This is a genomic window from Caldanaerobius fijiensis DSM 17918 (genome assembly GCF_900129075.1).
Taxonomy (GTDB): domain Bacteria; phylum Bacillota; class Thermoanaerobacteria; order Thermoanaerobacterales; family Caldanaerobiaceae; genus Caldanaerobius; species Caldanaerobius fijiensis.
Genome location: NZ_FQVH01000010.1, coordinates 1 through 57,671 on the forward strand (window position 1 = coordinate 1; position 57,671 = coordinate 57,671).

At 35.0% G+C, this 57,671-nt stretch carries 53 protein-coding genes (1 of these 53 running past the window's edge); 49 read left to right on the top strand and 4 right to left on the bottom strand.

The window, feature by feature from the left end; translation table 11 throughout:
- Positions 1–439: IS110 family transposase (locus tag BUB87_RS05655; protein ID WP_234945968.1), on the bottom strand; the 439-nt coding region annotated here is incomplete at its 3' end.
- Between the two features lie 513 nt (positions 440–952).
- Here BUB87_RS05655 and BUB87_RS14960 point away from each other — a divergent pair.
- The 5 genes from BUB87_RS14960 to BUB87_RS05675 all read left to right on the top strand — a co-directional run bounded on the left by BUB87_RS14960 (position 953) and on the right by BUB87_RS05675 (position 5,759).
- Entirely contained in the window at positions 953–1,057 is a 105-nt protein-coding gene (locus tag BUB87_RS14960) for a GNAT family protein (RefSeq protein WP_327021787.1), read from the top strand.
- A 453-nt stretch (positions 1,058–1,510) separates the two neighbouring features.
- Positions 1,511–1,822 (top strand): metallophosphoesterase, encoded by a 312-nt coding sequence (locus BUB87_RS15045; RefSeq protein ID WP_073342639.1) that lies wholly within the window; start codon positions 1,511–1,513, stop codon positions 1,820–1,822.
- Between the two features lie 15 nt (positions 1,823–1,837).
- Positions 1,838–2,278 (top strand): hypothetical protein, encoded by a 441-nt coding sequence (locus tag BUB87_RS05665; RefSeq protein ID WP_073342642.1) that lies wholly within the window; start codon positions 1,838–1,840, stop codon positions 2,276–2,278.
- Between the two features lie 195 nt (positions 2,279–2,473).
- Positions 2,474–4,393 carry an ABC transporter substrate-binding protein gene (locus BUB87_RS05670; RefSeq protein WP_073342644.1) on the top strand — a complete coding sequence of 640 codons (1,920 nt, stop codon included), beginning with the start codon at positions 2,474–2,476 and terminating at the stop codon, positions 4,391–4,393.
- A 91-nt stretch (positions 4,394–4,484) separates the two neighbouring features.
- Positions 4,485–5,759: an alpha-glucosidase/alpha-galactosidase gene (locus BUB87_RS05675; RefSeq protein ID WP_073342647.1), complete on the top strand. Its 1,275-nt coding sequence runs from the start codon at positions 4,485–4,487 to the stop codon at positions 5,757–5,759.
- Positions 5,760–5,840: 81 nt separating this feature from the next.
- Here the strand turns inward: BUB87_RS05675 and pepT are convergent, their stop codons facing one another.
- Positions 5,841–7,067: a peptidase T gene (gene pepT / locus BUB87_RS05680; RefSeq protein WP_073342650.1), complete on the bottom strand. Its 1,227-nt coding sequence runs from the start codon at positions 7,065–7,067 to the stop codon at positions 5,841–5,843.
- Positions 7,068–7,224: 157 nt separating this feature from the next.
- On the opposite strand from pepT, the gene BUB87_RS05685 reads away from it, so the two are divergent.
- The 39 genes from BUB87_RS05685 to BUB87_RS05875 all read left to right on the top strand — a co-directional run bounded on the left by BUB87_RS05685 (position 7,225) and on the right by BUB87_RS05875 (position 50,463).
- A complete protein-coding gene (locus BUB87_RS05685; protein ID WP_073342652.1) occupies positions 7,225–8,772 on the top strand; it encodes a TIGR02677 family protein in 1,548 nt (515 codons plus the stop codon).
- A complete protein-coding gene (locus BUB87_RS05690; RefSeq protein WP_073342787.1) occupies positions 8,723–9,850 on the top strand; it encodes a TIGR02678 family protein in 1,128 nt (375 codons plus the stop codon). The genes BUB87_RS05685 and BUB87_RS05690 overlap by 50 nt, the downstream gene beginning before the upstream one ends.
- Entirely contained in the window at positions 9,825–14,075 is a 4,251-nt protein-coding gene (locus BUB87_RS05695) for a TIGR02680 family protein (protein ID WP_073342789.1), read from the top strand. The genes BUB87_RS05690 and BUB87_RS05695 overlap by 26 nt, the downstream gene beginning before the upstream one ends.
- Positions 14,068–15,357, top strand: coding sequence for a TIGR02679 family protein (locus BUB87_RS05700; RefSeq protein ID WP_073342655.1), 1,290 nt, complete (start codon positions 14,068–14,070; stop codon positions 15,355–15,357). The genes BUB87_RS05695 and BUB87_RS05700 overlap by 8 nt, the downstream gene beginning before the upstream one ends.
- A 50-nt stretch (positions 15,358–15,407) precedes the next feature.
- The gene (locus tag BUB87_RS05705; RefSeq protein WP_073342658.1) at positions 15,408–16,460 is read left to right on the top strand and encodes a YkvI family membrane protein; all 1,053 of its coding nucleotides are present in this window, start codon (positions 15,408–15,410) and stop codon (positions 16,458–16,460) included.
- Positions 16,461–16,544: 84 nt separating this feature from the next.
- On the top strand, positions 16,545–17,897 hold the full coding sequence (locus tag BUB87_RS05710; RefSeq protein ID WP_073342661.1) for a glucose-6-phosphate isomerase: 1,353 nt from the start codon (positions 16,545–16,547) through the stop codon (positions 17,895–17,897).
- A 12-nt stretch (positions 17,898–17,909) separates the two neighbouring features.
- Positions 17,910–18,962, top strand: coding sequence for a type I phosphomannose isomerase catalytic subunit (locus tag BUB87_RS05715; RefSeq protein ID WP_073342663.1), 1,053 nt, complete (start codon positions 17,910–17,912; stop codon positions 18,960–18,962).
- Positions 18,963–19,054: 92 nt separating this feature from the next.
- Positions 19,055–20,623, top strand: a complete 1,569-nt coding sequence (locus BUB87_RS05720; RefSeq protein ID WP_073342666.1) for an FMN-binding glutamate synthase family protein — start codon at positions 19,055–19,057, stop codon at positions 20,621–20,623.
- Positions 20,624–20,757: 134 nt separating this feature from the next.
- The gene (gene lepB / locus BUB87_RS05725; protein ID WP_073342669.1) at positions 20,758–21,297 is read left to right on the top strand and encodes a signal peptidase I; all 540 of its coding nucleotides are present in this window, start codon (positions 20,758–20,760) and stop codon (positions 21,295–21,297) included.
- 174 nt (positions 21,298–21,471) lie between these two features.
- Complete coding sequence (locus BUB87_RS05730) at positions 21,472–22,338, top strand: cation diffusion facilitator family transporter (RefSeq protein WP_073342672.1); 867 nt, start codon at positions 21,472–21,474, stop codon at positions 22,336–22,338.
- Between the two features lie 75 nt (positions 22,339–22,413).
- The gene (locus BUB87_RS05735; RefSeq protein WP_073342675.1) at positions 22,414–22,665 is read left to right on the top strand and encodes a DUF4321 domain-containing protein; all 252 of its coding nucleotides are present in this window, start codon (positions 22,414–22,416) and stop codon (positions 22,663–22,665) included.
- Between the two features lie 9 nt (positions 22,666–22,674).
- On the top strand, positions 22,675–23,256 hold the full coding sequence (locus BUB87_RS05740; protein ID WP_073342676.1) for a Maf family protein: 582 nt from the start codon (positions 22,675–22,677) through the stop codon (positions 23,254–23,256).
- A 57-nt stretch (positions 23,257–23,313) separates the two neighbouring features.
- On the top strand, positions 23,314–23,976 hold the full coding sequence (gene radC / locus BUB87_RS05745) for a RadC family protein (protein WP_073342792.1): 663 nt from the start codon (positions 23,314–23,316) through the stop codon (positions 23,974–23,976).
- A gap of 23 nt (positions 23,977–23,999) precedes the next feature.
- On the top strand, positions 24,000–25,028 hold the full coding sequence (locus BUB87_RS05750) for a rod shape-determining protein (RefSeq protein WP_073342679.1): 1,029 nt from the start codon (positions 24,000–24,002) through the stop codon (positions 25,026–25,028).
- Between the two features lie 14 nt (positions 25,029–25,042).
- Complete coding sequence (mreC, locus tag BUB87_RS05755; RefSeq protein ID WP_073342682.1) at positions 25,043–25,885, top strand: rod shape-determining protein MreC; 843 nt, start codon at positions 25,043–25,045, stop codon at positions 25,883–25,885.
- A gap of 14 nt (positions 25,886–25,899) precedes the next feature.
- Positions 25,900–26,403 (top strand): rod shape-determining protein MreD, encoded by a 504-nt coding sequence (gene mreD / locus BUB87_RS05760; protein ID WP_073342685.1) that lies wholly within the window; start codon positions 25,900–25,902, stop codon positions 26,401–26,403.
- Between the two features lie 6 nt (positions 26,404–26,409).
- Positions 26,410–28,629, top strand: coding sequence for a penicillin-binding protein 2 (mrdA, locus tag BUB87_RS05765; protein ID WP_073342688.1), 2,220 nt, complete (start codon positions 26,410–26,412; stop codon positions 28,627–28,629).
- A gap of 99 nt (positions 28,630–28,728) precedes the next feature.
- Positions 28,729–29,316, top strand: a complete 588-nt coding sequence (minC, locus tag BUB87_RS14680; protein WP_073342690.1) for a septum site-determining protein MinC — start codon at positions 28,729–28,731, stop codon at positions 29,314–29,316.
- A gap of 10 nt (positions 29,317–29,326) precedes the next feature.
- Entirely contained in the window at positions 29,327–30,127 is an 801-nt protein-coding gene (gene minD / locus BUB87_RS05775) for a septum site-determining protein MinD (protein ID WP_073342693.1), read from the top strand.
- 11 nt (positions 30,128–30,138) lie between these two features.
- The gene (minE, locus tag BUB87_RS05780) at positions 30,139–30,396 is read left to right on the top strand and encodes a cell division topological specificity factor MinE (RefSeq protein ID WP_073342696.1); all 258 of its coding nucleotides are present in this window, start codon (positions 30,139–30,141) and stop codon (positions 30,394–30,396) included.
- Positions 30,397–30,466: 70 nt separating this feature from the next.
- Positions 30,467–31,567, top strand: coding sequence for a rod shape-determining protein RodA (gene rodA / locus BUB87_RS05785; RefSeq protein ID WP_234945970.1), 1,101 nt, complete (start codon positions 30,467–30,469; stop codon positions 31,565–31,567).
- 11 nt (positions 31,568–31,578) lie between these two features.
- Positions 31,579–31,989 carry a methylglyoxal synthase gene (gene mgsA, locus BUB87_RS05790; RefSeq protein WP_073342701.1) on the top strand — a complete coding sequence of 137 codons (411 nt, stop codon included), beginning with the start codon at positions 31,579–31,581 and terminating at the stop codon, positions 31,987–31,989.
- A gap of 77 nt (positions 31,990–32,066) precedes the next feature.
- Positions 32,067–32,444 (top strand): hypothetical protein, encoded by a 378-nt coding sequence (locus BUB87_RS05795; protein WP_073342703.1) that lies wholly within the window; start codon positions 32,067–32,069, stop codon positions 32,442–32,444.
- Positions 32,441–33,307 (top strand): site-2 protease family protein, encoded by an 867-nt coding sequence (locus BUB87_RS05800; protein WP_073342706.1) that lies wholly within the window; start codon positions 32,441–32,443, stop codon positions 33,305–33,307. Before BUB87_RS05795 ends, BUB87_RS05800 begins: the two co-directional genes overlap by 4 nt.
- Positions 33,288–35,123, top strand: coding sequence for a TIGR03960 family B12-binding radical SAM protein (locus BUB87_RS05805; protein WP_200792767.1), 1,836 nt, complete (start codon positions 33,288–33,290; stop codon positions 35,121–35,123). Before BUB87_RS05800 ends, BUB87_RS05805 begins: the two co-directional genes overlap by 20 nt.
- Entirely contained in the window at positions 35,120–35,779 is a 660-nt protein-coding gene (locus tag BUB87_RS05810; protein ID WP_073342711.1) for a TIGR03936 family radical SAM-associated protein, read from the top strand. Before BUB87_RS05805 ends, BUB87_RS05810 begins: the two co-directional genes overlap by 4 nt.
- 60 nt (positions 35,780–35,839) lie before the next feature.
- Entirely contained in the window at positions 35,840–37,996 is a 2,157-nt protein-coding gene (locus tag BUB87_RS05815; RefSeq protein ID WP_073342714.1) for an FtsK/SpoIIIE family DNA translocase, read from the top strand.
- 63 nt (positions 37,997–38,059) lie between these two features.
- Entirely contained in the window at positions 38,060–39,376 is a 1,317-nt protein-coding gene (gene rimO / locus BUB87_RS05820; RefSeq protein WP_073342716.1) for a 30S ribosomal protein S12 methylthiotransferase RimO, read from the top strand.
- The gene (gene pgsA / locus BUB87_RS05825; protein WP_073342719.1) at positions 39,373–39,909 is read left to right on the top strand and encodes a CDP-diacylglycerol--glycerol-3-phosphate 3-phosphatidyltransferase; all 537 of its coding nucleotides are present in this window, start codon (positions 39,373–39,375) and stop codon (positions 39,907–39,909) included. Before rimO ends, pgsA begins: the two co-directional genes overlap by 4 nt.
- Positions 39,899–41,125, top strand: a complete 1,227-nt coding sequence (locus BUB87_RS05830; protein ID WP_073342721.1) for a competence/damage-inducible protein A — start codon at positions 39,899–39,901, stop codon at positions 41,123–41,125. The genes pgsA and BUB87_RS05830 overlap by 11 nt, the downstream gene beginning before the upstream one ends.
- Positions 41,126–41,149: 24 nt before the next feature.
- Complete coding sequence (recA, locus tag BUB87_RS05835; protein ID WP_073342794.1) at positions 41,150–42,193, top strand: recombinase RecA; 1,044 nt, start codon at positions 41,150–41,152, stop codon at positions 42,191–42,193.
- 14 nt (positions 42,194–42,207) lie between these two features.
- Positions 42,208–42,642, top strand: a complete 435-nt coding sequence (locus BUB87_RS05840) for a regulatory protein RecX (protein ID WP_073342724.1) — start codon at positions 42,208–42,210, stop codon at positions 42,640–42,642.
- A 43-nt stretch (positions 42,643–42,685) separates the two neighbouring features.
- Positions 42,686–44,245 (top strand): ribonuclease Y, encoded by a 1,560-nt coding sequence (gene rny, locus BUB87_RS05845; protein WP_073342797.1) that lies wholly within the window; start codon positions 42,686–42,688, stop codon positions 44,243–44,245.
- 203 nt (positions 44,246–44,448) lie between these two features.
- On the top strand, positions 44,449–44,709 hold the full coding sequence (locus BUB87_RS05850) for a stage V sporulation protein S (RefSeq protein WP_073342726.1): 261 nt from the start codon (positions 44,449–44,451) through the stop codon (positions 44,707–44,709).
- Positions 44,710–44,784: 75 nt separating this feature from the next.
- Positions 44,785–45,606 (top strand): PHP domain-containing protein, encoded by an 822-nt coding sequence (locus BUB87_RS05855; RefSeq protein ID WP_073342729.1) that lies wholly within the window; start codon positions 44,785–44,787, stop codon positions 45,604–45,606.
- A 10-nt stretch (positions 45,607–45,616) separates the two neighbouring features.
- Entirely contained in the window at positions 45,617–46,810 is a 1,194-nt protein-coding gene (locus BUB87_RS05860) for a pyridoxal phosphate-dependent aminotransferase (protein ID WP_073342731.1), read from the top strand.
- Between the two features lie 3 nt (positions 46,811–46,813).
- Entirely contained in the window at positions 46,814–48,235 is a 1,422-nt protein-coding gene (gene purB, locus BUB87_RS05865; RefSeq protein WP_073342734.1) for an adenylosuccinate lyase, read from the top strand.
- A 74-nt stretch (positions 48,236–48,309) separates the two neighbouring features.
- On the top strand, positions 48,310–49,170 hold the full coding sequence (locus tag BUB87_RS05870; protein ID WP_073342737.1) for an AAA family ATPase: 861 nt from the start codon (positions 48,310–48,312) through the stop codon (positions 49,168–49,170).
- A 12-nt stretch (positions 49,171–49,182) separates the two neighbouring features.
- The gene (locus tag BUB87_RS05875) at positions 49,183–50,463 is read left to right on the top strand and encodes a methionine gamma-lyase family protein (RefSeq protein ID WP_073342739.1); all 1,281 of its coding nucleotides are present in this window, start codon (positions 49,183–49,185) and stop codon (positions 50,461–50,463) included.
- On the opposite strand, the gene lexA is transcribed toward BUB87_RS05875, so the two are convergent.
- The gene (lexA, locus tag BUB87_RS05880; RefSeq protein ID WP_073342742.1) at positions 50,443–51,060 is read right to left on the bottom strand and encodes a transcriptional repressor LexA; all 618 of its coding nucleotides are present in this window, start codon (positions 51,058–51,060) and stop codon (positions 50,443–50,445) included. The two genes, BUB87_RS05875 and lexA, sit on opposite strands and share 21 nt — an antisense overlap.
- Before the next feature lie 47 nt (positions 51,061–51,107).
- A complete protein-coding gene (locus tag BUB87_RS05885) occupies positions 51,108–52,055 on the bottom strand; it encodes a tyrosine recombinase XerC (RefSeq protein ID WP_073342745.1) in 948 nt (315 codons plus the stop codon).
- A 134-nt stretch (positions 52,056–52,189) separates the two neighbouring features.
- Between BUB87_RS05885 and BUB87_RS05890 the strand changes: the two genes are divergently transcribed.
- The 5 genes from BUB87_RS05890 to BUB87_RS05910 form a co-directional block, all read left to right on the top strand.
- On the top strand, positions 52,190–52,996 hold the full coding sequence (locus BUB87_RS05890; RefSeq protein WP_073342747.1) for an undecaprenyl-diphosphate phosphatase: 807 nt from the start codon (positions 52,190–52,192) through the stop codon (positions 52,994–52,996).
- A 38-nt stretch (positions 52,997–53,034) separates the two neighbouring features.
- Positions 53,035–53,844 (top strand): flagellar motor protein, encoded by an 810-nt coding sequence (locus tag BUB87_RS05895; RefSeq protein WP_073342751.1) that lies wholly within the window; start codon positions 53,035–53,037, stop codon positions 53,842–53,844.
- 6 nt (positions 53,845–53,850) lie between these two features.
- Complete coding sequence (locus BUB87_RS05900; protein ID WP_073342753.1) at positions 53,851–54,615, top strand: OmpA/MotB family protein; 765 nt, start codon at positions 53,851–53,853, stop codon at positions 54,613–54,615.
- Positions 54,616–54,974: 359 nt separating this feature from the next.
- Entirely contained in the window at positions 54,975–56,771 is a 1,797-nt protein-coding gene (locus BUB87_RS05905) for an ABC transporter ATP-binding protein (RefSeq protein ID WP_073342755.1), read from the top strand.
- Positions 56,768–57,671, top strand: partial view of an ABC transporter ATP-binding protein gene (locus BUB87_RS05910; RefSeq protein ID WP_073342758.1) — the 5' end (the start) only. Its footprint extends 929 nt past the window's final position; 904 of the gene's 1,833 nt are visible here — the first part of the coding sequence; its start codon is at positions 56,768–56,770; its stop codon lies off the right edge, out of view. Before BUB87_RS05905 ends, BUB87_RS05910 begins: the two co-directional genes overlap by 4 nt.

Below are 57,671 nucleotides of genomic sequence, written 5' to 3' on the forward strand. Positions count from 1 at the left end.
TCATGGTCAAAGTCATACTAACAGTATCGCACATATCAGGATTAAGACGATATGCCCTGTTAGCAGCGGATTTAAGTGTTTTAGCAATTTCTTCAGGATTGCTCAATCTATTATTGCCATGACTCAAGACAAAATCAACAAGTTCCTCCATAGGCATAACAGCGATCTCATCAGGAGTAAAAGAATCAAAAACAGAAGTAGATGCTGAGCCAAAGACGTCGCTAAAAGGACAGTCTTCCTTGTATGAAGAGAACTTGAGATAAAGCAGGTTCAAAGCTCTGCTCTTTTCACTGGATATAGTCTGTACCAGGTGGTATCTAAAGCGAGTAAGGCGCTGTAGGGCAGCATATTTAAAGTTAGGCATGGGAGTAGGGTTTACCCTACCAAATCTGACACAATCAGCAATGACTCTGGCATCAAAATCGTCAGTTTTAGGCAAATGGGTATAAGCCTTTTTAAAACTACTGACGACAGCTGGATTCATGACAAAGAATTTAGGGTTAAAAAGTGCTAAGTCCGGATCAGGAGAAGAAGCTAGGTGGAGATGGAAGTACCATGCATGATGATAGGATACACCGTATGGTTGCTGAGACATACGGAAGAGTAAGACATGGGCAGCAAGCGAGTAAGAACTAAACGAGTAATCCCAGGGGTGCAGTCTTAGGCGAGAAGTACCCTAAAAGAAGGGTCTTCAGGGGGATTCAGAGCGACCCTGAAACCAAATCCTAGAGATAGTTTAACAGAGACAACCTAAAGAAGAAGGAGGGGATACGTGTACTACAATACAAAATGCAGCAATCGAGCATACATTGCAGTGAGGATTATATGTTTGGTCGATGTGTAGTCAAGCCTAAAATGAACTCACTGCGTTCGGGCTTGACAACCCACTTTCCCAAACATAGGTAGTAGCTATGCGATGTATGCATAAGTATCAAGTGGCACAGTTATCGAAATAGCAACTAAAGAAAAATGTACAAAAATAAAAGTGATTACAACAAATGATAATATTAATGCAATGCGTTTTTATCAAAAACGTGGATTGATATGGTACGTTTAATATCATAACGCTTTGGATATTTCGAGAAAATTAAAGCCATCCATTCCGATACTAGGTAATTTTAACATCCCTTTAAAGCATGAAATTGAATTTGAAATGAATCTTTTTAAATAAGCTATATGACAAGACGAAAAAAGTGACTCATAGGGAGGGAATTATCCCATGTAGATTTTACGCGTGTTGGAAGGCAAGGGAAGAGGTTTTTTTAAAATTAACAATGGAATGGTGAGTAGTAAAGGTATTTTTGTAAATAGAACTTAATGGTATAATGATAAAAGGATCCGAGGTTATTTTTGCGTTATAATACAAACTTTATTTATATTATTGGAGGATACGAAAGTGAAAAATAAGAAAAAAAGAGGTTCTTTTCTTATTGTTATATTTGTGCTAATCCTAATTATTGCAACAATTATATATTTCGATAATAATGTTTTGTAAGTGTCACACTATAAAGTGACATTACATAAAATTCCAACATCATTTAATGGTTTTAAAATACTGCAAATATCTGATTTGCATAGCAAAAGTTTCGGGAAAGATAATTATAGGCTTATAAATAAGATTAGTAGTGAAAATCCGGATATTATTGTAATTACGAGAGATACGATTAATACGAAAGATACCGATTTTAAAGTGTTTATCAATTTAGCTAAACAAGTAAGTAAAAGTTATGACACATATTATATTGTTGGTAATCATGAACAAAATTTGAGTGGCAATAAATTGAAGGCATTAATAGATAATCGTAAAGTAAGTCAATGGTAGAAGGGAGAAATAATTTTGCTTTTTAGCAGTGAACAGATTAGCAGAGGCAAGAAAATTGTAAATACTGGTATAATTATTTTAATTCTCCTTTTGCTCGGAGATTTTACTGTTAATTTAGTATCTAATGGTACTAAAGGATTAACAGAAAAAATCATCATTAATGGACTGGTTTTATTTAATATATTCTTGTATTATAAAGGGAATAGAATAGCGTTTAAAGTAACTATGTTTCTGCTATCAATAGTTTATATTTTTATCTTTGGTTTACTGCCCGTTTATTTGGTTTTAGGAGTACTACACATGTTAAATGTTTTAGATGTTTTTGGTGGTGCTTTATACATAATTATCCCAGTTTTAATTATAATAGTAATAAATATTTTAATATTTAAAACAGAATTTTATGATGATGTTTTGGCCTTTAAAAACTACTATCAGGTAAAAATAAAAAATAAATAAAGCTTATTTGAACCCATAAAATTTGAATTAAGAGATAGTGAGAAAATAAAAACAATATTTAGAAATAGAGAGAAAATGCCATAAAATTTAATAAATTTAAGGAAAATTAAATTTTGAAAACGTTTCTTAAGGAGATTAGAATTATCTTGATGTAATAATAATATAATAAAAATGAGTTGAAAGGGGGAGAATTTTATGAAGGCAAAGAAATTAGTTGGTGTAGTATTGGCGGTTTTTATGATCTTGTCAGTGTTGGTTACAGGATGCAGAAGTAAAAGCACGAGTAATTCATCGTCTGGAGGTAAAACCACAGTAAAAGAAGCTGTCTTTCCGAGGGTAGGGGGTTGGCCTAAACCACCTCTATTTCAAGGTAATGTATTTTCGTCAGCGGGTATTGGTACAGCATATGCGTTTATGGCCGAAGGTTTGTATCAATACGTTAGGTCAACTGATAAGATATATCCGAGATTGGCTGAAGGTATGCCGGAAAACAAAGGAAATGAAACCATTGTGCATATAAGAAAGGATGCCAAGTGGAATGATGGTCAACCTTTTACCAGCAAGGACGTATGGGCTTTTTATACATTAAATAACGGAGCGTTTATAACCAAGTATTTAACAAGTATAGAAACGCCTGACGATTATACAGTGGTGTTTAAGTGGGCAGATCCCCAGCTGAATGAAACCATAAAGACGTTATTAGTCGGACAGGATTTACAAGCTACGATACCATATCATATTTACAAACAGTTTGTGGATAAGGCAGACGAAATCCTTAAAAGTCTTCCAACAACTGATGATTTAACAAAAAGAGGACCTTTTACAAAACTTATTGACGATAAAACAAATGCAGAATTAAACAAAAACTGGCAAAATTTCATAACATATAAAATAGATAAGCCTATACTTACAGGCCCTTATATAGTAGATAAAGTAACTGCTTCTGATATGATTCTAAAGAAGAATCCTTACTATTACAACAAATATAAAATCCATTATGATATAGTGCATTTATATCAGACCGATAGTACTGGAGCTCTAGCTATGTTGCAAAATGGAAGAGTAGCGCAAAGTGAGGACAATTTCACAAGGGATGAAATAGAGAGCATGTTATCAAAAAACAAAGATTTAGTATTTTATCCCATGAAGGATCCAGCTGCATTTGGATTTGCTTTTAATCTTCAGAAAACGCCGTTTAACGACGTCAATGTAAGAAGGGCTATAGTTTATGCGTTAGATAGAAAAAAGATTCGAGATGTTGTAAACTGGACCGGTATATTGACCGATTATTCAGCATTAGGCATGCCTCAAAATATGGATAATTGGATTAATCCCGATATAAAAGATAAATTAACAAAATACAACTTTGATCCTGAAAAAGCTGCACAGCTTTTGGAAAAATCAGGATGGAAGAAAGGTAGTGATGGCATATGGAGAGATAAAAACGGCAAACAATATGAGTTTACTATAGCAGCACCATCAGGATGGTCTCAGCTTATTCTAGCAGATCAAATAGCGTCAGATCAGCTGAAGAAATTTGGATTACCGACAAAATTACTGACAATAGATGGTACTATATATTGGCAGAACGCTGGATGGCCTAAGTGCATGTACGACATGTCTTCAGATTGGATGGATGTAACATGGGGATTTATGATACCTTATTGGGCATTTCACAATTTCTACGAAGGGGGGCCATCATCATTTGGCAATTTCCCTAGAATCACAAATCAACAAAGTAAAGATTATGGAAAGATTAATATGATACTGCCAGGACCTGATGGCCAACTTATAGATATACGTAAGACAATAGATTCGATGTTGTATATGAACGAGGAACAGATGAAAGATACGGCCAGCAAGCTGGCATGGATAACCAATGAGAATGCGTTTGCGGTAGACTACTTTTTAAACACAGCATTCACCACTGTAAATATGAAGTATATAGACAAGAATACATTACCAATGGCAGACAGAATAGATAAGTATAATAGGAATATGCCAGTCCCAACTGATCCTAAGGATGCAGAGGCTGTTGCAAATATCAACTTTGGTTTTGATAGTGGTATATATGATATAGCAACAGGCAATTGGAGGCCACCGGTTGGTAAGTAAAGGAATGTATAGTAATCTGTAATTATACCAACATGCTGGTAACGACTGTTACCAGCATAACTATTAAATTATCAAGGGAGTGAATGCTTTTATGAATAAGACAAAAATAGTGTTTATAGGTGCTGGAAGTATGTCGTTTGGATTAAGTATGTTTAAAGATATATTTACATCTTACGAATTGGCTGAAAGTACGTTGAGCTTGGTAGATATAGACGAAGAAAATCTGGAAAGAATGTATAAATTAGCTTTAAAGATGAACGAGGAATCGGGGTTGGGAATGAAAATAGAAGCTACAACGGAAAGAAAAGAAGTATTACCAGGTGCTCAGTTTGTGGTTAACTCACTAGCCATTGAAAGATGTGCTTTATGGAAGCAGGATTTTGAGATACCTAAAAAATATGGTATTCGCCATACATTAGGGGAAAACGGCGGGCCAGGGGGATTATTCTTTACGATGCGAACTATTCCTGTAATAATGGATATTTTGAGGGATATGGAAAAATTGTGCCCAGATGCCTACTTCTTAAATTTTTCAAATCCTGAGAGCCGCATAATTTTAGCATTGGGACGCTATACCAAAATAAGGGGCGTAGGATTGTGCCACGGCGTATTCATGGGACGCAATGATGTAGCTCGGATTATGGGTTTGAATCCTGACGATATTGATGTATTTGCAGCAGGATTAAATCACTTTCAGTGGCTTCTTGAAATCAGGGATAAAAAAACTGGTGAGGATTTATACCCTCTCTTAAGAGAAAAAGAAAAAACTTATGATCCTTCGTTTATGCCTCTATCCAGAAAATTATTCAGAGTTTTTGGAAAATATCCATCCTGTAGTGACGATCACATAGGCGAATATCTTCCATATGGGTGGGAAGCGGGCGAAGAAGGATATCCTTTCGATGAGGACGAAAAAAATAGAATACTTATGAAAAAGGAAATAGAAGAAAGGATAAATGGCACAAAACCACTACGCGATTGGTTTGTACCTTCGGGAGAAAGAGCTGTCCATGTAATAACCGGTATCCTTAACAACAAAAAACAGCTTATAGAATCAGGAATTGTATATAATAATGGAGTTATAACCAATCTTCCTGCAGATGCGGCTATAGAAGTACCTATAATGGTAGATAAATTTGGGATACATCCTATAGCAGTAGGAGATTTACCACCAGGTATTGCTAAGCTACTAACAACCCAGGTATGTGTACAACAATTAGCTGTAGATGCCGCGATAAATGGATCAAAGGAATTAGCTATGCAGGCTTTACTTATTGATCCTGTCATAAACAGCACTCAAGCAGCTGAAAAGATACTGGAGGAGCTATGGGAGATCAATAAACCTTATATAAGGAAATGCGTTTAGTAAGACTTTGAAAATTTTCTGCAGGAATATGCTTATTTAATCTTTCATGAAAGATGAAGCAAAAAAAGGGGGTCACCCCCTTTATATTTTTGCCCATAATTCAGCTATCTTTATGATAGTCTCTACTGCTTTTTTCATCTCGTATACGGTGACATACTCATACTTTCCGTGACTATTATGACCTCCTGTAAATATATTGGGTGTAGGCAACCCCATATAAGAAAGTCTGGCTCCATCTGTACCACCCCTTATTGGAGTTATCTTAGGCGTTAGTCCAATACTTCTTATGGCCTCGCATGCGATATCCACTATACGCATGTTTTTTTCTATGATTTTTTTCATATTATAATATTGATCTTTTATCTCTACCAGAATGGTATTTTGTCCATATAAAGCATTTAATTGTTCAGCTATCTCCAGCATAGTTGATTTTCTGTCCTCAAGACAATTTTCGTCGAAATCCCTTAGAATGTAATGTAAGACAGTTTTTTCAACACTGCCTTCTATGTTGTTTAAATGATAATATCCCTGGTAGCCTTCTGTTTTTTCGGGTACTTCATCTTTTGGCAGTTTTCCGGCGTATTCCATTGCTATAGTTATAGAATTTCTCATTTTACCTTTAGCAGACCCCGGATGAACGTTTAAGCCATTCACGGTGACAACTGCAGCTGCTGCGTTAAAGTTTTCATATTCAATGCCACCTGCTGCACCGCCATCTACAGTATAGGCCACATCAGCATTAAATTTTTTTACGTCAAATTTATCGACACCACGGCCTATTTCTTCATCGGGTGTAAAGCATATTCGAATGGTTCCATGTTCGATCTCAGGGTGGTTTATCAAATACTCGCAGGCTGTGATGATCTCTGCGATTCCCGCCTTATCGTCAGCACCCAACAATGTGGTACCGTCGGTGGCTATAATGGTATGCCCTATGTAACTTTTTAACTCAGGAAAATCAGAAGGTGATAATATAATATTCTTTTCACTATTTAAGATTATGTCATTACCGTCATAGTTTTCTATGATTTTAGGATTTACGTTTTTACCAGACATGTCAGGACTTGTATCCATATGGGCTATAAAACCCACCGTGGGTACCTTTTTGCTTGTATTTGAAGGCAATGTGGCCATTACATATCCATTCTCGTCTACCTCTACATCTTTTAGACCAATTTTTATAAGTTCTTTTGCCAGATCATGAGCAAATACCAACTGGCCTTTAGTGCTTGGGTACGTAGTAGCGTTTTCGTTGGATTGGGTATCATATTTTACATATCTTAGAAATAGCTCGACAACTTTTTCCATGCAAATCCTCCTTACTTTATTTTATATTCAAAATTATATACTAAGTTTGATCTTACTGCAAAAATCTCATCTTTCATTGTGAATAAGTTGTTGGCGGTTTATATGTGTGTTATAATAAAAAAAGTAAAGCAATAAAATGAAGTGGGGAGTATTTATCATGCCCGATAAATTAGATATAAGCGTCTTAAAACCGCTTAATGAAACCAGATACCTTACGGCAGAAAATGCCTCCAGGTATCGTCTTATTATGAGGTATTTCTATGATCAATATCAGAAATTTAAGTATTGGATGTATAAAGAGGATGTCTACGAGTATGTTATACAATTCGATATTTTTAATGATTATACTTTGGAACGGTGCGAACAGGATTTAAAAATGCTTACTGATTGGAAAAACCTCATTGCAACTCAGGATACAAGTAAGGCCTCTACTCTTGAAGAATTTAAAAACAAAAAATTCCGATATCAGTTGAGTCCTTATTCTATTGAGATTGAAAGAATGACTATAAGACTTGAAAGCATTAGAGGGTACGGTGGTTCTCTAGAACCTTCGCTTTTTGAACGGATATATAAAAATATTTTAAAGGTAAAGGAAATGTCAGAGGAAAAAGATCTGCAAGCTGTAAACAGATGGTGGGAAGACCTCAACAGTGATTTTGAAAATATATACCATAATGCTACCGATTATATAGCGAGTTTGCAAAGTTCCGGCGCCGATGAGCTTATGAGGACTGAAGCTTTTATTTTATACAAAGACAAGCTTATTGAATATTTAAGGGATTTTATAAAAGATCTTCAGAGATTTTCGCTGGCTATCGAAGGATTTTTGAAAAATGTAGATAAAGATATGGTAAATGTGGTATTGAATAAGGTAATTCAGTATCAAATGAGCATACCAAGGTTAGAACATGAGCTCAGGGAAGAAGATATTAAGCAAAATATTATAGATAGATGGAATAATATATCTCTGTGGTTTACAGGCCGAGGTGGTGAGGAGAGTGAGGCGTATAGGCTTTTGAATATTTCCAGCGAAATAATCAGGAGAATAACTATGTATGCTTCCAGGATCGCAGAAAACCGAATGCGCATGGTTAGTCGCAAAAATGATTATTTAAAGCTATCGAGGATATTTGCAAATACAGAAGATATAAAGAAAGCACACCTCTTATCTGCGGCTGTTTTTGGCGTTTTTAATACAAGGCACCTTTGGGGCGATATGGAACGAAAGACAGACAGTATAACCTCTAGCGTGTGGCGAGAATCTCCTTTTGTAATTACAATAAAGCCCAAGACCAGGAATTATAACAGGTCGTTAAGAACTAGCGGTATTGTCGATAGGAGCAAAAGTAAAATACAGACACAGCTGGAATATTTACAAGGTAAACAATATGAAAAAGAAGTCATTTTGAGTTATATAAAAGATGATAGGATATGCTTTAAAGATTTACCTATAGTACCACCTTTTGTCAGGACCACGTTGCTTAAGTGGGTAAGTAGAGCTATGGGAAATAGTCAATATAAGGGTAAAACTGAAGATGGAAGAACATATAGGGTTATTATACCCGAAAACGGCGAAAGAATCATCTTGAAGTGCACTGATGGAAACTTGGATATGCCTGCTATGGTGATAGAATTTGAAAATAAGGGTGATAATATTGGAAGAGGTGAAAATCTTACTGGAAAACTTCTGGATTACCAGGGATGATAAGGATACCTTTAACAGGATAAGGGACAATGAGCCAGCCATTAGGGCCTTTGTTGAAGAAAAGTTGGGCTACAGGCTTATTGTCAACCCATATCTGATTAAACTAGAAAAAATACCAGCTGAACCTGAAGAATGGATGGGTATACAGACTTTTCAGTCACCTATGGATTATGCTTTTTTCTGCCTTTTGTTAGCTTTTTTAGAAGACAAGGGACCAGAGGATCAGTTTGTTCTATCTAATGTCACTGAGTATATAGAAACCCAATATCAGGGACCGGAAAAAGTTGATTGGACATTGTTTCAGCAGAGAAAATCTCTGGTAAGGGTTTTAAACTTTGCTGTAGAGATGGGCATGATCGTAGTAGATGATGGCAGCCATGAGAGGTTTTCTGATAATAGGGAAACAGAGGTTTTGTACGAAAACACCGGATTGTCCAGGTATTTTATGCGGTCCTTGAACAAGGATATAAATGAAGACATATCTATTCAAGAACTTTTGGATGAAGAAAGAGAAAATGCAAGAAGGCATAAGGCTTATCGTAAGCTCATCCTATCACCGGCGGTATACAGCAACGGTCCTGATGACGATGTCTTTAATTATATCAAAAACTACAGAAATACAATAGAAAAAGACGTTGAAGAAAACCTGGATGCTCGCCTTCACATTCACAAGACTTCTGCATTTCTCATATTTAATGACAATAAATACATGAAGGCTTATTTACCCGATAAAAATAGCAATATTTCCGACATTGTATTGCAGATATGTTCTATCATAAGAGAAAAAGTCGAGGCAGGACAGCTCAATGTAAATAGCGATGACAGTATAACTTTGACAGAAACCGAATTTTATGGCATCATCGAAGCTGTAAAAGAAAAATTCAGCCAAGGGTGGTATAAATCTTATAGGGAAAAAAGCATTAATCAACTTTCAAATGAAATAATAGAAGAAATGCAATTGTGGAAGATGATTATGTGGGACGAAAAACTGCATTCTTTTACTATTTTACCTATAGCAGCTAAACTTATAGGTGAGTATCCCGAGGATTTTGATAAAGGAGAAGATTATGATGAGTGATAGATGGGTTATAAATAGAATAGGCCTTATTAATTTCTGGTACTACGACGATGAAGTTTTTGAGTTCGCAGGAGGACGGCTGCTGCTGCGAGGTGCCAATGGTTCGGGAAAATCTGTCACCATGCAGAGCTTTATTCCTCTCGTTCTGGACGGCAATAAAAGCCCTGAAAGGCTTGATCCATTTGGTTCCAGAGCTAGGAGATTAGAAGATTACCTGCTGGGTGAAGAAGAAGTAAACGGGATTGATGAGAGGACAGGCTATCTGTACATGGAGTTTAAAAAGGAATCTACAGATAATTATATAACAATAGGAATTGGGCTTAAGGCTCATAGGCACCAGAACATGGATTTTTGGGGTTTTATAGTTCTCGACGGTAGAAGGGTTAGCAAAGATCTTTTTTTGTACAAGTTAGAAATCGGAGAAGGAGGAAACAGGGTAAAGGTTCCATTGACTAAAAAGGAACTAAAAAGCGTTATAGGCGATGGCGGCAAAGTGGTGGAAAGCCAAAAGGAATATATGGAGATAGTTAATAAGTATATCTTTGGCTTTGAAAGCTTAGATGATTATGACGAACTTATAAAGCTTTTGATACAGATAAGAAGTCCAAAACTTTCTAAAGATTTTAAACCCACTGTGATATATGAAATATTAAAAGCATCACTGCCCTCTTTATCTGACGATGACCTCAGGCCTTTATCCGAAACCATTGAGAATATGGATCAGATACAGATGCGCCTTGAAGAACTTCGAAAAGATATGGCAGCGATTAAAAAATTAAAGAATGAATATGACAATTACAATAAGTTTATACTCTACGATAAGGCAAAAGGATTACTGGAATCTTATAGCGAGCTGTCATCCATCCAGAAGAATTATGATAAGTTAGCAAAGGATATGGATGAATATAAGGTACGAATAGATCATATAGGAACAGAGATATCATCTTTGGAAGGAGAAAGAGAAGCTCTTCAAAGTAAGGAAGAGCAGTTGAGAAATAATGATGTGTTTAAGACCCAGAAGGAATTGGTAGAAGAACAGAATAGATATAGTCAATACCAAAAAGAAAAGTCTTCGAAAGAAGAAAGCCTTAGACAAAAACAGGAAAAGTATATGGATATAAGAAAAAAGATAGAAAAGACCAGGTATGACATGTATACAATAGAAAAAGAAATCAACGATATTTTAGAAGAGATGTCCTACATCTCAATGGATATAGATTTTATAGAGCACCAATTTTCTCAGGATGAACTCAAAAAAAATTATGGAAAGGAATACGACTTCGGTTTCTGGAGATCCCAATCTAAAAAGCATAAGGAGAAAATAAAGAGGGCTCTGGAGGCTTTAAAAGAAGAACTAGACGCCAATAAGAGATACGACGAAGCTCTGAGGGAGGAGGAGCGTCTAAGACGACAAAAAGAAGATAGAGAAAAAGATTTAGACAAGTATGAGAGGCTTTTTGACGAAGAAAAAACTAAATACGTAGAAAAAGTATATAAATGGTCAGAGAATAATACAGAGCTTAAACTTTCTCATGAACAGCTGGAACACATAGGACGCCAGGTTCTGGTATACGGGGAAAGGACAGGATTTAACGACATCATAGCATGTGTTCGAAAGCCTTATGATGAATATAGGAGCGATCTGCAACGAGAAGTGTTGGTGCTGGAAAATTCGCGCAATTTAAAACAAGAAGAATTAAATGCATTAAAGCAAGAATTAGATGAGTGGAATAATAAAAAAGATCCCGAACCTGAGAGGGATCCTTATATTGAGAATAACAGAAAAAGGTTAGAGGAAGCAAAAATCCCATTTGTGCCATTATACAGGTGTATCGAGTTTAAAGAGGATATCGATGAGGAAACCAGGGGTAATATTGAATCGGCTATGGAAGATATGGGCCTTTTAGATGCCCTCGTAGTGCCTGCTCAATATATAGATAAAGCTTTGGAAATGGATCAAGATATGGCAGACAGGTATATTATTCCAGGAACTTTTAACATGCAGCTCAATGTATTTCAATACTTTGATGTTGTAGACCCCGGCCAAGGGATTTCAGTAGAGGATGTATCTGATGCTCTAAGCAATATACTGATATATCCATCGGAAAATTCTACTTATATCGATCAAGATGGTACCTATGGCATAGGAGTTATCAGGGGTAAATCTAGGGGTAATGTTAAGTCGAGATATATAGGTTATGAATCAAGGAAGCGCTATAGAGAAGAGATGATAAAAAACCTAAAACAAAAAATACAGCTTGTAAACGAAGAGATTGTATCATATGATGAATCTATAAATATTTTGAAATCGAGACTGGAGCTTTTAGATGAGGAGTTTTCTCGCTTTCCATCTAAAGATGACCTGGATGTGGCTTATGACTATCTTAAAACTGCTATAGCCGAATTGAAATTTGCAGAGCAGAAGTTAAATCAGCAATCATTAGATGTGAAAAAATGCTTTGAAATTCTGCAGCAAAAAAAAGCTGCGTCAAGAGAAGCTACTAAGAGTATAAAATTGCATGCTGATGTGGAAAGTTTTCAGACAGCTTATAATGAGATGGAAGAATACGAAATAAAATTAAAAGAATTAGAGATAAATTACAATAGGTATGTGTCCTGTGTTACAAATCGAGAAATACTGGATCAACAAAAAGAAGATCTGGAATACGACATCGACTCTCTAAATTACGAAATCGGCATGTTGTCTGACAAAATTCAGAACTCCCAAAAGAAAATTGAGGCTTTAGAAGAGAGCATAGAAAGACTGGGATTAAAAGAAATTCAGCAGGAACTGGATTTTTGTCTTAAAAGATTAGCAAAAATACCTGAGGAAATAAAAAATCTTTCAATGGAAAAGGCTAAATTAGAAGAGAGGTTGGCATACAGTCAGAAAGAACTTCAGCATCTATACGATGATATTATCGTAAAACAAAAGATATACAATATAATGGAAAAAGGCTTTAAAAAGGAATTGAATTTGGGATTTATAGATCCAAATAAACTGGAAATTAAAGAAATTATACCTAAAGAATATTCAGATGCTGATGTCAGGAGAATTCCTTATGAGGATAGAGATATAGAAAACATCCTGAAATTTTGCAGAAAAGTTGTGTCTAATTATAAGCCTATTTTTGATAGATCAGGTAGTGACAAAGAAAAAATGACATCGAGATTACAAAATGCTTTTTATGAAAGCCTTAGTGAGTTAGCAGATTATGGCTTAGCTATGGGATATATTTTTGATGATATGCCAGAAGATGATGAACAAAGGAATGATGCAATATATGATGAAATAAAGTATAAGCTTAGAAGATATCAGATAGTAGCCAATTTGAGCGGAAAAATGGTATCTCTCTACGTTTTATACCAGAGCATACAAGACGATATTAACATCAATGAGAACCTCTTGAGAGAAACTGATAGACACTTATTTGAAGAAATTATCATGCATAACGTGGGTAGAAAGATCAGAGGCAAGATTTTTAAGGCTGAAGAATGGGTTAAAAAGATGAATAGGCTTATGTCTGAACGGGATACTTCCAGTGGCCTTAAATTTTCATTGGAGTGGAAGCCTGTGGCAGCAGATAACGAACAGGAGATGGATACAAAAGAATTGGTAGATATATTGAAGTCTGATGTGGACATGCTCAAGCCTGAGGTATTCAATAAGGTAGTGAATCACTTTAGGTCTAAAGTGAATACGGCCAGAAAAATACAAGAGGGTGGTGCAGAAACCTTTCATAAGGTGATAAAAGAGGTGTTAGACTATAGGGACTGGTTTGAATTTGTGCTTTATTATAAAAAAGAAGGAGAAAATCGCAAGGTACTTACAAATAATGCCTTTGATAGGTTAAGCGGTGGTGAGAAAGCTATGGCTATGTACATCCCACTGTTTTCTGCAGTGTATTCCAGGTATGAATCCGCTTCCAAAGAAGCACCAAGGATTGTGTCTCTGGATGAGGCTTTTGCAGGAGTTGATGATAACAACATAAGAGATATGTTTAAACTCATGGAAGACCTTGGATTCAACTTTATAATAAACTCTCAGGTACTGTGGGGTGATTATGATACCGTCCCCGAGTTATCCATATGTGAGCTGATAAGACCTAAAAATGCCGATTATGTTACTGTTATCAGGTATATATGGGATGGCAGTGTAAAGCGTCTGGTTACGAATGTAGAAGGAAAAAAGGTATTAGGGCATGCCGGTGTTTTGAATGAATAGAGAAGATATAGCATTTTTCAAATCCCGTCAGGGGTACAGAAGAATTTTTGAAGGAATAAGAGAAAAATACAGAAGCCTTGGCAGGATAGGAGGTGTCATAAAACTCACAGACCTCACCGATGAGGAAAAAGAAATTCTTTCAAATCATTTTAAAAGGGATTACAGTAAAAATAAATCGGCAAACATTGATGTCAGTGCTTTTGAGAAATCCTTAAAACAAACTCGATTTGAAAACTACTCCCTTATAGAAATTTTAGAGGAGTATTTTGGAGAGAAACTAACCACCAAAAAAGAGGATATAGATGCGTACAATAAGGAAAAACAGGATTTTTTTGAACAACTGCAGCTAGCAGGTACTGGACGTAGATGCGCCCAGTGGTTAGATTCCATAAAGCAGGAGAAAGCAGTAGGCATGAAAGCCATAAATCAAAGATATGACAGAGACAAGAATGCTCTGAAAAAAGATATTCTTTTAGTATGCGATGCTATTGATAATCTGCCTGTTTACAAAGGTGAAAAAGTGAGGTTGCCTGTTTTTGCTTCCCGTATAACTCTTAATCCCCACGGTTTTGATCTTAATACCGATTGCGGCAATTTGTTAAAATGGGCCTTATGTACGATAATGGGGTTGGATGATGTTAGAAGTTCTGAAGAGGTCGCAGAATTGTATTATCGTGCAGGTATATTGCTCGACGAGATATCCAATTATGTAACGCTGTCAGGTCTTATAGCTTACAGGGGAAGTAAAACAGATGAAGTTTTCGAGGCAGCTTATTACAGCAACGAGGTATTACAGGTACCTCTTTTACATTTGAGTAAAATTGATAGCGTAAAAAGTCCGTTAGGAAAAGTCTACGTCGTTGAAAACCCTGGTGTATTTACTACTCTTTTAGATACTTCGGCGTTTCTTCCCCTTGTTTGTACTTATGGGCAACCAAAATTATCTTCTTTAGTACTTCTAGATTTGCTATATAGGGAAGGCACTGAAATATACTATTCCGGGGATTTTGACCCAGAGGGACTATCTATAGCTGACAGGCTTTATAAGAGGTATAAAGAGTGCTTTCACTTTTGGAGGTATACAGTAGATGACTACAAAAAAGCTCAATCTAATGAAATCTTAAGCGATAGAAGGCTAAATATACTAAAAAGCATTGAAGCATTTTCACTGCGCGAGATAGTAGAAGAAATGAGCAGGGTTAAGAAAGCCGGATATCAAGAGCTCATAATAGACGAGCTTATATCTGACCTATCTTCAATCAGTTGCTTTAAAAAAGTATAATATTTTTTATCCCGTCTAAAATATACTTGTATTGAGAAAGGCGGGATATATTGAGTAAAAGAGAACTTTCAGTATTTACTATATCTGCAACTTACATCGGAACGGTGGTAGGTGCAGGATTTGCGTCCGGACAAGAGGTGCTACAATTTTTTGGCTATCACGGCATGAAGGGATTTATAGGTTTAATTATAGCAACAATCATGTTTGTAGTTTACGGCTATATCATACTAATCCTTGGGCATAATTTAAATGCTTCCTCATATCATAAAGTAATTATGGAAACAAGTGGACTAATGTTAGGTAAAATTGTTGATTATATTGTCATGTTTTTTTTATTCGGAGCACTAACAGCCATGCTAGCAGGATCAGGTGCTATATTTAAAGAACAATTTGGATTATCTACTAATGTTGGTTCTGTTGTTATGGTGATTTTATCAATTGCTACAGTTCTCACAGGGATTGCTGGGGTTATTTCAGCAATATCATATGTTGTACCATTATTGTTAGTAGGTGTATTTACAGTCGGTATCTTAGCGATTTTTCACGCACCTGAAATAGCAGCAATATCAGAGATATATATGCCCGTAAAAGCCGCTGTACGTAATTTTATATTATCAGGTGTTATATATGCATCTTATAACTTGGTTATGTCCGTTCCTGTACTGGCACCGTTGGGAGGCCAGGTTCATACCAAAAGTAGATTGAAATATGGGGCATTGCTTGGAGGGATAGGGCTTGGTATAGGTGCTTCTATCATTTTCTTAGCTATACTCCTGAACATGCCGGCTGCCTCTTATTTTCAAATACCAATGATATATATTGCAGGAAAATTTTCTTATTTACTAAAATTTTTATACAGCTTTATACTCATTGCAGAAATATATACAACAGCTGTAGGCAACCTATATGGTTTTGTAGCGCGGTTAACCGAAACAGGTACATATAAATATAAAATTGTTACAATACTTACGGGAGCCATAGCACTTATTGCTAGCAAATTTGGTTTTTCTAAGTTGATACACTATCTATACCCTATAACCGGTGGAGCTGGTATAATAATGTTAATAGGATTGACTTATGGCATTATGCGAAAAAAATATTGACCTCAAAAAGAAACAGTAAATATTTCTTTTCGACAAAATATGCTATAATAGTAAAGAAAAAAATTTTAAACGGAGGAAAAAGCTATGAGTGGTTTGAAGTTGGATTATAGTAAATCAAAACCTTATGTGAGCACAAAAGAAATAGAGTATATGTCTGAAATGGTTAAAACTGCCCATCAAATGGTTCACAATAAATCGGGAGCCGGGTCGGATTTTCTAGGATGGCTAGATCTTCCGGAAAAATACGATAGGGCAGAATTTGAAAGGATTAAGAAAGCTGCGGAGAAAATTCAATCCGATTCTGAGGTATTTATTGTTATCGGCATCGGTGGTTCATATCTTGGAGCAAGAGCTGCCATTGAAATGCTATCTCACTCTTTCTATAATCAATTGCCAGCTGATAAGCGCAAAACACCTTTGATATATTTTGCGGGTAATAGTATCAGCTCTACATATATTGCAGATTTAATCGATGTCATAGAGGATAAAAGTTTCTCCATAAATGTCATATCTAAATCAGGTACCACCACAGAGCCTGCTATAGCGTTCAGGGTATTTCGCGATTTATTAGAGAAAAAGTACGGCAAAAAAGGAGCAAAAGAGCGTATTTATGTAACAACAGATAAAGAAAAGGGGCTTTTAAAGAAACTTGCCGACGAAGAAGGCTATGAGACATTTGTTATCCCAGATGATGTAGGAGGTAGGTATTCGGTCTTAACCCCTGTGGGTCTTTTACCCATAGCTGTAGCAGGTATAAACATCACTCAAATGATGGAAGGAGCTTACGACGCTTTATTAAGTTATTCTAATGACGATTTACTTTCTAATGATAGTTACATTTATGCTGCCATAAGGAATATTCTTTATCGAAAAGGAAAAACCATAGAGATAATGGTTAATTATGAGCCGAGGCTTCACTATTTTTCAGAATGGTGGAAACAGTTATTTGGCGAAAGCGAAGGTAAAGATCACAAGTCCATTTACCCTGCCTCTGTGGATTTTACTACAGATCTTCATTCCATGGGCCAATATATTCAGGAGGGTATGCGACAGATATTCGAGACAGTTATAAATGTAGAAAAGCCACTAAGGGATATAACTATAAAAGAAGATCCTGATAATGTGGATGGTCTTAATTTCCTGGCAGGTAAAACTATAGATTATGTAAACAAAAGTGCTTTTATGGGAACTCTTATAGCCCACAACGACGGTGGTGTGCCCAACATTGTACTTAATGTCCCGGAGATTTCGCCTTATTACTTTGGCCAGATGGTTTATTTCTTTGAAAAGGCCTGCGCGATAAGTGGGTATCTCATGGGTGTAAATCCTTTTGATCAGCCAGGAGTTGAAGCGTATAAAAGGAACATGTTCGCACTATTGGGTAAGCCGGGTTACGAGAACGAGAGAGAAAAATTATTTAATCGAATGAACGGATGAGGAGGAATATCGTTGTTGTACCCATTAAAATTTTTCCCTATTTATATGGAAAGGATCTGGGGAGGGAATGATTTAAAAAGGCTTTTTGGTAGAGATTTTCGAAGCGATAAAGTCGGAGAGAGCTGGGAAGTAGCCTGTCATCCCCATGGTACCAGTATCGTATCTAATGGAGAACTAAAGGGTAAAAACTTTCAAGAGATTATAAATACCTATGGCAGAAAAATACTCGGCAATAAGTTAAGTCAGCAGGATATAGAGAAATTTCCGCTTTTGATAAAGCTGCTGGATGCTAATGATATATTATCAGTGCAGGTCCATCCTGATGATGAATACGCGATGAAAAATGAAAATGGCGAGCTGGGTAAATGTGAAATGTGGTATGTGATTTCGGCAAAACCCGGTGCAAAGATCATATACGGTTTAAAAGACGGAGTGACAAAGGATGAATTTAAGAAGGCATTGAGGGAAGGTTCAGTTGAGAGATGTTTAAATGAAGTTGAAGTGATGCCAGGTGATGTTTTTGATGTGCCATCAGGAATGATTCATGCGCTGGGTGCTGGTGTGGTGGTTGCTGAAATACAGCAAAATTCTGATACCGTATACAGGGTTTATGACTGGAATAGAGTTGGCCTTGATGGGAAACCTAGAGAGCTCCATGTACAAAAAGCGCTGGATGTTATAGACTTTGATGGTAAATATAAAGCAGAAAAATCTAGAGGATTGAAAGTAAGCAACAAAACATACTTGGTAGCAAATAAACACTTTGCGGTTGAACTTATACCAGTAAATGGTAAGTACGAGGATATAGCTGATGGAGGTAAATTTTCGATCTACACCATCATATCAGGTAATGGAAGTATATCCTTTGATGGTAAAGAAGTTGATTTCAAAGCAGGTGATTCTGTATTTATTCCGGCCTCTCTTGGAAAATATAGTATAAATGGATCAGGTATAAATATGTTAAAATCATACGTACCTGATATTGAACAAGAGGTGATACAGCCCCTTAAGTCTGTTGGCTATAGTGATAAAGAAATTAGAAGTGTCGTTAAAAAAATATCATAGCTTGATTAAAGCCTGTTTTTTATATAAAATGGTAATGTATACATTATAAATATACATTACCATTTTTATTTTTATGCAAGGGGGAATGAACAATGTCGTTCAGTAAACCTAATCGTAGCCTGGCAACGAGGACACGGCTGCGTACACCAGACAGCTATTCACCTTTCAGTGGTATGTGTTCTGTGTGTTTGCTGGGATGTACTGGCACATGTGAAATCGGACAATCATCACTGAAGGGTAGAGAGGTTCTTTATCCACAGCCATTTGGAAGCATGACTTCAGGAGCTGAGAAGGACTACCCAATAGATTATTCTCATTTCAATATCATGGGTACGGCTGTGGGCGCTCATGGTATAGAGGCAGATTCTGACAAGGCAATATTTCCAGCAGTTAATGTAGAGGCTGAAATAGGAGCAGGAAATGACAAAATTAAGTTGAAGGTTCCGATTATTTTTCCGGGTCAGGGTTCTACTTTTGTAGCAAAGGATAATTGGGAAGGTTTTGCAGGTGGAGCTGCTCTGGTGGGTACTGTTGTTACTGTTGGTGAAAACGTATGCGCAATGGATCCAAATAGCGTTATAGAAAACGGCAGGGTTATAGATTCGCCTGATATGAGGAAACGCATTGATGATTTCAGGCGCTATTATAACGGTTATGGTACTATTGCCGTACAGGCTAATGTTGAAGATACCAGGTTGGGAGTTCAAGAATACGCTATTGAAAAATTGGGAGTAGAAGCTGTTGAGATTAAATGGGGTCAAGGAGCTAAAGATATTGGCGGAGAGGTTAAATTAAATACACTTGAAAGAGCATTGCAGTTAAAAAAGAGAGGTTACATAGTCTTGCCAGATCCTGAAAATCCAGAGGTACAAGAAGCCTTCAAAAAAGGAATTTTTAAAGAATTTGAAAGGCATTCAAGGCTTGGTATGGTTGATGAAGAGGATTTCCATAATAGAGTTGAACAATTGAGGAAGGCCGGTGCTAAATATATTTTCCTTAAGACAGGCGCGTATAGGCCCGCTGATTTAGCAAGAGCTGTTAAATATGCATCTGATAACAAAATAGATCTTTTGACAGTAGATGGTGCTGGAGGCGGCACGGGCATGAGTCCGTGGAGAATGATGAACGAATGGGGTATCCCTACTGTGTACATTGAATCTCTCCTCTACAATTATTTATCAAGGCTTGCTGCCAAAGGGGCTTATATACCTACTGTAGCTATTGCTGGTGGATTTACGTTAGAAGATCATGTATTTAAAGCTCTAGCATTAGGTGCACCTTATGTAAAATTAGTGGGATTTGGGCGTTCTCCAATGACAGCAGCCATGGTTGGAAGAACCAATGCGGAGTTATTTAAGCAAGGCAAGCTGAATACAAATGCTGGTAGTGTTGAAGAATTATTTGCGGGTTCTATCAAGTTAATTGAGCAGTATGGTAGAGATGAGGTTTCAAAGATGCCTCCTGGCGCAATAGCATTGTATACGTATATCGATAGGGTTGTTGCAGGCTTACAACAGTTAATGGCCGGAGCTAGAAAGTTTGCATTAAAATATATCACCAGGGATGATATAGCTGCTCTTACACCAGAGGCGGCACAGGTATCTGGTATAAGGTATATAATGGATGTGGATAAGGAAGAGGTTGACGAGATATTGAAATAGTTAAAAAGGGTAGAATAATTCTACCCTTTTGTTTTTGATATTTTTGTATTATAATTATACATATGATTCTGCTGCAAAATATATTTGATGTGGGAGCAGAGAGTAATACATCTTAATAAAGAAGGGATATGAAAATGATCGAGAAAAAAAATGAAGCTAATACAATAAAAGAAGTGCTAAGCTGGGTATGGACTATTTTCTTGGCTTTTTTGATTGCGGCGTTTATACGGACGTATATCTTTGAACTGGTAGATGTACCTACAGGTTCTATGCTGGATACTATTCAGTTAAATGATAAATTTATTGTAAACAAGTTTATATACAGATTCGAGCCCATTAAGAGGGGCGATATTGTAGTATTTAAATACCCTGATAACCCCTCTGTAAATTATGTGAAAAGGGTAATAGGTGTGGGTGGCGATGTTATAGACATAAAGGATGGCAAGCTTTATATAAATGGCGAACTGAAATATGAACCCTATATAAGGGAGCCGATGGTAGGAAATTTTGGTCCATACAAAGTACCTAAAGACCATTTTTTTGTAATGGGTGATAACAGAAATGATTCATCTGATAGCAGGTACTGGGTCCATAAATATGTCAGCAGGGAAGCTATTATAGGCAAAGTGGTATTTAGAATATTACCTTTAAATCGAATTGGCCCTATTAAATAATCCCTTGTGTTAATAAGGGATTATTTTTATTTGGGACTTTAGGAAATGCTAGTATTATTAAATTTTATTATCAATTGAGAAATATTTACGATTTTTAATTAATATTGCAAAATGCGAATTTGTAGCGTATAATATATCGTAAAATATTTTTTTAATTGAAAAGGGGTTTTGAATGTGGATAACTTTAAGAAAATAAGAAATGTACTTGTTTCTATACTTTTTTTAAACATTTTAGTGGCTTTAGCCAAACTTTTTTATGGTCTTTATATAAAAAGTAGTAGCATGGTCGCTGACGGATATCATTCTTTATCGGATAGCAGCGGAAACATCATTGGTCTTATAGGAATTTATATAGCTTCTAAACCTGAAGATACCGATCATCCATATGGTCATAAAAAATTTGAGACTTACGCTTCTATTTTTATCTCTGTCATGCTTTTTTTAGTAAGCTATGAAATACTAAAAAATGCCCTGACGAGATTTGTTCATCCTGTAAGGCCTCAGATTGATATAGATAGTTTTGTGATAATGTTAGTGACACTTGCAATAAATATATTTGTGTTTAAATATGAATATAGTGCAGGGAAAAAATTAAATAGTGATATCTTAGTATCTGATTCTCTCCACACCAGCAGTGATATATATGTTTCAATATCAGTCATTTTAACGCTTCTTGGAGTAAGATTAGGTCTTCCTGTTTATATTGATCCATTGATATCCACAATTATATCTATGCTTATTATCAAAGCAGCTATAGGTGTTATTAAACACAGTTCTGCTGTGCTATGCGATAAAACAGTTTTAAACGAGGAGGAAATAAAAGATATAATCAAGGATTTTAATGAGGTTAAGTCATGCCATAAGATAAGAAGCCGCGGTAGAGAAGATGATATTTATGTTGACCTGCATGTAATAATCGATCCAGATATGCATGTAGAGGACGCTCATCGTTTAGAGCACTCTATTACCGAACGCATAAAAGAGAAAATAAAAGGTGTGAAAGAAGTAGATGTCCACATAGAACCAGCTACAAGAAAATAAAAGTCTTTTTATTTATTGTTAAAAAAACTGTTATAATATGATATAATTGTTTTAGTATTATAGGGAGATGCGAATATGAAGGGGAATAAGTTAAATATATGGAGGATAATTATTGCAATTGTCATAGGTAGTATTATAGGTAGTTATTTATCCGATTATTTTAGTATGTGGTATAAACCTCTTGGTTATTACAAAAACATCGGTATGGCTGCGCCAACGGCTATCGATTTGAATATCTTTAAAATATTATTCCAGATCTCGATTAAAGCTAACATTGGAACAATAGTAGGTTTAATTATAGCTCTATATGTAAATAATAGAATCTAAGGTGATGTTATGGTAAAAATAATTTTGGCATCCCAATCTCCTAGGAGAAGGGATTTGCTGGCAAGCCTAGGGGTTGATTTTCAAACAATTGCCAGCAATACGGAGGAAAATTTAAACACAAAGGACCCTGTAGAACTTGTCACTGAGCTAAGTAGGCAAAAGGCTTTAAATGTAGCTTATCAGTTAGACTATGATTCAATTGTAATAGGAGCTGACACTATTGTATATGTTGATGGTAATATATTGGGTAAACCGGAGAATGAAATTGATGCTTTTAACAAGTTAAAATTATTGCAAGGGAGAAGCCACCAGGTTTATACCGGCATCTGCATTGTAAAGGTACCTTCTTATAAGATTATTTCTGATTACGCTATGACCCAGGTATGGATAAAATCCATGAAAGATCAAGAGATAAGAAATTACATTAAAACCGGAGAGGTTATGGATAAAGCCGGTGCTTATGCTATACAAGGCAGAGGAAGTCTTATTGTAGAAAAAATTGAAGGTTGTTATTACAATGTTGTTGGATTACCACTAAATAAATTGAATGAAATGCTTAAACAATTGGATGTAGATTTGATGTGTATTTAATTTAACAATACATTAAGGGGGAGAAAAGTGGACGCATACAATATTGCAATAAAAGACATGCCTTCTGATGAAAGGCCTAGGGAAAGAATGTTGAAATATGGTCCTGAAGTATTGTCAAATGTCGAATTACTAGCTATAATTATAAGGACAGGCACAAAGAATGAATCAGCGATCAAATTAGCAGAGAGACTTTTAAACCGTGCTGGTGAAGACGGTTTAAAATTTTTGTTAGATTCTTCTTTAGAGGAGCTGTCTAAGATAAAAGGAGTTGGACTTGCTAAAGCAGCTGAACTAAAAGCAGCTATTGAGTTAGGTATTAGAGTACAAAAAGCTGCTCGGAAAATCCATACTATAACAAAACCACAGGATATAGCTGATTTATTGATGGTTGAAATGAGATACTTAAAGAAAGAGGTTTTTAAAATTGTGTTATTAAATGTGAAAAATCAGGTGATAAGTATAGAAAATATATCAATTGGCAATTTAAATTCATCTATAGTTCATCCAAGAGAGATTTTTAATGCTGCTATTAGGAAATATTCTGCTTCTATTATATTAGTCCACAATCATCCTAGCGGAGATCCAACTCCAAGTATGGAAGACATAAACGTGACAAAAAGGATTATAGAAGGTGGGAAAATTTTAGGCATAGACGTTTTAGACCATATTGTTATAGGCGATGGGACATATGTTAGTATGAAGCAAAAAAACATCATCTAATACAGGGAAGGAGTTGTATTTACTTGGCAAACAGTTATTTTTCTCGTGATATAGGAATCGATTTGGGTACAGCAAATACGTTGGCATATGTAAGAGGTAAGGGAATTGTGGTAAGAGAACCGTCAGTCGTTGCCATTAAGATCGATACGAAGCAGGTATTAGCTGTGGGTTCTGAGGCAAAAAAAATGGTTGGAAGAACACCAGGTAGTATTGTGGCTATAAGGCCTATGAAAGATGGTGTAATAGCAGACTTTGATGTTACTCAGAGTATGCTTAAATATTTTATTGGAAAAGCCATGCAAGGCAAGACAACTTTTAGAAAACCGAGAGTCGTTGTAGGTATACCCTCTGGAGTAACAGAAGTAGAAAAACGCGCTGTGGAGGAGGCAACTATACAAGCAGGAGCAAAAGAAGTTCACCTCGTAGAAGAGCCGATGGCCGCAGCTATTGGGGCAGGCCTTCCAGTTGAAGAACCAACAGGTAGTATGGTTGTAGATATAGGCGGTGGAACTACTGATGTGGCAGTAATATCTTTAGGCGGTATTGTTACTAGTAAAAATTTGAGAATTGGTGGCGACGAAATGGACGAGGCTATTATCAATTATATTAAAAAAGAATATAATCTGATGATAGGTGAACGAACAGCTGAAGACGTTAAAATACAGATAGGTTCTGCTTATCCTAAAGCCAAGGAAGAGACTATGGAAATAAGAGGAAGAGATCTGGTGACGGGCCTTCCAAAGACGTTGAAAATATCATCCACAGAAATATTGGAAGCTCTTAAAGAACCTGTCACCAGCATTGTAGATGCAATTAAAATGACTCTAGAAAAAACCCCACCAGAGTTGGCTGCAGATATAATGGACAGGGGTATCATGCTTACAGGTGGCGGAGCTTTGCTTGATGGATTGGATAAATTAGTGAGACAAGAAACAGGTATGCCTGTACAAATAGCAGAGAGTCCGCTAGATTGTGTTGCTTTAGGAACTGGCAAAATCCTTGAAGAAATAGAATTATATAAAAGAGTATTGTCTGCGCCAAATAGAGTATGAAAAGGGGTGTTATTATGCCCCGCTTTTTAAAATATATTAGAGTATTTGCCATTATTTTAATTGTTTTAATCCTTATTATTATATCGGTAAAATCCTACAATGCATCATACGTAAATAAATTTGGAGGTTATATTTCCTTTTTAATAAAGCCGGCTCAAAAAGCTGTGTACGCAGTAAGCCAATATGTAAATGACGTATTTACCTCAATAGCTGAGATAGGCTCATTAAAGAGAGAAAATATAAAGTTAAAAAATGAGGTATTAAAGCTTCAGGAGCAAAATAGAAAATTAAAAGAGTTAGCTATTGAAAATAAACAGCTGCGAGACATGCTAAATTTTAAGAGAAAAAATGAAGGAATAAAATTCATTGGAGCAAATGTTATTGCCAGAAATCCCCTTGATACTTTTGATTTAATAGTCATAGACGTAGGCAAAAAAAATGGCGTTAAGCCAGGGATGGCAGTTATAACCAGTGAAGGATTGGTCGGCAAAGTGATACAAGTTTCTGAAAATTGGTCAAAGGTGCTTTCTATATTAGATCAGACCAGTGCTGTCAGCGGCATTGACGTTCGAACAAGGGACACTGGAATAGTTCGAGGTAGTGAAGAAAATGGTGGCAATGTATTAACAATGGAGTATATACCTATTGACTCTAAAATGAAAGTCGGCGATGAAATAGTTACATCTGGCCTGGGAGGTATATTCCCCAAAGGTTTGTATATAGGTAAAGTTATAAGCATTAGCAGAAGTACTGGAAGTCTCATGAAAATTGCCAAGATAAAACCGGGTGCTGATTTTATGAGATTAGAAGATGTTTACGTGGTTTTATCGAATTCCCTTGATATAAATTTTAAATAGGAAGGGAATCGACGATGAGAAATATATTAATTTTTATTTTGTTTCTTGGTGCATTTATTGTACAGAGTACCCTTTTTAGATTTATAGGGATTTATGGTGTAAAACCTGACCTTATGCTAATATTGTTGATATCTTTTGCATTGCTGGATGGCGGCCTTGAAGGTGCCATCCTCGGATTATTTATTGGATTTTTGCAAGATCTTTTCTTTAGCCCTGCTATTGGTATGACTATGATACCGTATTTTATCATAGGTCTATTTGCAGGTTATTACAATAACAAAGTATTTAAAGAAAAAACATTTACGGCATTTATTTTTACGTTCTTGTATTCGCTATTTTTTAATTTGATAATGCTGTTTGAAATATTTATTATAAATCACAGTGTTGATCTAAAAACAAGTATTATACACATATTGATTGGCACTTTATATAATTGCTTGATAATATTATTTAGCTACAGGTATATAGTACAATTAAATAACAAAAAACTGATGAAAAAGAATACAATTTTCAGGTGAGAAACAATGGATGAAAAAAAGATAAAATCTAGGCTTAAGGTTTTTATTGCTATAATAATAATTATATTTGCTGTTTTATCAGCACAGCTGATCAATCTACAGATTATCAATGGCAGCATTTACAAGCAATGGGCAGATCAGATGAAAATAAGGAGTATACCAATACCAGCTCCAAGAGGCAATATATTAGATAGAAACGGCGTTGTAATTGCTAATAATAGACCTGCTTATACGGTGGAATTAGTCAGGACGAATATAAAAGATCAAGATTTAAATAAGGTTATCCTCAAATTGATGAGGATACTGGTTGCCAATAATCAGCAATTTGTAGATAATTTTCCATTAAAAGTCAACCCAATAAGATATGATTTTAGTTATGGAGATGCCAATGTAAGTAAAAACATTCTTTTGCAAAGGGAACAAGCTTGGAAAAAAGCAAATAATTTACCAGATGATATAAGTGCAAAAGATGCTTTTGAAAAACTCAAAAAAGACAATAAAATAGATGAAAAGCTCAGCGATGAGGATGCGAGAAATATTCTGGTAGTAAGAGAAGAAATGAAAAAACAGGGCTACATGTCATATAATCCTGTTAAAATAGCTTCAGATATCGATGCTAAAACTTTAGCTCAAATATCAGAAAGATATGATCAATTACCTGGCGTTGTTATAACCATTGAACCTATCAGGCAATACCCTTATAAAAATGTAGGTTCCAATTTTATCGGCTATATGTCGCGCTTGCAACCAGAAGATATAAAAAATATCGCTTCAGATCCTAGATATTCATTAAATGATCTTATTGGAAGGGATGGAATAGAGAGGCTGTTTGAGAAGGAATTAAAAGGAACCAATGGAGCTCAACAGGTAGAAGTAGATGCATTAGGCAGGATGATAAAAGTTCTTGGTGAAAAACCTCCAAAACCCGGAAATAAAGTATATTTGTCTATTGATATGAAACTTCAACAAAAGGCTGAAGAGGCGTTAAAGGATGTTATGTCTAAGATACAAAATGGAGATGGTTATCAGAAGTTTCCTGCCAATATAGGGGCGGCAGTCGCTGTTGATGTAAATACAGGTGATGTATTAGCTATGGCATCGATACCCAATTTCGATCCAAATATGTTTGCAAAAGGAACCCCTCTTACGAAATCACAAAGCAACTATATGTGGCCAAATGTTACCAATGCAATGACACCACAACCGAGCTATGATTATGCGCGTTTAGGTACAGCTCCTCCGGGTTCAACCTTTAAAATGATTGTTGGTACAGGAGCGCTAATGGACCATGTGATTACACCGACTGACCAGGTCTATTGTTCAGGGGTCTACACTTATCCGGGCAGTGGGAATCCTAAATGCTGGGCACCACATGGCTGGAACAATATTATAGAAGCCTTAAAAGTATCCTGTGATGTCTTTTTCTATGACACAGGAAGAAAATTGGGTATAGATAATATAGATAAATGGGCACGAGCTTTTGGACTTGGTCAGCCTACAGGTATAGAGTTACCCGAGAGTAAAGGCCAGGTAGCAGGACCTTCTCAATATAAGCAAGATGTAATTTTATACCGGGTAAATTATTATCTTAATCAAAAAGTCATAGATAAAGAACAGTATAACGTTATATCCAAAATGATAATAGAAGGAGAAGATAGTGATAATATAATTTTCAAAAAATTAAAAGATGCTGGCATCCCCGATAAATTACAGTATAAGTTCTGGCAGATTATAAAAGATTCTCAATGGAGATTGGGACAAACATTAAGTGCTTCTATAGGTCAGGAGTCTACTACAGTAACACCGTTGCAGATGGCTAATTATATAGCCACGCTAGTAAATGGTGGTATTAGATATAAGTTACACCTCATTGATAGAGTGGAAACCTATGATGGAAAACTTGTTTCAATCAATAAGCCTGCTATTGTAGAAAAATTAAATTTAAAACCTGAGGTTATTAATGTTATAAAACAAGGAATGTTAGGTGTTACTGAAGAGGGTGGTACAGCATCTGGTGCTTTTATCGATGCCCCGTATAAAGTTGGGGGTAAAACAGGAACAGCAGAGACAATAGGTCATGCCAATTATGCCTGGTTTGTAGGTTTTGCTCCGTTTGACAAACCTAAAATTGCTGTAGCTGTAGTTATATATCAAGGTGGACATGGAAGTTATGCTGCGCCTGTTGCTAGGGCAATTATGGATCAATATCTTGGATATAATAAATAATTATGTTTTTGTCATATAAAGCAGGATTTAAGCGAATTTTGAAGAATAATTAATAACGAAGAATAATTAATAATATATACTGTCATCTGGAGGCTGTATATGAAAGATATTATTGAAATAAAAGGGACAAAAAATGGCCTTACGGTGATTCTTGATAAAAATGAGGACTTTGAGGTTATAAAGGCAAATTTAGATAATAGATTTGCTTCAAATAAGTATTTTTTTAATATTCCTGATATGCGGATTACTTTTAAAGGACGTAAACTTAATAGCGAACAGTACAACGAATTGAAAGAACTAGTAGAAAGTTACGGATTTAAAACAAATGAAAGTGATTATTCTAAACTTAATGGAGATTTATATGAAGGCATGACTAAGATAATAAGAGGCACGGTTAGATCAGGGCAGAAAATCGAGTATGGGGGGAACATTGTAATTTTAGGAGATGTAAATCCAGGTGGAGAGGTTATAGCCTCAGGTAATATAATTGTAATGGGCATAGTAAGAGGACTTGTACATGCAGGTAAAGATGGAAACAGAGATGCTATTGTAGTAGGTTTTAGATTACAACCAATTCAAATAAGAATTGCTGATATAATGTCAAGATCTCCTGACGACGCAGAAAGGCCATTATATCCTGAATACGCTTATGTTAAAGATAATTTGATATTTATTGAAAAATTATAGGAGGTATAAGATGGGCGAAGTTATTGTTATCACATCTGGGAAAGGTGGCGTAGGGAAAACCACGGCTACTGCTAATATAGGTACAGGCTTAGCATTAAATGGCAAGAAGGTTGCTCTGGTAGACACTGATATCGGTTTGAGAAATCTTGATGTGGTTATGGGATTGGAAAATAGAATAGTGTATGATATTGTAGATGTGGTAGAAGGTACATGTAAACTTAAACAGGCACTTATAAAAGATAAAAGATTTGACGGCTTGTATTTATTGCCTGCGGCTCAAACAAAAGATAAAACTGCAGTAAATCCTGAACAGATGAAAAAGCTCACTGATGAACTAAGATCAGAATTTGATTATACTCTTATAGATTGTCCTGCAGGTATAGAACAAGGCTTTAAAAACGCCATTGCAGGTGCAGATAGAGCTATTGTTGTAACGACTCCAGAGGTATCTGCTATAAGAGATGCAGATAGGATTATAGGACTTTTACTGGCATCAGAGATAACTGATATTAAGTTAGTTGTCAACAGAATAAAGATGGATATGGTAAAGCGTGGTGACATGATGTCTATCGACGATATGGTAGAAATTCTGGCAATAGATCTCATTGGCGTTGTACCTGATGATGAGAAAATAGTTATCTCTACTAACAAAGGTGAACCTATTATAACAGATGAAAAGTCATTGTCAGCCCAGGCCTTTAGAAATATAGCTAGGAGAATTATGGGAGAAGATGTTCCAATTTTAAATTTGGAAGCTGACGACAATTTTATTGCAAAACTCAAGCGCATATTTGGCATTACCTCAAGATAGGAGGGATATAAATGTTTAATAAAAATGGCAGTAAAAATGTAGCAAAAGAAAGACTTAAAAATATATTAATAAATGATAGGGTTAATACATCTATTGAAGTCCTCGACATGATAAAAGAAGGAATAATTAATGTCATCTCAAACTATATGGAAGCGGATAATAATAGCGTAAATGTGAAAGTTACAAATCTTGACAATGGAAATTCGGTAACTCCGACCCTTGTTGCCAATATTCCCATTAAGAATATCAAACATCTATCTTCGAAATAAAATACCATCATCTATATGGTGGTATTTTATTTTATAATATGCTATAATTTTTATGAGGGTGGGAGTAACTTTGGATAAAAGACTTGTAAAAAATATTGATTTCATACTAATAGCAACGGTTATAATTATATCTATCTTAGGCATTATTGCTATTAGCAGTGCCACTCATGTGGCCAATGGAGGTAGTGCAAAAAATGTAATTTTACAATCTGTATGGCTTATTATTTCGTTGGTCACTGCTTTTTTAATAATGAAGATTGATTATAATTTATTGGGTAATTACTATAAAGTAATATATATAATTAGTATAGCTCTTTTATTAGTGACATTAGCTATAGGTTCATCAACTAATGGCGCAAAAAGTTGGGTAAAAATTGGTGGTATAAGTTTTCAGTTCAGCGAAATAACAAAAGTAGCTTTCATTATATCATTAGCCAAATTATTAGAGCTAAAAAGAGATAAAATAAACAATGTTTATGAATTATTTAAAATTTTAGTATTTACTGGCATTCCTATTCTATTAATATTGAAACAAAATGATACTGGTACAGCGCTTGTCTTTATAGCTATATTTCTAGGGATGCTCTTTATATCAGGTATTAATATATGGTATATTGTCTCATTTTTTGTAATTGGGGTTGTCAGTGCTCCTGTTGTATTTAAATACTTTTTACAGGATTACCAGAAAAAAAGGATATTAACCTTTCTTAATCCTAATCTCGACAAAATGGGAGCAGGTTATCATGTGTTTCAATCAAAGATAGCAATAGGTTCAGGGCAAATTACAGGTTTTGGGCTATATAAAGGGTCACAGGTACAATTTAATTTTCTGCCAGAAGCCAGCACGGATTTTATTTATTCGGTAGTTGGTCAGGAATTAGGGTTTATAGGAACAATAACGATATTAGTGCTTTATTTTGTCATGTTGTTAAGACTAATTAAAATTGCTATGGTATCAAAAGACAGCTTCGGCTCATTAATTGTTGCAGGAATAATTTCTATGTTTTTATTTCATATATTTGAAAATATAGGCATGACAATAGGTCTTATGCCTGTAACAGGAATACCATTACCCTTTATGAGTTATGGTGGAAGCTCTCTATTTGCTAATTTTGTTGCTATAGGACTTGCGTTAAATGTTGGAATGAGAAGGCAAAAAATAAAGTTTTAAGGGGGTATATGATGAATATTGCATTGATTGCTCATGATCAGAAAAAAGAACAGATGGTAGAATTTGCAATTGCTTATAAAAATATCTTAGAAAAGCATACATTATTTGCTACAGGTACTACAGGAGCTTTAATACATGAAGCAACAGGCTTAAATGTGCATAGGTTTAAATCCGGTCCAATAGGTGGCGACCAGCAAATTGGGGCTATGGTAGCTGATGAAAAAATGGATCTAGTAATATTTATGAGAGATCCTCTTACCGCCCAACCACATGAGCCAGATATCACAGCATTATTAAGAGTCTGCGATGTTCATAATGTTCCTCTTGCAACAAACATTGCTACTGCTGAAGTCTTAATAAAAGGTCTAGAACGGGGTGATTTTGACTGGAGATCAGTTATAAATCCTGATTTAAACAATTAAAATTTTTGTAATAAAATGTGCCCAGGTAAAATATTTATTTATAAGATACTTCTTAGGAAACAAAAGGGGGCACATTTATGTATAAAAAATTTAGAAAAAAATTTAATAACAGTTTTTTTAATATATTGTTTTATCAGGTCATTGTATGCTTATTTATAATGAGCTGTACATTGATAATTAACAGTGTAAAGATAGATCCTGCTCAACGGGCTATAAATGTGATTAAATATTGGCTGTCCTATAAATATGATTTTATAAATGCTTATAATGATCTTAAATCGGTTGCACCGATTTTTAGGCAAAAGGTTATTAATACCTTTGAGCAGATAGGAGAAAAATCAAAAGGCTTTAAAAAAATAGTTATACCTGTGACCTTAAAACATAGCGAAGGTTATAAAGTTCTTTATGTTCATTTAAAACCTGCGGAGTTCCTAAATGCAGGTGTAAACAAATGAAAATCAGGTTCTCTGATATGGTTTTTACTATAAATCCTTCTTTTGTATTTATACTTATTTTTTATGGTTGGTCTGGTTATCTTTTGCAAGCCAGTTATTTTTTTGCCATGATATTAATACATGAGCTGGCCCATTTTTCTATGTTTTTGTGTTACAAAGTAAAGGTAAAAAACATAGAGCTTACACCTTTTGGAGGAAAAATAACGTATGAGAGGTCTGTTTTGGACTTAAGACAAGAAATGGTTATATTAATGGCTGGACCAATATCTAATTTATTGGTAGGTATTGCGTTGCAGTTTTTAGGTATTAACGGTTATTACATACAAGCCAATTATTTTCTTTTTCTATTAAATATTTTGCCGCTAGTGCCCCTAGACGGTGGCAAATTTTCTAAGTTGTTTTTATCTCAGTATATAGGGCATTTGAAAGCAACACGCATTTTATGCGTCTTTACGTATATAATAATTGTAATTGTTGATATATTTGTTTTAATATTTATTGGTGGATATAAAACAGTTTTAAATATAGCAATTTTTACTTTGTTTGTAGCATGGGAAACCTATAAAGAGAGTAAAGAAGCTATATATACCTTCATGAGAGAGATAGTGTATAAAAAAGAACTTATTTATAAAAAGAAAATTATGAGTACCAGGCATATAGTAGCAATGGATACAGTTACGCTCAAATCGATTCTCAATAGTTTTGTACCCAATAAATATCATTTGATAGTTTTATTGGACGAAAATGCTATGTCATATAAGATTGTTGATGAAATACAGATTATTGATGCCATATTAGATTTGGGTCTGAATCATACTCTAAAAGATGTGATAAATAAAAGGAGTGAAACCAATGAGAAATGATATAAAAAAATTCTTATTAGATGTAGAAAAACCATCAAGATATACAGGAAATGAAATCAATAGTGTCCACAAAGATCCTGGCACAGTAGAGGTGAGGTTTGCTTTTGCTTTTCCTGATGTGTATGATATAGGTATGTCGCATCTTGGCATGAAAATTTTGTATCATATGCTCAACGACAGAAGCGATGTGTACTGTGAAAGGGTATTTGCGCCATGGCCAGATATGGAAAATATTATGAGGCGAGAAAATATACCTTTGTTTGCACTAGAGAGTGGCGACAATATAGCAGCATTTGATTTTATCGGATTTACGCTTCAGTACGAATTGAGTTATACCAATATCATAAATATGTTAGATTTAGCTGGTATTCCATTGTATTCATCTGATCGCGATATTAATGATCCATTTGTCATAGCAGGCGGTCCATGTGTTTATAATCCTGAACCAATGGCTGACGTTTTTGATTTTTTCGTAATAGGTGAAGCGGAAGAATCATTGATAGAAATAATTGAGTGTTATAAAAATTGGAAGAAGTCAGGAAGTAATCGAAGGGAATTTTTAGAGAAAGTAGCTCAAATAAGAGGTATTTATGTGCCATCGCTATATGACGTGATTTATAAAGAAGATGGAACTGTAGACAGATTTATACCTAAAGGGCCTTATCCCATGCCTATAAACAAAAGGATAATAAAAGATCTGGATAAGGCTTATTATCCTGATAAGATGGTTATACCATATACTGAAGTGGTACATGACAGGATAATGTTAGAAATATTCAGAGGATGTACCCATGGTTGTCGATTTTGTCAGGCAGGGATGATCTATAGGCCTATAAGGGAAAAAAGCGTCAATAAGCTTATAGAATTGGCCGATAAACTTGTAAGTAGTACTGGATATGATGATATATCATTGGTGTCATTAAGTTCCTGCGATTATTCACAAATCCAGTTGTTGATAGCTGCTCTTATCGAAAAGTATAAAAATAGAGGGATAGGAGTTTCGCTTCCTTCTATCAGAATTGATACCTTTTCAGTAGATTTGCTAGAACAGATAGAAAAAGTGCGAAAAACGGGCCTTACCTTTGCACCAGAGGCGGGTACACAAAGGTTGAGAGACGTAATAAATAAAGGAGTAACGGAACAAGATCTCATTGAGTCTGCAAGAGCCGCCTTTGAGCATGGTTGGTCTACATTAAAACTATATTTTATGATTGGATTGCCTACTGAAACTATGGAAGATATAAAGGGAATAGCGGATCTAGCATACAGGTTGGTAGATTTATATAAAGAGATTAAAGGATCTAAAAAAGGGCTCAAGATAACTGTAAGTACATCCTCTTTTGTACCAAAACCTTTTACTCCATTTCAATGGGAGCCTCAGGATACGATGGAACAACTTAAGGAAAAACAAGATTATTTAAAAAGTCTGTTAAAAGATAGATCTATATCCTATAATTGGCATGATAACAAAGCAAGCTTTTTAGAAGCGGTAATATCAAGAGGTGACAGAAAAATATGTAAGGTGATAATAAGAGCGTGGAAAAATGGCTGTAAATTTGATAGTTGGGGTGATTTTTTAAATTTTGATGGATGGCTTAAAGCTTTCGACGAAGAAAATGTTGATCCGAAATTTTATGCATATCGAAAGCGAGATTATCAAGAGTTTTTTCCATGGGATATAATTAATCCGGGTATTGATAAAGCTTATCTCATAAGAGAGCATCAAAAGGCTCAAAAAGGCATTACTACCATTGATTGCAGAGAATATTGTTTAAATTGTGGCATAAAGAAATTAGAGGAGGGGCTATGTAAATGAGATTGCGAATAAAATTTGAAAAAAAAGGAGACATGCGATATATATCTCACCTGGATTTAATGAGAACTATTTCGAGGGCTATAAGAAGGGCCCTTTTGCCGATTGCATATACTCAGGGATTCAATCCGCAACCTAAAATAAGCGTAGCATTGCCCCTAACTCTCGGTTATACCAGTGATGGAGAATATATGGACATGGAATTGATTGAAGATTTGCCTCTTGCTGAAGTTATAAGCAGATTAAATGATCAACTACCGGATGGGCTAAAAATAAAACAATGCATACGGATAGAAAATATAAATACATCCTTGATGGCTTTGATAAGATTTGCTTTATATGGCATCACATTTGAAGATATAGACAAAGAAAAGTTGATGGAAGCAATACAAGAGCTTATGAATAACGATACTGTTTTAGTAAAAAAAAATACAAAGTCTGGAATTAAGGAAGTAAATATAAGGCCTGATATTGTTAAGCTTTATTTAGAGGAGAATACGCTTTTTGCATTAGTTTCAGCGGGTTCTCAACGCAACTTAAATCCAGATTTAGTTTTAAATGCTTTAGATATTCGCTATAAAGGAATAAAATCAAAAGTTGTAAATATAAATAGGTTTGATATGTACGATGAAAACATGAGAACACCTTTTGAAGTATGATATACCAATAAAGAAGGATTTCATATAAAAATATAGAATATGTAATCAGAGGTGGAGGGGATGAAGAAGAAGAAGAAGAAAACTCAAGAAAAAATAAATAGCGAAATAAGAGGACTTTTATTTTTGTGTGGGTCTTTAGTATTATTTATCAGTCTTTATACAACGTCTGCGGGAGTATTAGGAGCTTTTATAAAGAAACTCTTAACGGGTATTCTAGGCCGTGGTGCCATAATCGCTCCCGTTTTTATAATGTTATACTCTTTTAATATATTTACGTCATTTAAGTACATGTCCAAATACAAATTTATAGCACTCTTTATCACCGGATTCGTCGCTAACATGATTCTACATCTATCTTTCTATAATGATATAAGTCACGGATATGTATATTATATTAAATATTCTATTGGTTATGGCAATAGAAACTTAGGTGGCGGAGCCTTTAGCGCAATGATTGATTACTTTTTTATAAAGCTTCTTGGTATCCCAGGGAGCTGGATTGTATTGTCAACACTATTAGTAACTAATGTGGTTACGATTTTCAATATTTCACTGAAAAAAACTTCAATGATGATTTTAAATAAATTAAAGAATATATTTAATTATATTATAAGAGGAATAATTAATTTTATTTATGTAGAAGAGAAAAAAGATGTAATAATAAATACGCCATCAGAACAATCTCCTACAAAAGATGAAGTAAACAAAAGTCTAGAGGAAATTATTAGTAAATCGGTAGATCTAAGTGACGTAAAGATTGTGAGCGAAGAAAAAAAAATCGCAGAAAATAATAAGACAACTCAAAAGACTGGCACTAAAAACTATATGAGGCCACCTTATGATTTATTGAGACCTGGTGATGACCATAATTTAAAAGAGAATAAACAGGAGATAAAAAATAATATAAAAATATTAGAAGATACACTAAAAAGTTTTGGAATTGATGCCCGTGTGGTACAGGTAAGTTGTGGCCCTACTATAACGCGGTATGAACTACAACCAAGTCCTGGCGTTAAAGTCAGCAGGATTATTAATCTTGTCGATGATATATCACTAAGTCTTGCTACATCAGGAGTAAGATTGGAAGTGCCTATACCTGGTAAATCAGCTATTGGTATAGAAGTTCCAAATAAAAAAATAAGACCGGTATTTCTAAGAGAAGTTCTTGAAAGTCCTGAGTTTATAAACAGCAAATCCGACCTCTCAATAGCATTGGGTAAGGATATTTCTGGTGCAAATATTATCTCAGATTTATCCAAGATGCCTCATTTGTTAATTGCAGGTGCTACTGGTTCCGGTAAGAGTGTGTGCATAAACACTCTTATTACCAGTTTATTATATAAATCAGACCCTGAAAATGTAAGACTGCTATTAATTGATCCAAAAGTAGTAGAACTTAGTGTATACAATGGCATAAGTCATCTGATTGCACCTGTAGTTACTAATCCTAAAAAAGCTGCAGGAGCATTAAACTGGGCTGTTCAAGAGATGATAAGGAGGTATAATCTTTTTGCCGAAAAAGGCGTTAGGGATATAAATAGATATAATGAAATAGAACAAAATAAATTACCTAAAATAGTTATAATCATTGATGAATTATCTGATCTGATGATGGCATCGCCTGCTGAAGTGGAAGATGCTATTTGTCGATTGGCTCAAATGGCTCGTGCTGCGGGTATGCATTTAGTTATTGCCACTCAACGGCCTTCAGTAGATGTAATTACAGGTGTTATAAAAGCTAATATACCATCGCGTATTGCTTTTGCAGTTTCATCACAGGTGGATTCAAGAACCATACTGGACATGGCAGGAGCCGAAAAACTATTAGGCAAAGGAGATATGCTTTTCTACCCTGCTGGGGAAATAAAGCCGTTGAGAGTACAAGGGTGTTTTATTAGTGAAAAAGAAGTAGAGAGTATAGTCGATTGGCTTAAGACCAGAAGTACACCCGAATATTATGATAATTTAATTGAAAGAATTGAAGAACCATCAAAAGATAATAAAGATAATGATGCAGACGAGTTATTACCACAGGCTATAAACATAGTACTTGAGGCAAAACAGGCATCTACATCTTTGCTCCAAAGAAAATTGAAAATAGGATATGCTAGAGCGGCTAGATTGATGGACCAGATGGAAGAACGAGGAATTGTAAGCAAAAGTGAGGGTAATAAGCCAAGACAAGTATTGCTGACAAAAGACCAGCTAAATCTTTGACTTGAACCTAATAATATATTATACTTTATTTGAGGATTTATATATGTGGAAGGAGGCTATTTATTGCCAAAAGTCGGAGTAATCTCTTTAGGTTGTGCCAAAAATTTAGTCGATTCTGAAACTATGATCGGCCTTTTAAAAGCAGCTGATTTTTCAATTACAAACAAAGCAGAAGAAGCTGATGTTTTAATAGTAAATACATGTGCTTTTATCAATAAAGCTAAAGAAGAATCGATTGAAACTATACTTGAAATGGCTGAGTTTAAGAAAAATGGTGTATGTAAAGTCTTGGTCGTCACTGGATGCTTATCTGAAAGATACAGAGATAAATTAATGAAAGAAATACCCGAGATTGATGCTCTAGTAGGAACAGGTGACTTTGAAGAGATAGTAGAAGTAGTAAATAATTCACTCCAAGGTAAAAAGACAAAAATTTATGGACATCAAAATAAAGTGTTTAGTGAAAATTTGCCAAGAATTATTAGCAATTCGGGCAAATATGCTTATGTTAAGATCGCTGACGGCTGTAATAACAGATGTACCTACTGTGTGATACCTTCGCTTAGAGGAAGGTATAGAAGTAGAGATATAGCCGATATAAATCGTGAGGTTAAGGCAATAGTGGAAAATGGTGTAAAAGAAATCATACTTATAGCTCAAGATACTACGAGATATGGCATAGATAAAGGCCGCTTTATGCTAAGCGATCTCTTATATAATCTCTCAGAAATAGATGGTTTAAAGTGGATAAGGATTTTATATTGCTATCCTGAAGCCATTAGTGATCAATTAATTGATGCTATAGCGACCAACGATAAAGTATGTAAATATATTGACATGCCTATACAGCATATTAGTGATGAAATACTAAGAAAGATGGGCCGCCATACATCAAAAAAGGAAATATACAATCTCATAGATAAGCTCCGTACAAAAATACCTGGTGTGGTATTAAGAACATCATTAATTGTAGGTTTCCCCGGTGAAACCCAGGAACAATTTAATGAGTTGGTTTCATTTGTTGAAGAAAGCAAATTTGACCATCTAGGCGTTTTTGAATATTCCCGAGAGGAAGGTACTCCTGCGGCTAAATTGCCAGGTCAAATACCAGAAAGAGTCAAAAAAGAGCGTAGAGATGTTATCATGAAACTACAAAATAATATAGCAAGGCAGCTTAATCAACAAAAGGTAGGCAAGATATTTGATGTATTGATAGAAGGGAAGAAGGGTAGCTATTATATTGGACGAACTTACCACTATGCACCAGAAATAGATGGTATTGTATATATAAAGTCGGACAAATTCATCTCAGGCGATTTTGCTCGAGTGCTAATAAAGAAGGCGTATGACTATGATATTTTGGGGGAAATTGTTGAATGAATATAGCTAATAAATTAACTTTACTCCGAATTTTTCTACTACCTTTTTTTATGTTGTTTGCTTTAACAAGGTTTAAATACAGTGCAATTATCGCTACAATAATCTTCATTGTTGCATCATTGACGGATCTCTTTGACGGCTATATCGCTAGGCGAATAAATCAGACTACTAAATTTGGAAAACTGATGGACCCCCTAGCTGATAAGTTGCTTATAACAACTGCTTTGGTATCACTGGTAGAAATGGGAAGTGTACCCGCTTGGGCTGCGATTATAATTATAGGCAGAGAATTTGCCGTCACAGGATTGAGATCGTTGGCTTCAATTGAAAATGTTATTATTTCTGCAAATCATATAGGAAAGATTAAGATGATAATTCAATTAATTGCAGTAACAGCGTTGTTATTAAAGCTGCCTTTTGCCACTATAATCCTGTATATTACAGTAATAATAACGGTATTTTCTGGCTTTGTTTACTTTTATAAGTACGGCTATGTTATCAAAGATATGGGAGGTAGTAATAATGAAATGTGAAATTATTTCAGTAGGCACTGAGTTATTATTAGGCCAGATTGCTAATACAGATGCCCAGTACATTTCACAGGAATTAGCGCCTATTGGTATTGATGTTTATTTCCATACAGCTGTGGGAGATAATAGTGAAAGGTTAAAAGAATGTCTCAGGATTGCCTGGAATCGTTCTGATATTATAATAACATCAGGAGGATTGGGCCCAACTTTAGATGATCTTACAAAGGAGACAATAGCTGATTTTTTAGGCCTCAAAATGGTTGAATATCAAGAAGCTTATGAACATTTACAGAGATACTTTAAAGGCAAAAAAATAACTCAAAATAATTACAGGCAAGCTTATTTCCCGGAGGGTTCTATCCTTTTACCTAATAATAATGGTACAGCAATGGGAGCTATTTTAGAAAAGTGCAACAAAATTATAATAATTCTTCCTGGTCCACCTAATGAGCTTGTACCCATGTTTAAAGAAAGCGTGATTCCTTATCTTATAGCAAAAAGCGGTTATATGATAAAATCAAGAGTGCTTAGGATTTTTGGCATAGGAGAATCGCAAGTCGAGGACATGATAAAAGAAATCATTATAAATCAAACCAATCCTACCATTGCTCCTCTGGCAAAAGAAGGTGAAGTTACCTTAAGAATAACTGCAAAAGGCAAGGAAGAAGCAATTATTGATAAAATGATACAGGATATGGAAGAACACATAAGAGATATTTTAGGAGATTACATCTATGGTATTGACGATGATTCTCTTGAATCTATCGTTGGCCAATTATTGATTAAAAAAGGTATTACTATATCTGTAGCTGAATCCTGTACAGGAGGACTTATAGCTCATAAACTTACGAACATACCTGGAATTTCATCAGTATTTAAGCTCGGTACTGTAGTATACAGTAACGAAGCAAAAGTAGATGTACTCAATGTAAACAGTGAAGTTTTAAAAGAAAAGGGTGCTGTGAGCGAGGAAACTGCTATCCAAATGGCCCAGAGAATAAGACAAATAGGTAAAACCGATTTGGGTCTGTCGGTAACAGGCATTGCTGGTCCTGATGGGGGAACAGCGGAAAAACCTGTTGGACTTGTATATATTGCGTTGGCTGAAGACAAGAATGTTATTTGTAATAAGTATAATTTTAATGGTAATAGACTAAAAAATAAGAATTTAGCGTCAATGTATGCATTAGATATGGTAAGACGTTATTTGATTAAATAGATTGAGAAAGGGTGTATTAACATGATGGATAATAAACAAAAAGCATTGGAAATTGCTATTAATTCCATTGAGAGGCAGTTTGGCAAAGGTTCCATAATGCGGTTAGGAGACGATCGCTCAAGGTTAAATGTAGAGGTTATACCTACGGGGAGCCTGGATCTGGATATAGCATTAGGAGTCGGTGGGATCCCCCGTGGGCGAATTGTAGAGATATTTGGCCCTGAGTCATCTGGTAAAACTACCATTGCGCTACATATTATAGCACAAGCACAAAAACGTGGAGGTATAGCCGCATTTATTGACGCGGAACACGCATTAGACCCCTACTATGCTCAAAAAATCGGTGTAAATATAGAGGATCTCCTTGTATCACAACCTGATACTGGCGAACAGGCATTGCAAATAGCTGATGAATTAGTAAGAAGTGGTGCTGTCGACGTAATCGTTATAGACTCCGTAGCAGCATTAGTTCCAAAAGCAGAGATAGATGGCGATATGGGAGATTCTCACGTAGGTCTTCAGGCAAGACTTATGTCCCAGGCTTTAAGAAAATTGGCAGGAAATATAAGCAAAACCAAATGTGTAGTTATCTTCATCAATCAATTAAGAGAAAAAGTTGGTGTAATGTTCGGCAACCCAGAGACAACTCCAGGAGGCAGAGCTCTAAAGTTTTATGCGTCGATAAGACTTGATGTTAGGAAAGTAGATTCGGTTAAACAAGGCACCGAGGTAGTCGGTAATAGGACAAAGATTAAAGTGGTCAAAAATAAAGTTGCGCCTCCTTTTAAGGTGGCAGAGTGTGATATTATATACGGAGAAGGTATCTCAAGAGAGGGCGATATTCTGGATATAGGCGTGAATATTGATCTGATTAATAAAAGTGGAGCATGGTTTTCTTACGGTGATATAAAGCTAGGTCAAGGCAGAGAAAATGCTAAACAATTTCTAAAAGATAATCCTGAGATAGCCGATGAAATTGAACAGAAGATACGGGAAAACTTTAATCTAGCCTATTCTAAAAACAAGACGTCTTCAGAAGATGAAATTATTGACATCCAGCCTGAATAAATGTGGTGTTTAAAATGGAGGATTGTTTAAAAGAGATTTTTGATTTGTCTCTGCGATACTTAATGCACAGGATGAGAACAAAGCGAGAAATGGTAGATTATCTAAAAAAGCATTTATACGATAGTGAAGTTATAGACCAATGCATTTCGATGTTATGTGCTTATAACTATATCGACGATGAAGAATATTGTAAACATTATATTGAATATAGTAAAGAAAAGTTAAAAAGTATGAAACAAATATATTACGAATTAATGCAAAAAGGTGTAGATAAACATATTATCACCAAATATCTAATAGATTATGACGAAAACGAAATTATTTTCAAATTGTTGAATAAAAAGTCATTATGGGAAAGGTATAGAGACGAACACAAAATTATTAATTATCTATTGCGTAAAGGATTTCAATATGAAAATATAAAAAAAGTGCTTAAAGAGGCAACTTGACATAGGTTTCCTAATAGAGTAAAATATGATTATATGCCATTATATGAGGAGGTGTTATGATATAAACGACGTAATAACGATGGTATTAATAATTGCAGTTGGAATAATAGCCTTTATTCTAGGTTATTATATAAGAAAGTATATTGCCGAATCTAAGATAAGAAATGCTGAAGAAGAAGCTAAACGAATAATTGATGAAGCCGGGAAAAATGCCCAAGCAAAGCAAAGAGAAATGCTCTTAGAAGCAAAAGAAGAAATCCATAGACAAAGGAATGAACTAGAAAGAGAAATCAGAGATCGTCGAGCTGAACTTCAACGCTTTGAAAAACGATTAATTCAGCGAGAAGAGGCTCTTGATCGAAAAAGCATGCAGTTAGAGTTGAAAGATGATGCTCTAAATAAGAAAACTAAAGAAATAGAAAGATTGCAAAGTGAAATTGAAGAATTGTATAAAAAAGAAATTCAGGAATTGGAAAGGATCTCTCAGCTGACGACGGAAGAAGCAAAAAACTTGTTGCTAAAAGAAATTGAAAATGATGTGAAACACGATGCAGCAATTATGATAAAAGATATTGAACAAAAAGCCAAAGAAGAAGCTGAAAAAAAAGCGAGAGAAATTATAGCATCTGCTATACAGAGATGTGCGGTAGATCATGCAGCTGAAACTACTGTATCAGTGGTAAATCTTCCTAATGACGAAATGAAAGGCAGAATCATTGGACGAGAGGGAAGAAATATAAGAGCCCTGGAGACCCTTACAGGTATAGATCTTATTATAGATGATACTCCTGAGGCAGTGATTCTATCTGGATTTGATCCTGTAAGACGAGAAATAGCTAGGATTGCATTGGAAAAGTTAATTGCAGATGGAAGAATCCATCCAGCAAGAATAGAAGAAATGGTTGAAAAAGCAAAAAAAGAAATTGAAATAACTATACGAGAAGAAGGAGAACAAGCAGTATTTGAAGTTGGACTTCACGGAATACATCCTGAATTAGTTAAATTATTAGGAAAGCTTAAATATAGGACAAGTTATGGACAAAATGTTCTAAAGCATTCTATAGAGGTAGCTCAATTAGCTGGTTTAATGGCTGCTGAGTTAGGAGTTGATGCTAATCTAGCAAAACGGGCAGGTTTACTTCACGATATAGGCAAGGCAGTGGACCATGAAATGGAAGGTTCTCATGTAGCACTAAGTACTGAGTTGGCCAAAAGATATCATGAGTCTCCAGCTGTCATTCACGCAATAGAAGCACATCACAATGATGTAGAACCTAAAACTATCGAAGCAATCTTAGTGCAGGCAGCAGATGCTATTTCAGCAGCAAGACCTGGTGCAAGGCGTGAAACATTAGAAGCTTATATAAAGAGATTAGAAAAATTAGAAGAGATTGCTAATTCATTTCCTGGCGTAGATAAAGCTTATGCAATTCAGGCAGGAAGAGAAATAAGAATAATAGTAAAACCAGATGAGGTAGATGATAATATGGTAGTACTGATTGCAAGGGATATTGTTAAAAAGATTGAAAGCGAATTAGAGTATCCCGGTCAGATAAAAGTTAATGTAATAAGAGAAGTAAGAGCAATCGAATACGCCAAATAACAGCAAGAATTATAGAGTTGTGCTCATTTAATCAAGCACAACTCTATAATTTATTTCATCCATCTTGATGAATACAGCAAAGTTTTGTTTATACTATATATGCGGCATTGGGTGTCTGAATAAAAAATAATTTAAAATAAGCAGGATTTATAAAAGATGTATAGAATATTTATTATATAAGTTAATGAGGGGGGCAATTTCTAATGGAAGTGTTAAAAGTATCAGCAAAATCTAGTCCAAATGCCGTAGCAGGAGCATTAGCCGGTGTTTTAAGAGAAAAAGGGGAGGCGGAGCTCCAGGCTATTGGGGCAGGTGCGCTTAATCAGGCCGTGAAAGCGGTTGCAATAGCAAGAGGCTTTGTAGCACCAGGAGGAATTGATCTCGTATGCATACCAGCCTTTACAGATATAGAAATAGATGGGGAGGAAAGAACCGCTATAAAGTTAATTGTAGAACCAAGGTAAAAAAACGTTAACCTGCTTGATAAAGCAGGTTAAATTTTTTATTTTTATATTATAAAGAATGAGGAGATATGGTATATGAAGAAAGCAGATTTACACATACACACAAATGCTTCTGATGGAGTTTTAAGTCCTACTGAAGTTGTTAAATTGGCTTCAAAAAACGATATAGATGCGATTGCTATAACAGATCATGATACCATTGATGGTATAGAAGAAGCTATAAAAGCTTCTAATATTTATGGTGTAGAGGTTATACCTGGAATAGAAATAAATTCTGAAATAGACCTTGAAGATGTTCATATTTTAGGTTATTATATTAACTATAAAGATGCAAGATTAATAAAAACACTTGCAGATTTAATACGGCGCCGAGAAGAAAGAGCACAAAAAATTGTAAAGATATTAAACGATATAGGCCTTTACATAAGCCTAAAAGACGTTAAAGAATGGGGAGGTAAGTATATCGGAAGACCTCACATAGCTAAAGCGCTTTTGCATTATGGTTATGTTAGTTCTGTCAAAGAAGCATTCGAAAAGTACCTTGGAAGAGGTTGCCCTGCGTATATACCCAGGACAAAATTGTCGCCTTATGATGCTATAAATATCATAAAAAAGAGTGGAGGAGTACCAGTGCTAGCACACCCCGGTTTATTAAAATCATATGACATTATAGAGGAGTTGGTAAAAGCTGGTTTGAAAGGCGTGGAAGTTTATCATACAAAACATGATTCTGAGCAAATAAAGGATATTATAAATATAGCAAAATGGTATGATCTGATAATAACAGGTGGATCAGATTTTCATGGCATTGATGACAATTTAAATGTAACAATAGGTAGCGCAACTATTCCTTATGATGCGATTGGATTATTAAAATCAATGAGTGAAAAGGAGTGAAAAATAAGTTATGATATTATCTAGAAAATCCTTAAATATTTCTGAATCCTCTACTTTAGCTATTACTGCTCTTGCTAATCAGCTAAAAGCGAAAGGTGTAAACGTCATTGGTTTTGGTGCTGGTGAACCCGATTTTGATACACCTGACTATATAAAAGAAGCTGCTATAAAAGCAATAAAAGATGGGCGTACTAAATATACACCTGTTTCTGGTATTCCCGAATTGAAAGAAGCTATTATAAATAAATTCAAAATTGATAATAATCTTGAATATAAGACATCACAAGTTTTAGTATCTAATGGTGCTAAACATTCCTTGTATAATGCTATGCAGGCATTATGTAATCCAGGCGATGAGGTTTTGATACCTACACCTTATTGGGTTACGTATCCAGAATTAGTTAAAATGGCGGATGCTACACCTGTATTTGTAAGGTGTGACCATACTAAGGATTTCAGATTAGATTTAGATGACCTTAAAGCTAAAATATCTCCAAAAACTAAAGCCATCATAATAAATAGTCCTAACAATCCTACTGGTGCCGTATACCCTCAGGAAGATCTTGAAGAGATCGCTAAACTAGCGATTGCTCATGATTTTTATATCATATCTGATGAAATATATGAGGAATTAATATATGACGGAAGAAAACATATAAGTATTGCATCGCTTGACCGTGAAGTAAAGGATCATACAATAGTAGTAAATGGAGTTTCAAAAGCTTACTCTATGACAGGTTGGCGTATAGGTTATGCCGCTGGGCCAGAAGAAGTTATTAAAGTAATGACGAATATTCAGAGCCATGCTACTTCTAATCCAAATTCTATCGCCCAATATGCCAGCTTAGCAGCACTTCGTGGTAATAAAGATGATGTTTATATGATGAGAGATGAATTTGAGCTGAGAAGGAATTACATGGTTCAAAGGATCAACAATATAAAATATCTCTCATGTAATATGCCTCATGGAGCTTTCTATATTATGATGAATATTCAAGAACTAAAAGGTAAGGTTATTGAGGGAAATGTAATAAATTCTTCTGAGGACGTAACAAAATTATTATTAGAAAAAGCTAATGTAGCAGTGGTTCCTGGTGATGGATTTGGTACTGATGATTTTGTACGATTATCCTATGCTACTTCTATTAAAAATATTAAAAACGGCCTTGATAGAATTGAAGCATTTATTAGTTCGGAGGTGTGAACATTGCATGAATATTATCAAAACCCGCTGATAACAAGATATGCATCAAGGGAAATGAAAGAGAATTTTTCGGATAGGAAAAAGTTTATTACCTGGCGAAAACTGTGGGTAGCATTAGCAGAAGGTGAAAAGGAATTAGGATTACACATTACTCAGGAACAAATTGATGAATTAAAGGCTCATGTAGAAGATATTAATTATGATGTAGCTATAGCAAGAGAAAAAGAAGTAAGACATGATGTTATGGCACATGTTTATGCGTATGGTTTGCAGTGTCCAAAGGCAAAACCTATAATTCATCTTGGGGCTACTAGCGCTTATGTGGGAGATAATGCCGATATAATAATATACAGAGATGGCCTTAACATTATCAAGAAAAAACTTATAAACGCTATGAATGTATTGACGCAATTTGCATTAAAGTATAAGAATTTACCTACTCTCGGTTTTACTCATTTTCAACCGGCACAATTAGTAACAGTAGGCAAAAGGGCATCGCTTTGGTTACAAGATTTACTATTGGATTATCAGGACCTGGAATATAGAATAGCAAACATGAAATTGCTTGGTGTAAAAGGAACTACAGGAACACAAGCAAGTTTTATGGAATTGTTTAATAATGATCATGAGAAAGTAAAAAAATTGGAGGCTATCGTAGCCGAGAAAATGGGGTTTAAAGAAGTATTTCCTGTTTCAGGTCAAACATATACGAGAAAATTGGATAGCCAGATTCTTTGGGTTTTAAACGGTATAGCCCAGAGTGCCCATAAATTTAGCAATGATATAAGGCTTTTACAACATTTGCGAGAGGTTGAGGAGCCTTTCGAAGAAAAACAGATAGGTTCTTCTGCCATGGCGTATAAGAGAAACCCAATGAGAAGTGAGAGAATGGCTTCGCTGTCTCGATATGTTATAACTCTTTCGCTAAATCCTGATTTGACTGCTGCAGAACAATGGTTTGAAAGGACACTAGATGATTCTGCAAATAGGCGTATATCCATACCGGAGGCATTTTTAGCTGTTGATGCTATACTTACCCTCTATATAAACATTGCTAGCGGTTTAGTGGTCAATGAAAAAGTTATAGCAAAGCATATAGAAGAAGAATTGCCATTTATGGCAACAGAGGCAATACTAATGGAAAGTGTAAAAAACGGAGGCGATAGGCAAGAACTCCATGAAAAAATAAGACAGTATTCTATGGAAGCTGCTAAAAGAATAAAAAATGGTTTAAACAATAATTTACTTGAAAATATAAAAAGCGATCCGGAGTTCAGAATACATGATTTCGATAGCCTAATTTCTCCAGAAAAATTTATAGGGAGAGCACCTGAACAAGTAGAAGAATTTATTGAAAACATGATTAAACCTGTCTTAGACAAAAACAAAGATTTGTTAGGCATAGAAGCCACTGTTGAGGTTTAATAATTTATGTAACAACACGCCACTTTTTTGCATATAACAATTATCAGTGATCTCATATGTAAAGAGGTGGCATTATGAGATATTTGGGCAGATTTGGTTTTTCTGCATTTCAAAACTTTGACAATAATGACAAACCCAATAAGTATGAAGAATCAGACCTAAATCTTGATGATTTGATTGGCCTTGATGTAGTAAAAAAGACTATAAATGAAATAAAGGCTTTTTGTATAATACAGAATAAACGGAAATCAATGGGGTTAAAGAATCAATCGTTGGTACTTCATATGATTTTTAAAGGAAATCCCGGAACAGGCAAAACCACTGTCGCTCGGATTTTAGGTAAGATTTTTAAGGAAATTGGCATATTGGAAAAGGGACATGTGGTTGAGGTAGACAGAGCAGATTTGGTAGGTGAATATATAGGACATACGGCCTTAAAAGTAAGAGAAAATATAAAAAAGGCATTAGGTGGAATTTTATTTGTTGATGAGGCGTATTCGTTGGCGCGAGGAGGGGATAGAGATTTTGGCAAGGAAGCTATTGACACTCTTGTAAAAGCCATGGAAGACCATAAGAACGAATTTATTTTGATTCTTGCTGGTTATACCAACGAGATGAATTGGTTTATGGAAATAAATCCTGGATTGAAATCGCGATTCCCCATACAAATAGACTTTCCAGATTATACTCTTGATGAGTTAATGCAGATAGCTTTAAAGATGTTTCAAGATAGGGAGTATGAGTTGGCCGAATTATCTAAAAAAAAACTGTTACATATTTTAAGTCATAAGTACTCTTACGATAGTGGCAATGCTAGAACTGTAAGAAATATTGTTGAACTATCAATACGGAAACATGCTATGAGGATTGTAAACAAAACTAATTTAAAAAAAGATGATTTAATATTAATACAGCCCGAAGACATTACAGAGTAAGGAGTAGTTAAAGTGGATATACGAAGGTATTTTGATATATCAGAAAAATTAATCGAAATCTCAAAAGAAGTCGAAAATTCTATTAAAAGTAGTTTTCATAAAATTGAAAGTATAAAAGAATATAATATATATAAGGTATTACATGCGTTTCATGCAAACAAAGTAAGTGAATCTCACTTTTATTCAAGTACAGGTTACGGATATGGTGACTTGGGCCGCGACGTTATTGATAAGCTTTATTCAATGGTCTTTGATGCTGAAGATGCTCTAGTAAGGCCGCATATTGTATCAGGAACCCATGCTATAACCATATGTTTATTTGGTATATTACGACCTGGAGATGAAATTATATCAATTACCGGTAAGCCGTATGATACTCTAGAAGATGTTATAGGTATAAGCAATAAATCTAATATAGGGTCTCTAAAGGAATTTGGTATTTCTTATAAGCAAGTTGATTTGATTAACGGAAAAGTAAATTACCAAGGTATCAAAGATGCTATATCTTCGAAGACAAGATTGGTCATGATTCAGCGTTCTAAAGGGTACAATTGGAGGCCTTCTCTTGGGATTAATGAAATTCAGCGCATCATTGATTTTGTCAAAAAAATCAAATCGGACATTGTTTGTTTTGTCGATAACTGCTACGGCGAATTTGTGGAAGATAAAGAACCTACTTCTGTTGGTGCCGATATAATTGCTGGTTCTCTCATAAAGAATCCTGGTGGAGGTTTGGTTAAATCTGGTGGTTATATCGCAGGGAAAAAAGAGTACGTAGAGATGGCTTCATATAGATTGACGACTCCTGGCACGGGTAAAGAAGTTGGTTCAATGTTAGGAACTAATAGAGAAATTATTCAAGGTTTATTCTTTGCCCCGCATGTGGTAGCTGAATCCTTAAAATCAGCAATATTTGCATCAAAATTATTTGAGACATTAGGTTTTGAAGTTAATCCTAAATGGGATGATTTTAGAACCGATATAATACAAGTAATAAAGATGAAAAATGAAGAAGGTTTAATATCGTTTTGTCAGGGCATACAAAAAGGCTCTCCAATTGACTCTTTTATACTACCTGAACCATGGGATATGCCGGGTTATAATGAAAAAGTTATAATGGCAGCGGGCACCTTTGTGCAAGGTTCTTCTATAGAATTAAGTGCTGATGCTCCTTTAGTTGAACCATACTATGTGTACCTTCAAGGAGGTTTACTATACGAACAGGCTAAAATAGGGATATTGTACGGAGTTCAGGAAATGCTAAATAAAAAATTATTGAATCTTCCTGAATAAACCTACGACTTTTCCTAATATAGTTACTTGGTTTGTAATAATGGGTTGCATGGAGGGATTCTCTGGTTGCAACCTTATATTATTTTTTTCTTTAAAAAATCTCTTTACTGTCGCTTCTTCTCCGATCATTGCAACGACAATATCTCCATTATCGGCAGTCGCTTGTTGCTTTACTATTATATAATCACCATTTAGAATTCCTGCATTTATCATGCTATCTCCTTGAACAGACAATATATAAAATTTGTCTTTATCAATGTAACCATTTATAAGTTCAATCGGTATAGGTATCTCTGTTTCAACGTTTTCTACTGCTAAAATTGGAGCGCCAGCCGTTACTTTGCCTATCAATGGTATTGTTACAAAACCAGCTTTTTCTTTTAGATTATCAACAATTTCTATTGCTCTGGGTTTTGTAGAATCTCTTTTTATATATCCTTTACGCTCAAGTCTTTCCAAATGGCCGTGTACTGTTGAAGTTGATTTAAGGCCTACCGCTTCACATATCTCTCTAACAGAGGGTGGATAGCCTTTTTTGTAGAGATATTGCTTTATATAATTTAAAATTTGAGTCTGTCTATCTGTTAATTTTTCCAAAGTAAGATCACCTCAAAAACTCTTTTTATATAACAATTATAACACACTTAACCATTTGAGAGAGGATTTTTATTAACAGCATCTCTTATTTTTTTATCATCAATATGGGTATAAATTTGGGTTGTAGATATATTTGCATGACCTAAAAGATGTTGCAAAGTTCTTATATCTACGTCACCATATTTATACATGAGGGTAGCAGCTGTATGTCTCAATTTATGTGTGGAGTACTTCTTTGTATTTAAGCCGGCTGCTTTGATATATTTTTTTACTATATACTGCACAGTTTTTGCGCTTATACGTCTCTTGTTTCTGCTCAAAAATAGTGCATTTTTATCTTTTACGCCATCCTGCGGTCTTACTTTCATGTATTCTTTTAATGCCTTAATACATGCATTATTTAGGTAGACTGTGCGTTGTTTATCTCCTTTTCCTATAACGGTTAATGTATCATCTTTTATATCTTCGAGGTTGATACCAACAAGCTCCGATAAACGAAGGCCGCAATTTAAAAAAATAGTGAGAATTGCTTTATCCCTCTCTTTATAAGGGCCTTCAACGCTATTAAGTAATTCCTTACTTTCATCTAGCGTTAGGTAAACGGGTTGGCGTTGACTGATTTTTGGAGATTCTAGTTCTCGAGTCGGGTCATTATCTAAAACGTGAGCTTTATTAACTAAGTACTTAAAATATGCCCTAAGACTGGCAACCTTTCTTGCTCTAGCGCGCGCACTATTATTTCGTTTATTCGTAACATATGATAAAAATGCATAAAGATCGCTTAAAGTTATAGTTTTTAAAAAATCATAATCTACTTCGTTTACATCAATACTTTCAATGTCTATACTATTTGAGGAATTATATTTCTTATACCACAACATATATCTTAAAAATAATTGAAGATCATAAAAATAGGCTTGAACGGTATTAGGCGACTTAGCTCTTATTGTTGAAAGATAATTCAAAAAATCATTTAATACATTTGGATATTGCATAAAATCACCCCTTTTACTATTCTATAACACACATCATATTACTGCAAGTAATTCAAACAATTTTAACTTGAATTGCTTACGTATATACTGTAAAATTAATGATGAATTTTATAGAAAAGGGGAATATAGCAATTATGATTATGTTGTTTAAAGCATTTATTATGGGTATTGTAGAAGGGCTCACTGAGTTTCTACCTATATCATCAACAGGTCACCTCATTATTGTTGGTAATCTTATAAATTTTAAAGGCAAATTTCAAACAATGTTTGAGATAGTGATACAATTAGGAGCTATTCTTGCCGTAGTATATTATTACAGGAAAAAGATAGGGAAGTCACTTAAAAATTTAAAACCTGGGGAGTGGGGATATAATTTATGGTATAAAATAGTTATAGCATTTATTCCATCTGCTCTTATTGGAGTATTATTAAATAATTATATAGAGAAGTATCTTTTTTCGCCTTTTACTGTAGCAATTGCAATGATTGTAGGTGCCTTTATGCTGTTGATCGTCGAATGGGCTTTTAGTAATTACAAAATAGATAATATAGATGAAATTGACACAAAAAGATCTTTTTTAATAGGTATTGCTCAATGCTTTTCATTATTTCCAGGCATGTCTAGGTCTGCATCTACAATAATGGGGGGCATGATCGCAGGTCTGTCTACTCGAGCAGCGGCAGAGTTTTCATTCTTTTTGGCTATACCAACTATGATTGCTGCAACAGGATTTTCGTTAGTAAAAAATATTGCGGCTATGACAACAACTGAATGGGAAGCATTGACAGTAGGCTTTATTATGTCATTTATAGTCGCATTAATTGTGGTAGATAGATTCCTAACGTACTTAGGGAAACATTCGCTAAGGGCATTTGCGTACTATAGATTAATTGTAGGTATTTTGATGATTGGTTTGGTTCTTTCGGGGATAGTAAAGTAGCAAAAAAGTGATCTTTAAACAAAAGAGGAGTGGAAAGGATGGATATATCTACATTATTAGGATTAATCATAGGTTTTGGGTCCTTAATATTAGCTTTTATTATAGAAGGAGGAAAAGTAGGTTCACTAATTGTTGGTAGTGCTGCTTTAATTGTTTTCGGTGGCACTATAGGTGCTGTTATGATATCTTTTAAAATAGAGGATTTTATGAAAATTCCGGGCCTTTTAATTAAATCTTTTACAAAAACAAACAAAGACATGTCAGAGTTAATTGAAACTATTATATCTTTAGCAAAAAAAGCCCGGCAAGAAGGTCTTTTAAGCTTAGAAGAAGAGTTAAAAAGAAATGATTTGGACAATTTTTTAAAAAGAGGACTTACACTCGTTATAGATGGCTTAGATATAAATTTAATCAAAAATATGATGGATTTAGATATGTATTTATTTGAACAAAAAGTAAAAAAAGAAGTAAGTATTTTTCAGTCAGCAGGTGGATATGCTCCGACTATGGGTATAATCGGTACAGTAATGGGTCTTGTTCATGTGTTGGGTAATTTGTCAAGTCCAGATAAACTGGGCCCTTCTATTGCAGTAGCATTTATTGCAACCCTTTATGGCGTATCAAGTGCAAATTTGTTTTGGTTACCGATTGCAGAAAAACTAAAGCAAAAAGCAGAATCAGAAAGATTAGAAAAAGAACTTATAACTGAAGGAATTTTGTCAATACAACAGGGAGAAAATCCTAAAATCATCGAAGAAAAGTTATTTGTATTTTTAGAAAACAACAAAAAAACTAAAGAAAGTGTAAACAGAGCAGGCATAAACGAAAATATATTCGATGAGAGGTAATAAAGTATGGCATATAAAAAAAATAATCCATCAGAGGAAAAAAATAATCTTGAAAGATGGCTTCTTACATATTCTGACTTAATTACGCTTTTAATGACATTTTTTATAGTTATGTATTCTCTTAGCAATATAAATCTTAATAAATTTGTACAACTGGCAAATTCTTTAGGACTCAGTCTTGGTTCTAATTACGTGATAGGAGATAAATCAAGCAGTTTGCCAATTAATAATAACATCGTGACCAAAAATACTAAAACACAGCCAAAGAGCGATATCGGTGAAAATAGTATCGAAGAAAAATTACAATCTTATATTAAATCCAATCATTTAGATTCATATATAACTTTGTATAGCGACGAAAGAGGTGTTGTAATAAGCCTGCAAGAACCACTTTTATTTAATTTAGGATCAGCAGATGTTTTGCCTCAAAGCCGCAAAATAATTGATAATATATCAAAGGTTTTAAAAACAATTCCCAATTATATAAGAGTAGAGGGATATACTGATGATATACCTATAAATAATGAAAAATATAAGTCTAATTGGGAATTATCAGCGGCAAGGGCTACCAATGTTATTCAAGTTTTAGTAGAGGATGGCATAAATCCCGAAAGATTAATAGCTGTAGGATATGGACAATACAAACCTATCGTTCCTAATACTAGCGAAGAAAATAGAAGGAAAAACAGAAGAGTTGATATAGTAATAATGAAATCAGATTACAATAAATGGGAACCTTATAGCAAATCAACGTCAACAATAAACCATTAAATCATTAATAAAGGTCTATTCTGCTGTGGACAATCCCTTCGAGTACAGTGCTATTATTTTTTCTTCAATACTAGAAATATCTATTTGATATTTAGTAGGGCATCAAAGTTCCATTTATATCCAAGGCCTTTTTCTTTGATTAATTCTCTAATTTGCTCTTTAAGCAGTAAGCTCAAAAAGTCTCCCCCTTTTCTCCAGTGTGCAACTATAAATAAATGGAAATTAATATCGTTAAAATCACATTCGCTATATACTTAAATATCTTTAAAAAAACTTGATTTTGTTGATATTATATTTTACAATATAAAAAAATAAATAAATTATTATTAATAGTTCACGGGGAAAACAGGGGGGAGAAAATGATTATTGAGAAAAGGAAATACGGTGTTTTTGATATAATAAGAATACCTCTTAAATGTGCACCGGTTCTGGGAATAGTAGTTGGTTTGGAAATACTGCTCGCCGGTATTGTACCTACTGTACAGGTGGTTGTAACGGCAAACTTTATAGATACAGCCATATCTATTGTAAAAGAAAAAACTAAAATGGGTGCGATATACCCATCACTCATCGCTGTTGTAGCTTTAATAGCCTATTCGTGGATCTCAAATGCCCTTGCGAAATTCGCACAGGTACGCTTGGAAATTGCTATTCGGGAAACCTTCCGCACAGCCATTACAGAAAAAAGAGCTAAACTTGCATATAAGCATGTGGAAAACCATGACACGTGGGATTTGATATCCAGGATATCCAAAACACCCGAGCAGCAGATAAAAAATGCATATATAGATTTTATGTATATGATATCTATTTGTCTGAGAATCGTTGGAATTTTAGGGTTGCTCATAACTCATGTCTTGTGGGCAGCTTTGCTGATATTTATAGTATCTGTCCCGCTGTTATCTCTGGCCATAAAAAGCGGAAAAGCAAACTATGAAGTCAACAGGGAAGTAACAAAGTATACAAGGAAATATGAATACCTGGCAGAAATACTTACTGGAAGGGAAGCGGTTGACGAAAGGACTCTTTTCGGATATGGCAAAAAATTGAGCGATATCTGGTACGATCAATATGAAACCGCTCGAAAAATAACCTATAAGACCAGCAAAAAATGGTTCATAAAGATGAAAACCGGAAGTATTATTACAGCCTTCGTATCTGTCATCATTATATTGGTTCTTCTAAATCCCGTGTTGACAGGGGCAATTTCACCAGGTATGTTTATGTCACTGGTAAACGCTGTCTTTGGATTGGTTCAGATGATGTCATGGTCTTTTACCTATTCTATGGACCAGTTAGCTAAGAATGTGGAATATTTGAAGGATTTGACCAAATTTGCAACCCTTGAAGAAACTCTAGGGGCAAACGATAAACCTGTTGTGACACCGCCAGAATTTCGTTCACTGGAATTTAAAAATGTGAGATTTAAATATCCCGGTACTGATAATTATATACTGGATGGGATATCTTTTAGGATAGAAGCCAATAGACATTATGCCTTTGTTGGCATAAACGGTGCCGGCAAAACCACCATAATAAAACTCATTACAGGCCTTTATAATGATTTCGAAGGAGATATTTATATAAATGATAAAAGCATTCGCGAATACAGTCAAAGCCAGTTAAAAGCGCTATATTCCATAGTCTATCAGGATTTTGCAAAATACTATATCACGCTGAAGGACAATATCGGCGTTGGCAATATAAATCGTATATATGATGAAAATATTCAAGCGGATATACACAATGTCATTGATCGCGTCGGATTAAGCCAATTGGTAAAAAAACTGCCAAAGGGGATTGATACACCGCTGGGGAAAATTAAGGAAGGCGGTGTTGACGTATCCGGTGGTGAATGGCAGCGTATAGCTATGGCAAGAGCTTTGATGAAACCCGCTCCTCTTTTGATACTGGATGAACCCACAGCGGCCCTTGATCCCATAAGCGAAAGCAGGCTATATGAGGAATTTGGGCAAATCAGCAGAGATAAGACCACAATATTTATAAGCCATAGACTGGGTTCCACAAAACTGGCTGATGAGATACTTGTTATCGGAGATGGAAGAGTGTTAGAAAGAGGAACCCACAGACAGCTTATGGAGTTAGGCGGAGTATATGCCAAAATGTATGAGAGTCAAAGGAGTTGGTATGAATGATAGTGATAAAACCAAATATAAGTAAAAAGCAAAGAGATATAACGCTTTTTAGGATTATAATCAAGCTTTTGCCTCTTGTATTAGCGGCCAGCCCTTTGTTGTTTATAGCAAGTAATATCATCGCTATTATACACGGTGTATCATGGGCTTTTATTACATATGTATCGCAAAAATTTTTTGACTCTATTACAGGAGCGATTGCAGGAAAAGTAAAAATAAGCACAGTTCTCTGGATGACACTGGCACTGGGATCAGCCACCATCGGAGCACAAATTCTTAATGGTTTACACAACTTTATAGGGGATGTATTTGACAAAAAAGTATATGGTGTTTTACACATGCATATTAATCAAAAAGCGTCGCGGTTAGATCCCATATCCTATGAAATCCCGTCAACCCTTGATGATATAAACAAAGCAAACTTAGGTATGTCCAACAGCTTAGGACTTATATCTATTGGCATGACTATATTTACATTTTATTTGCCCTATTTTTTGTTTATGAGTTTTTACTTATTTTCATTAAAGCCGATACTGGCATTGTCTATTCTTCTGGTTTTTATACCTGTTGCTATAACACAGCTGATACGCGGCTCTGTCTTTGCTAAACTGGAAGATGAATCCGCTCCCATACGCCGTGAATATGAGTATTATGAGCGATGTATATGCGACCGCGATTATTTTAAAGAGACTAGAATATTGGGAGCCTTTGACTATTTCAAAGATTTATATCAATCAGCCTTGGCTCTTCTCGGCAAAAAGACATGGAAGGCCGAGTACAGGACAGGACTTATGGAGCTTGGCATGAGAATGGTAACCCTTACAGGATATATGGGCATTTTATATCTCCTTTTTACAACGCTTCTGAAAGGTGAGATAAGTGTAGGCGCTTTTGCCGCTA

Coding starts and splice junctions, on each gene's coding strand:
- BUB87_RS05670 (WP_073342644.1), top strand. CDS start 2,474: ATGAAGGCAAAGAAATTAGTTGGTGTAGTATTGGCGGTTTTTATGATC.
- BUB87_RS05675 (WP_073342647.1), top strand. CDS start 4,485: ATGAATAAGACAAAAATAGTGTTTATAGGTGCTGGAAGTATGTCGTTT.
- pepT (WP_073342650.1), bottom strand. CDS start 7,067: ATGGAAAAAGTTGTCGAGCTATTTCTAAGATATGTAAAATATGATACC.
- BUB87_RS05685 (WP_073342652.1), top strand. CDS start 7,225: ATGCCCGATAAATTAGATATAAGCGTCTTAAAACCGCTTAATGAAACC.
- BUB87_RS05700 (WP_073342655.1), top strand. CDS start 14,068: ATGAATAGAGAAGATATAGCATTTTTCAAATCCCGTCAGGGGTACAGA.
- BUB87_RS05710 (WP_073342661.1), top strand. CDS start 16,545: ATGAGTGGTTTGAAGTTGGATTATAGTAAATCAAAACCTTATGTGAGC.
- BUB87_RS05720 (WP_073342666.1), top strand. CDS start 19,055: ATGTCGTTCAGTAAACCTAATCGTAGCCTGGCAACGAGGACACGGCTG.
- lepB (WP_073342669.1), top strand. CDS start 20,758: ATGATCGAGAAAAAAAATGAAGCTAATACAATAAAAGAAGTGCTAAGC.
- BUB87_RS05735 (WP_073342675.1), top strand. CDS start 22,414: ATGAAGGGGAATAAGTTAAATATATGGAGGATAATTATTGCAATTGTC.
- BUB87_RS05740 (WP_073342676.1), top strand. CDS start 22,675: ATGGTAAAAATAATTTTGGCATCCCAATCTCCTAGGAGAAGGGATTTG.
- radC (WP_073342792.1), top strand. CDS start 23,314: ATGCCTTCTGATGAAAGGCCTAGGGAAAGAATGTTGAAATATGGTCCT.
- mreC (WP_073342682.1), top strand. CDS start 25,043: ATGCCCCGCTTTTTAAAATATATTAGAGTATTTGCCATTATTTTAATT.
- mreD (WP_073342685.1), top strand. CDS start 25,900: ATGAGAAATATATTAATTTTTATTTTGTTTCTTGGTGCATTTATTGTA.
- mrdA (WP_073342688.1), top strand. CDS start 26,410: ATGGATGAAAAAAAGATAAAATCTAGGCTTAAGGTTTTTATTGCTATA.
- minC (WP_073342690.1), top strand. CDS start 28,729: ATGAAAGATATTATTGAAATAAAAGGGACAAAAAATGGCCTTACGGTG.
- minD (WP_073342693.1), top strand. CDS start 29,327: ATGGGCGAAGTTATTGTTATCACATCTGGGAAAGGTGGCGTAGGGAAA.
- minE (WP_073342696.1), top strand. CDS start 30,139: ATGTTTAATAAAAATGGCAGTAAAAATGTAGCAAAAGAAAGACTTAAA.
- mgsA (WP_073342701.1), top strand. CDS start 31,579: ATGAATATTGCATTGATTGCTCATGATCAGAAAAAAGAACAGATGGTA.
- BUB87_RS05795 (WP_073342703.1), top strand. CDS start 32,067: ATGTATAAAAAATTTAGAAAAAAATTTAATAACAGTTTTTTTAATATA.
- BUB87_RS05800 (WP_073342706.1), top strand. CDS start 32,441: ATGAAAATCAGGTTCTCTGATATGGTTTTTACTATAAATCCTTCTTTT.
- BUB87_RS05810 (WP_073342711.1), top strand. CDS start 35,120: ATGAGATTGCGAATAAAATTTGAAAAAAAAGGAGACATGCGATATATA.
- BUB87_RS05815 (WP_073342714.1), top strand. CDS start 35,840: ATGAAGAAGAAGAAGAAGAAAACTCAAGAAAAAATAAATAGCGAAATA.
- pgsA (WP_073342719.1), top strand. CDS start 39,373: ATGAATATAGCTAATAAATTAACTTTACTCCGAATTTTTCTACTACCT.
- BUB87_RS05830 (WP_073342721.1), top strand. CDS start 39,899: ATGAAATGTGAAATTATTTCAGTAGGCACTGAGTTATTATTAGGCCAG.
- recA (WP_073342794.1), top strand. CDS start 41,150: ATGGATAATAAACAAAAAGCATTGGAAATTGCTATTAATTCCATTGAG.
- BUB87_RS05840 (WP_073342724.1), top strand. CDS start 42,208: ATGGAGGATTGTTTAAAAGAGATTTTTGATTTGTCTCTGCGATACTTA.
- rny (WP_073342797.1), top strand. CDS start 42,686: ATGAGGAGGTGTTATGATATAAACGACGTAATAACGATGGTATTAATA.
- BUB87_RS05850 (WP_073342726.1), top strand. CDS start 44,449: ATGGAAGTGTTAAAAGTATCAGCAAAATCTAGTCCAAATGCCGTAGCA.
- BUB87_RS05855 (WP_073342729.1), top strand. CDS start 44,785: ATGAAGAAAGCAGATTTACACATACACACAAATGCTTCTGATGGAGTT.
- BUB87_RS05860 (WP_073342731.1), top strand. CDS start 45,617: ATGATATTATCTAGAAAATCCTTAAATATTTCTGAATCCTCTACTTTA.
- BUB87_RS05870 (WP_073342737.1), top strand. CDS start 48,310: ATGAGATATTTGGGCAGATTTGGTTTTTCTGCATTTCAAAACTTTGAC.
- BUB87_RS05885 (WP_073342745.1), bottom strand. CDS start 52,055: ATGCAATATCCAAATGTATTAAATGATTTTTTGAATTATCTTTCAACA.
- BUB87_RS05890 (WP_073342747.1), top strand. CDS start 52,190: ATGATTATGTTGTTTAAAGCATTTATTATGGGTATTGTAGAAGGGCTC.
- BUB87_RS05895 (WP_073342751.1), top strand. CDS start 53,035: ATGGATATATCTACATTATTAGGATTAATCATAGGTTTTGGGTCCTTA.
- BUB87_RS05900 (WP_073342753.1), top strand. CDS start 53,851: ATGGCATATAAAAAAAATAATCCATCAGAGGAAAAAAATAATCTTGAA.
- BUB87_RS05905 (WP_073342755.1), top strand. CDS start 54,975: ATGATTATTGAGAAAAGGAAATACGGTGTTTTTGATATAATAAGAATA.